The organism is Paenibacillus sp. FSL H7-689, assembly GCF_000517905.1.
Lineage (GTDB): Bacteria > Bacillota > Bacilli > Paenibacillales > Paenibacillaceae > Paenibacillus > Paenibacillus amylolyticus.
In genome coordinates this window covers 1-55,958 of record NZ_ASPU01000008.1, presented here as the reverse complement: position 1 = coordinate 55,958, position 55,958 = coordinate 1, and the positions used below count along the sequence as shown (strand labels likewise).

Sequence of the window (55,958 nt, the reverse complement as noted above, 5' to 3'; positions counted from 1 at the left end):
TTTAAAGTGAAAATCTGTATCCAGATAAAAAATATCTGTGGATGGGCTGATTTTCTGCACCATATCTACAAGTACAACATCTTCTGCACCAAAGCTACATGCAAAAGTGATATTTGGGAATGTTTCAATAGCATACCGAATAATATCCTCTGGACTAGCATGTTCCAGTTCCTCTGCCTTCGTCCGTGCCAAATCTTCTTTCTCCAACAAGTTCATCTGTGAATTTCCCCCATTCTGCAATTCAATACATCTTAAAGCCGACTAATCTAATATGAATTATGTTTAGTATAAATCTTTCATTGGGGATGTCAATGCCTGCCATATGGTAAAATAAATCAGTTTTTGCCCATTACTTATCGTCGCTCTCAAACATTATTTTGGTTCAATTTATCCATTTCTCTGTTAATGAGATAAAAACAATGATGTTGGCCCAGGTCATTAGACAGGTAAAAATACATCGCTTAGCCTGGGAAACCTTTGCTGTTACTGGGTTTGGACAGTTCTTGTCATCGAGAACTGCATCAAAAAAACACTGGGTGATTGAAAATAAAGGAAGAAAAGCTAAAGTTTTAAGGGGAGCAACGTTGCGAATTTTAGCTGTTGATATGTAAGGGACTTTTATCGTTTCCATAAGAAATACTGATAAGGTTTGCAATAAAGAATTAAGTGCAAAAACAGTAAGCCGAGTGCATTCAAGAAATCACGCATGAGTTCTAATCGATGATTATAAAAGAGCTGTTATAAAATGTGTGGTGAGTGGTGAGTGGTGAGTGCTGAGCGATGGGTATGAGCATATTCAATGATCTAAACGATTAGAGAGGTTCAGTAAAATGTGGATGTATTAACGTACATATTATAGGACTGTATTGAGGGACATTAAGGGCACATTGAAAAGGCAATGAAGGAAAAATGCAGAAGCTTGGGGAGAGACATCAGAAATATAAGAGCTACCGCATAAACTAATATAATATATGGCGTAATAATCATGAATATATAAAAAAGCCTTTGACCGAGGCCAAAGGCTTTTAATATTAACGTTTGGAGAACTGAGGTGCGCGACGAGCCGCTTTAAGACCGTATTTTTTACGTTCTTTCATACGTGGGTCACGAGTCAGGAATCCTGCTTTTTTCAGGGATGCACGGTATTCCGGATCTGCTTTGAGCAGAGCGCGGGAGATACCATGACGGATTGCGCCGGCTTGACCGGAGATTCCGCCACCATGAGCAATAACAAGAACGTCATAGTTGTTGAGCGTTTCTGTCAAGTTCAGTGGTTGTTTTACGATCAGTTTGAGTGTTTCCAAACCGAAGTATTCATTAATATCACGTTTATTGATGACAATGCGTCCTTCACCCGGTACAAGGCGAACACGTGCTACCGAATGTTTACGACGACCTGTCCCATAGTATTGTACTTGTGCCATGAAACTGTCCTCCTTTTAATTAACCGCGAAGTTCGTAAACTTCTGGTTTTTGTGCTGCATGTGGATGCTCAGTGCCTCTGTACGCTTTAAGTCTCAACTTCATTTTCTCGCCCATGCGAGTTTTAGGAAGCATACCGCGAACAGCCAATTCCAACATACGCTCAGGTTTGTTTTTAACCATCTCTTCAGCTGTAGTTACTTTCAAACCACCTGGGTGCATTGAGTGACGGTAGTATTTTTTACCTTGCATTTTCTTACCAGTCAATACGATTTTCTCAGCATTGATGATAACAACGAAATCGCCAGTGTCCACATGTGGAGTGAATTGTGGCTTGTGTTTGCCGCGAATCAAAGCTGCTGCTTCGCTCGCCAAACGTCCGAGGGTTTTGCCTTCAGCATCAATGATGTGCCATTGGCGCTCAACTTCGTTAGGCTTCGCCATGTACGTAGTACGCATGAAAAGTTCCTCCTTAAAATGTTCAAAATCATCATTTTCATTTATCTTCGTTCGTTAAGTTATAACTTTAGGTGTTGATGGATTGTAAATTTGATGTGAACCTCTTAATTGGGGCTGTGGGAAAGCCATTAAGAAAACACAACTTTTATATTACATGATAGGCGATTAAATCGCAAGTGTTAATTAAGCTTTTCACTCACCAAATTTAATCTTTTTTGTATTCAAGATCCCAGAGCATTAAACCGCAGCTAACTGCAGTAGGTCCTGCAGCAGATCGATTACATGCAGCAATCATATTTGGTACATCAGAGGCTTTCCGTTTGCCCTCTCCGATCTCCAGCAGTGTCCCTACAATGATACGAACCATATGCTGCAAAAAGCCGTTACCACTCACATAAATGTGAATGACACCCTGATCGCGCGGATGGTCTCTGCACATTGATCGGTCCACTTCCATCCATGCTTCATACACCGAACGGACATGATTCTCTTTCTGAGACTTGCGTGAAGCAAAAGAGGTAAAATCATACGTCCCTATGAAATGTCGTAAGCCCTCCTGCATTGCCATAATATCAAGCTTCGCATGATGATGATATTGCAGTCTTCTGTTGAATACATCCGGAAATTGATTCGCATTGACTGTATAACGATACGTTTTCTTTTTCGCTGCATAGCGAGAATGAAAATCAGCCGAAACTTCAATCGCATCAATAACGACAATATCGGAGGGTAATCTGGAGTTGAGTGCAATACACCAACGTTCAATCGGGATCTGGGACTCCGTAGGAAAATTGAAGATTTGTCTGCGGGCGTGAACACCTGCATCTGTTCGGCCTGAACCTGTAATTTTAACCTTCTCACCGGTTAAAGCACGAATCGCATCTTCAAGATGATCCTGAATGGTATTCCCACCCGGCTGTACTTGGAAGCCGAAATAGGCAGTGCCATCATAAGTTAACGTCATACATAAGTTCCGCATTATTACCACACCTTTGTTCCATACTATACATATCCCTATCCCGAACAGCAAAAGAAGCCCCTTACGGAGCTTCTATTACAGCACGAATTCCGAAATGAAGAGAAAAAAAGGGTTAATCCAGAACCGTTGATTCTGTCCCCTTTCCTCATCTCATCTGTTTTACGCGCGGTCTACCAGTTCCAAGTAAACCATTGGCGCTGCGTCACCACGACGAGGTCCCAGTTTCAAGATACGAGTGTATCCACCTGGACGCTCAGCGTAACGACCGGACAATTCGCTAAACAGTTTTTGGATTGCATCTTGCTCACCATCGATAGTTTCGCGGCGAACATAAGCTGCCACTTGGCGACGGGCATGAAGATCTCCCTTTTTCGCTTTAGTGATCAGTTTTTCAGCAATAGAGCGAACCTCTTTTGCTTTCGCTTCAGTTGTCTGAATGCGTTCGTATAAGAACAGGTCGGTTACCAGGTCACGGAACAAAGCTTTACGTGCGCTGGAATTACGGCCCAACTTTTGGTATGCCATTGTTTTCCCTCCTTCACTTCAAGCACTCGGCTGTCTATTCTTCTGTACGGAGTCCCAAACCAAGTTCCTCAAGCTTCTCTTGAACTTCTTCCAAAGACTTGCGTCCGAGGTTACGGACTTTCATCATGTCTTCTTCCGTTTTCGTAGTCAGCTCTTGCACGGTATTAATACCGGCACGTTTGAGGCAGTTGTAGGAACGAACAGAGAGATCCAGCTCTTCGATCGTCATTTCGAGTACTTTTTCTTTTTTGTCTTCTTCTTTTTCGACCATGATTTCTGCATCTTTCGCTTCGTCTGTAAGACCCACGAAGAGCATCAAATGCTCAGTCAAAATTTTAGCGCCGAGGCTTACAGCCTCTTCAGGACGAATACTTCCATCAGTCCAAACTTCCAACGTAAGCTTGTCATAGTTGGTCACTTGACCGACACGCGTATTTTCCACAGCGTAGTTAACGCGACTGATCGGGGTGAAGATGGAATCGACTGGGATGACGCCGATCGGCTGGTCATCGCGTTTATTCCGATCTGCCTGGACGTAGCCGCGACCGCGATTGGCAAAAATACGCATGTGAAGTCTCGAACCTGGTCCGAGCGTAGCAATGTGCAAATCCGGGTTAAGGATTTCCACATCGGAGTCAGCACGGATATCTCCAGCCGTAATTGCCCCTTCGCCTTCAGCATCAATCTCGAGCACTTTCTCCTCGTCTGAATGAATCTTAAGCGACAAAGCTTTCAGGTTAAGAATAACCTCCGTTACATCTTCCATTACGCCAGGAACTGTAGCAAATTCATGCAGAACGCCATCGATTTGAACCGAAGACACTGCCGCACCCGGCAGTGACGAGAGCAAGATTCGGCGAAGCGAGTTTCCAAGCGTCGTACCGTATCCGCGCTCAAGCGGTTCTACTACGAATTTCCCATAGGTGCCATCATCGTTGACGTCTACCGTCTCAATTTTCGGCTTTTCGATTTCAATCACTGCAATACCCCTCCTTCAAAACGTCGGTCCTCTATGAAACATTTACCTTCTCTTGCGAAAACATGTAGTAGTATGCCTAAACAACCATTATTAGCAGATTGTGCCGGAAATATACCACACGCAGGGGCAAATCTCATTAGACACGACGACGTTTTGGAGGACGGCATCCGTTATGCGGGACTGGAGTTACGTCTTTGATCAGGTTAACTTCAAGACCAGCAGCTTGCAAAGAGCGGATCGCTGCTTCACGGCCTGCGCCTGGTCCTTTAACCATAACCTCAACGGCTTTCATCCCATGTTCCATTGCAGCTTTGGCAGCAGTCTCAGCAGCCATTTGTGCAGCAAACGGAGTCGATTTACGGGAACCTCTGAATCCGAGGCCGCCGGAGCTTGCCCACGAAATTGCGTTTCCGTGAGGATCCGTAATAGTAACGATAGTGTTATTGAAAGTGGAACGGATATGCGCCACGCCAGATTCAATATTCTTACGGTCACGACGTTTAGTACGTACGACTTTTTTCGGTTTAGCCATTTTCTCTTATCCCCCCTTATTATTTCTTCTTGTTCGCTACTGTACGACGAGGACCTTTACGAGTACGAGCATTCGTTTTCGTACGTTGTCCACGAACAGGCAGACCACGACGATGACGAACTCCACGGTAACAACCGATCTCCGTCAAACGTTTAATATTCAAAGAGATTTCTCGACGCAGGTCACCTTCTACTTTGACCTCTTTATCGATACTTTCACGCAATTTGCTGACTTCATCTTCCGTCAAATCACGAACACGAGTGTCCGGATTGATGCCTGTTGTGCTCAGAATTTTCTGGGAAGTCGTTTTACCGATTCCGAAAATATAAGTCAAGGCGATCTCAACGCGCTTATCACGTGGCAAATCCACACCAGATATACGTGCCATTTTACGCTACACCCCCTTCTTTAACCTTGTTTTTGTTTGTGTTTCGGATTTTCACAGATAACCATAACATTCCCTTTGCGGCGAATGACTTTGCACTTTTCGCAAATCGGCTTGACCGAAGGTCTTACCTTCATGTGAATTACCTCCTCAAAGTTTTGCTAAGCAAAACCCTCTTCGTAAGCATTGACCTTGTTCTACTATTGTAAAACCGGCTTCGAAGCTTTCGCAAGTTTTGCCGGGCAAAACCCGCTACATAAGCTTCACAGTTCATTGCAACTGTCTACTACTATTTACGGTAAGTTATGCGACCTTTTGTTAAATCATAAGGCGACAACTGAACAACTACTTTGTCTCCAGTCAGGATACGGATAAAGTGCATCCGCAGTTTTCCGGAAACGTGAGCGAGAATTTGATGACCGTTCTCAAGCTCAACCTTGAATGTTGCATTCGGTAGCGGTTCGAGAACCGTACCTTCCACTTCAATGACATCTTCCTTAGCCATTAGTCAGTCTCCTTTCTCTTCAGCTTGAATGTTGGTGGATTCCAGAAATGAATGAACCGCGTAACGGAGCTTTCCATTTGTCACCCGACCACTCTCGTTTAAACTGTTCACAACCTCGCTGCTAATCATGGGCTGGAGCTCAAGATGAAGAAGATTCTTCTTCTTTGGTTGATCAAACTTACGTTTGTCTCCATCCGCAATATATACGAACTTACCGTCCGCTATAGCAACAATTACTGCGGCTTGGTCCGCATTGCGGCCTTTACGGATCTTCACAAGTTGACCGAGCTGCGGATTAGACTGACTGTTCATGCCTCATCACCTACGCATTCAGTTTCGTGAAAATTTCCATACCATCTGGTGTAACTGCTACGGTGTGTTCAAAGTGTGCACATAACTTACCATCAACCGTGACGACAGTCCAGTTATCTTCCAACGTTTTCACATACCGTCTACCTACGTTAACCATCGGCTCTATGGCCAGCACCATGCCCGCTTTAAGCCGTGGTCCCCGATCGGGAAGACCATAGTTCGGAATCTGTGGTTCTTCGTGCAGATCTGCGCCTATGCCGTGACCGACATATTCACGAACTACGGAGAACCCTTCATCTTCAATATATTTCTGAATCGCATGAGATATTGTAAACAAGCGAACGTCCGGTTTTACCAGCGCCAGACCTGCGTATAACGAAGCCTCGGTAACGTCCAGAAGACGACGGGCTTCTTCGGAAATACGGCCGACCGGATAAGTCCAGGCGGAATCTCCATGATACCCCTGGTACTGCGCGCCAATGTCAAACGTAACGATATCGCCCTCGTTCAACTTGCGTTTGCCGGGAAATCCATGTACCAACTCTTCATTGACTGAAGCGCACACACTGGCAGGGAAACCGTTATAACCTTTGAAAGACGGCACAGCTCCTTGACTGCGGATATATTGATCAGCCATATGGTCAAGTTCTCCAGTCGTAATACCGGGAGCGATATGCTCTGCCAAGAGACGATGCGTTTCCGCAACAATTCTCCCTGCTTCCCTCATCAAGCCCAGTTCCGTTTCGGACTTACCAATGATCATCAATTAACCTCTCAGTAAGGACACGATTTCTTGAGAAACTTGATCGATATCCTGTTCTCCGTTCATTTGACGAAGAAGACCTTTAGTCTCATAGAACGTGAGGAGTGGTGCTGTTTTGTTGATATACTCGTCCAGTCGTGTACCTACACTCTCTTCATTATCATCAGAGCGTTGATACAACTCACCAGCGCATTTATCACAAATACCTTCCTGCTTAGGCGGATTGAATACCACATGATAAGTGGAACCACAGTTTTTACAAATTCGACGACCCGTCAAACGAGCGAGCAATTTGTTGCGATCCACTTTCAGGTTGATTACATGATCGAGACCTGAGTTCAATCGATCCAGAATGCCATCGAGCGCTTCTGCTTGCGAAAGGGTTCTTGGAAATCCGTCCAAGAGGAAACCTTCTCTGCAGTCAGGCTGCTGCAAACGTTCTTCAACGATGCCAATGGTTACATCATCTGGTACAAGCAATCCTTGATCCATATATTCCTTGGCTTTCATGCCAATGGGAGTTCCCTGTTTGATCGCGAGACGAAATGCATCGCCTGTTGAGATATGGGGAATACCGAACTCTTTCACGATGACGTCTGCTTGCGTTCCTTTTCCTGCCCCCGGAGGGCCCATGAATAGGATGTTCACGTTATGTCACTCCCTCCAAGACTACCCTACATCAACAAACAGCACAATAGGTGCCGGCAAGTAAATCTTCACTCGACCGGTACCTATTGCCTATTTATTGATAAAACCTTTGTAGTGGCGTTTGATCAATTGGCTTTCGATTTGCTTCATCGTATCCAGCGCAACACCGATAACGATCAGGAGGGATGTTCCTCCAATTTGCGCAGATTGAGGCAAACCAGACAGTGCCCCCAAGATTACAGGCAGAACGGAAATGACTGCCAAGAACATGGCACCGGCCATTGTCAAACGAGTCATGACACGGGTCAGATATTTCTCGGTTGCTTTACCCGGGCGAATGCCTGGGATGTAACCGCCGTTCTTTTTCATATTATCAGCCATCTGCTGTGGATTCATCTGTACGAAAGTATAGAAGAATGTGAAACCGAAGATCATCACGACATACAACAACATACCCAGAGGTTTGTGTGTAGTCAGGTTCTGTCCGATCCACTGTGCCCAAAGGCGATCTGCCCAGAAGTTGGCGATGATCGTCGGGAACATCAACAACGATGATGCGAAGATGACAGGGATAACACCTGCTGCATTAATTTTCAGCGGGATATGTGTATTCTGTCCACCGTACATTTTGTTACCTACGACACGTTTAGCGTACTGTACCGGAATTTTCCGAATCGCCTGCTGAATGTAAATGACCCCTATGATGATCAACACAATAACAATTGCGATGATAACACCTTTAAGAATATTCATAAACAGTTGGTCAGGTTGAATGAAGTCGGATTCGATCGTTTGTTTGATAATGTTAGGCACCGTAGATAGGATACCCGCAAAGATCAAGATCGAAATCCCGTTTCCTATGCCCTTCTCGGTGATCTGCTCACCAAGCCACATCAGGAATGAAGTACCGGCCGTAAGTACAATCGCGATCAAGATATAATCTGCAAATGTAGCGTTAGGAATCATGTCTGTATTGTACAAGCGGTTGAATCCGATCGACGTACCAAACGCTTGAATCAATGCCAGGCCAATCGTTAAATAACGGGTCAATTGTGCAGATTTCTTCTTACCTTGTTCACCTTGCTTTGCCCACTCCGCTAATTTAGGAATAACGTCCATGGAAAGCAACTGTACTATGATAGACGCAGTGATGTAAGGCACGATCCCGAGCGCAAATATCGAGAACTGGAAGAGCGCTCCACCCGAGAACGTATTGAGAAGTCCAAAAACTTCTTTACCCGCAGAATTTGTCGCTTCGAACACATCTTTGTTAACTCCCGGTACGGGAACAAAGGAGCCGATGCGGTAAATGATCAGTACAAAAAGGGTAAATAATACCCTTTTGCGCAGATCTTCAACCCGCCAGATATTCTTTAGGGTCTTGAACATTAAATCACCTCGGTTGTACCGCCGGCAGCTTCAATTTTCTCAATAGCAGATTGAGAAAACTTGTTAGCTTTAACAGTCAGCTTCACAGTGACATCACCGTTACCCAGGATTTTGATTCCGGATTTAGCGTTTTTAACTACGCCGTTCGTCATCAAGAATTCTGGAGTTACTTCAGTACCCGCAGCAAAACTGTTCAGGTCTTCAGTATTCACAACTGCATATTCTTTGCGAGTTGGGTTTACAAAACCACGTTTTGGCAAGCGACGATACAATGGATTTTGTCCACCTTCGAAGCCTGGACGTACTCCACCGCCAGAACGAGAATTTTGTCCTTTGTGACCGCGACCTGATGTTTTACCTGTACCACTACTTGGACCGCGACCAAGACGTTTACGTTCTTTGCGGGATCCAGGAGATGGTGAAAGCTCATGTAACTTCATCGTTCGTTGCACCTCCTTAAAGATTTGTGGGATTAACCCGATATTAAGCTTCTACTTCTTTAACAGCAACCAAGTGGCTTACTTTGTTAATCATACCACGGATGGCAGGATTATCGTTTTGTACCACTTTGCTATTGATTTTGCGCAAACCCAATGTTTTCACAGTTGTTCTTTGCGTCTCCGGACGTCCGATCAAGCTGCGGACGAGGGTAATTTCTAATTTAGCCATGAGAATTCCCTCCTTAACCCAGAAGCTCTTCGACGGATTTTCCGCGCAGTTTAGCCACGTCTTCAGCACGCTTCAAACGGGACAAACCTTCCAAAGTCGCATTGACCATGTTCATGGAATTCGAAGAACCCAGAGATTTTGTCAAAATGTCACCTACACCAGCAAGTTCGAGAACCGCACGTACAGGACCACCAGCGATAACACCAGTACCTTCAGATGCTGGTTTCAACAGCACGCGTCCTGCGCCGAACTTACCTGTTACCAAGTGAGGAATCGATGTTCCTACGAGTGGAACGTGTACAAGGTTTTTCTTAGCGTCTTCAATACCTTTGCGAATTGCATCAGGTACTTCGCCCGCTTTACCGATACCAGCTCCAACCCAGCCGTTGCCGTCGCCGACTACAACCAGTGCGCTAAAGCTGAAACGGCGTCCGCCTTTTACTACTTTAGCTACGCGATTAATATTTACAACTCTTTCAGTCAGTTCCAAAGTATTCGGATCTACACGCAAGTCGTTAACCTCCTTTTGAAAAATATCTTAAAACTCAAGTCCTGCTTCACGAGCCGCTTCAGCCAATGCTGCGATACGACCATGGTACAGATAACCGCTACGGTCAAATACGATGTTGGAAACACCTTTGTCTTTCGCACGTTTAGCAACGAGTTCGCCAACTTTACGAGCTGATTCAACAGATGCACCATTTTTGATGTCAGTGCTCAATTCTTTGTCTACGGTAGACGCGGAAGCGATTGTTACACCAGCAACATCATCGATGATTTGAGCATACATATGTTTACCAGAACGGAATACGTTCAAACGAGGACGTGCTGCCGTTCCTTGGATTTTCTTACGAACACGAAGGTGTCTTTTCAGACGAGCCTTATTTTTATCTGGTTTCGTAATCATCTCAAAGATTCACTCCTTTCAGGTTACCTCGCTGGCTTCAAAGCAGAAGCCACGGGGTATATTAGAAACACACGAAGCAAGCAAGCCGAAAGCCGCGCAAAGGCGGTAAGAGAAATCTTATTTCTTCTTACCGGCTTTACCTTCCTTACGGATGATACGCTCGCCTTCATATTTAATACCTTTACCTTTGTACGGCTCAGGTTCACGTACGGAACGGATTTTAGCAGCGTAAGCACCTACACGCTCTTTGTCAATTCCGCGAACGATGATTTTTGTATTCGAAGGTACTTCGAATTCGATTCCCGCTTCCGGTGTAATTTCAACCGGGTGAGAGTAACCAACGTTCAGAACGATTTTATCTCCGGATTTGCTTGCACGATATCCGACCCCAACCAATTCCAGAGATTTCGCGAATCCTTCAGTAACGCCGCTCACCATATTGTTTACAACGCTACGCGTTGTGCCGTGCAAAGAACGGTGAGTTTTGTTATCGGAAGGACGCACAACTGTGATTTCGTTATTTTCAACTGTAACCTTCATGTCTTTATGAAGCTCACGAGTCAAAGTTCCTTTAGGTCCTTTTACCGTAATAACGGTGTTGTCCAGGGTGATGTCTACACCACTTGGTACTGTGATTGGTTTGCGACCAATACGAGACATATGTTGCACCTCCTATCTTGTGACGTTATATTACCAAACGTAGCAAACGACTTCTCCGCCGGATTTCGATTGACGAGCTTCTTTGTCCGTCATGATACCTTTAGATGTCGAGATGATCGCGATTCCCAGGCCACCAAGTACACGAGGTACTTCGTTGCTTTTCGTGTAAACACGAAGACCAGGTTTACTGATTCTTTTCAGACCAGTGATAACGCGCTCGTTATTTTGACCGTATTTCAGGAAAACACGGATAATCCCTTGTTTGTTATCATCGATAACTTCAGCGTCACGGATGAAACCTTCACGCTTCAGGATATCGGCGATTTGTTTTTTCATTGTTGAAGCAGGCATTTCTACCGTTTCGTGACGAACAGTGTTCGCGTTACGAATACGAGTAAGCATATCTGCAATTGGATCAGACATAGTCATTGTGAGTTAACCTCCTTCCCGTTCAGGACTTTTTACCAGCTTGCTTTTTTCACGCCAGGGATCTGGCCTTTATAAGCTAATTCACGGAAACAAATTCTGCAAATTTTGAACTTTTGCAGGACCGAATGTGGACGTCCGCAACGCTCACAGCGTGTATATGCACGTACTTTAAACTTAGGTGTACGTTGTTGTTTAACTTTCATCGAAGTTTTTGCCACTTAGCCTGACACCTCCTAAATAATTTCGGAGAAAAGGGAGTCTTTCCAGACACCCGGAAACGTTATGCCAACATTACTTAACGAAAGGCATTCCCATTTGCGTAAGCAATTCACGGGACTCTTCGTCTGTTTTCGCCGTTGTTACAATGACAATATCCATACCGCGGACTTTATCAACTTTATCGTATTCGATCTCCGGGAAGATCAATTGCTCTTTCAGACCCAGTGTATAGTTACCACGTCCATCAAAAGCATTACTCGATACACCGCGGAAGTCGCGGACACGAGGAAGCGTTACGTTGAGCAGCTTATCTAGGAAGAAGTACATACGCTCACCGCGTAATGTAACTTTCGCACCGATAGGCATATTCTCACGCAGTTTGAAACCTGCGATAGATTTTTTAGCACGAGTGATTACAGGTTTTTGACCCGCGATCAGTTGCAAATCGTTTACTGCAGAATCCAACACTTTAGAGTTTTGGACAGCATCGCCCACACCCATGTTGATAACGATTTTCTCGATTTTCGGCACTTGCATTACCGTTGTATAGTTAAACTTCTGCATCAAAGCAGGAGCGATTTCTTGCAGGTAACGTTCTTTCATTCTTGATGCCATGAATCATAGCCCTCCTTTCTCATTCGGTTCAATTAGTCGATAATTTCTCCGGAACGTTTAGCAACGCGCACTTTCTTACCGTTATCCAAAACTTTGTAACCTACACGGGTTACTTTTCCGCTCTTCGGATCGATGTGCATTACGTTGGAAACGTGAATCGGAGCTTCCTTCTCGATAATGCCGCCTTGCGGATTTTGCTGGTTAGGCTTCTGGTGTTTTTTCACCATGTTAACACCTTCCACAAGGACGCGGTTCTCACGAGGATAAGCAGCGATGACACGGCCTTTTTTACCTTTGTCTTTACCGCTGATCACCATAACCGTATCTTCCTTTTTAACGTGAAGTTTGTTGTTATGGGATTCCAGAACTTTTTTCACTCTTGGCATTTCGTACACCTCCTGTTTCTAACATCACGAGATTAAGCTTTAGATAACTTCTGGAGCCAAGGAAACGATTTTCATGAAGTCTTTATCGCGAAGTTCGCGAGCAACTGGTCCGAAAATACGTGTTCCACGTGGGCTTCTGTCGTCTTTTACAACAACCGCTGCATTTTCATCAAAACCGATGTAGGAACCGTCTTTACGACGTACAGAACGTTTCGTACGAACGACAACCGCTCTAACTACATCACCTTTTTTGACAACGCCGCCTGGTGTTGCTTGTTTAACAGAACAAACGATCAGATCACCGATTTGAGCTGTACGACGTCCCGTACCGCCGAGTACGCGGATACACATCAGTTCCTTCGCACCGGAGTTGTCGGCCACAGTCAAACGTGTAAATGGTTGAATCATTTAGTATTCCTCCTTTCAGCAATGCTGCTGATGCATTAGATGATAACCGCTTTTTCTACGATTTCAGTAAGTCTCCAGCGTTTATCTTTCGAAAGCGGACGAGTCTCCATGATTTTCACCGTGTCACCGATTTTCGCAGTGTTTTCTTCGTCATGCGCTTTGAATTTTTTAGTAACCTTAATGCGTTTATGGTACAAGTTGTGTTTTTTGTAAGTTTCTACAGCAACAACAATCGTTTTGTCCATTTTATCGCTGACCACTTTACCAGTTTGCACTTTACGTGCGTTACGTTCTTCGCTCATTGTTGGCCTCCTTCCTGATTACGGACGGATTGTCCATCCTATCCCTAATTAACCGATTCCCAATTCTCTCTCACGGATAATGGTTTTAGCACGAGCTATTTCTTTCCGCACATCACGGATGCGAGTCGGGTTATCCAGCTGACCGGTAGCTAATTGAAAGCGGAGGTTAAAGAGTTCTTCTTTAAATCCGGCAATCTTTTGCTCGATTTCAGCAGAGGTTAGGTTGCGAAATTCACTAGCTTTCATTTGCTTCACCACCCAATTCTTCACGTTTCACGAACTTCGTTTTGATTGGCAGTTTGTGAGCGGCAAGACGCATTGCTTCGCGTGCAATTTCCTCCGGTACACCAGCAAGTTCAAACATGATCTTACCTGGTTTCACTACTGCAACCCATTTTTCTACGTTACCTTTACCGCTACCCATCCGAACCTCGAGAGGCTTTTGAGTGATTGGTTTGTCTGGGAAAATTTTGATCCAAACTTTACCACCACGTTTGATGTAACGAGTCATCGCAATACGAGCCGCTTCGATTTGACGGTTCGTAATCCAAGCCGGTTCCGTAGCTTGCAGACCGTATTCGCCAAAGTTCAGAGTCGTTCCGCCTTTAGCTTGGCCTTTCATATGTCCACGTTGTTGCTTACGGTGTTTTACGCGTTTTGGTACCAACATGATTAGTTGCCTCCTTCCTTAGCAGCTTGTTTCTTAGCCGTAGGAAGAACCTCTCCACGATAGATCCATACTTTTACGCCGATAAGTCCGTAAGTAGTATGAGCCTCTGCTGTACCGTAGTCAATGTCAGCACGCAGTGTGTGCAGTGGAACAGTTCCTTCGCTGTAGCCTTCAGAACGTGCGATCTCAGCACCGCCAAGACGTCCGCCTACTTGAGTTTTGATACCTTTAGCACCGGAGCGCATAGTTCTTTGAATTGCTTGTTTCAGAGCACGACGGAAAGAAACACGACGTTCCAATTGTTGTGCAATGCTTTCAGCTACAAGAACAGCGTCCAAGTCTTGGTTCTTAATTTCAGAAATGTTGATGTGTACTTTTTTACCGCCAGCAATTTTCGTAATTTGGTTACGAAGATTTTCAACTTCCGAACCACCCTTACCAATAACCATACCTGGTTTAGCAGTGTGAATCGTTACGTTTACGCGGTTAGCCGCTCTCTCAATTTCTACACGAGATAAAGCGGAGTCTTTCAATTTATTTTTCAGGAATTCACGAATTCTCACGTCTTCCATCAAAAGATCACCGAAGTCTTTGCCTGCATACCACTTAGATTCCCAGTCACGGATAATTCCGACACGGAGTCCGACTGGATTTACCTTTTGGCCCACACATTTCCCCTCCTTCTACTTCTCAGATACCACCAAAGTAATGTGGCTAGTACGTTTGTTAATACGACTTGCACGTCCCATTGCACGAGGGCGGAAACGTTTCATTGTCGGTCCTTGGTTCACGTAAGCTTGCGAGATAACCAATTTGTTAACATCCAAAGAATAGTTATGTTCCGCATTCGCAATAGCGGAGTTAAGCAACTTCTCAACGATTGGAGAAGCAGATTTCGGAGTGTGACGGAGAATGGCAACCGCCTCACCTACTTGCTTGCCACGAATCAAGTCAACAACGAGTTGAGCTTTACGAGGAGCAATCCGGATAAACTTAGCATGTGCTTTTGCTTCCATTGTGTAACCTCCTTTCAAACATTAAAGATATTCATTTATCTTCTTGTTTTCTTATCATCAGCAGTATGGCCTTTGTACGTACGGGTTGGAGCGAACTCACCCAGTTTGTGTCCGACCATGTCCTCAGTTACATACACTGGCACGTGTTTACGACCATCGTAAACGCCAAATGTGTGTCCGATGAATTGCGGGAAAATTGTAGAACGACGGGACCAGGTTTTGATCACATTCTTCTTACCTGAAGCTTCCATCTCTTCTACCTTTTTAAGCATGTAGCCATCAATGAATGGCCCTTTTTTCAAACTGCGACCCATGTGGAGATCCTCCCTTCAAACATAGCTATTATGCATCCGCAGATGCCTCACGAAGTTATGCACAGTGTGTATTACTTCGTGCGGCGGCGAATGATGTATTTATCAGAAGCTTTATTTTTCTTACGCGTTTTGTAACCAAGTGTAGGTTTACCCCATGGTGACATTGGCGATTTACGTCCGATTGGAGCACGACCTTCACCACCACCGTGTGGGTGATCGTTAGGGTTCATTACTACACCACGAACCTCAGGACGTTTACCCAACCAACGGCTACGACCGGCTTTACCGATTTTGATGAGCTCGTGGTCTTGGTTACCTACAGATCCGATTGTCGCGCGGCAAACTTTCAAAATACGACGAACTTCTCCGGAAGAGAGACGAACGGAAACGTATTTTTCTTCTTTACCAAGCAATTGAGCTTCTGTACCAGCAGCACGAACCAATTGTCCGCCTTTACCTGGTTTCAACTCGATGTTGTGGATAACGGTACCTACTGGAATGTTTTCGAGTGGCAGTGCGTTACCGATTTTGATGTCTGATTCAGGTCCGGAGAACACTTGATCTCCAACTTTCAAACCTTTAGGAGCGATGATATAACGCTTTTCACCATCAGCATAGTGAATCAGAGCGATGTTGGATGTACGGTTCGGGTCATACTCAATCGTAGCAACGCGGCCCGGTATTCCATCTTTAGTACGTTTGAAGTCAATGATACGGTATTTACGTTTGTGTCCACCACCATGGTGACGAACTGTAATTTTACCTTGGTTGTTGCGGCCTGCTTGTTTGCTCAACGGGGCCAACAACGATTTCTCCGGCTGATTTGTGGTGATTTCCTCAAATGTAGAAACGGACATGTTCCGTCTTGCCGGGGATGTTGGTTTATACTTTTTGATTGGCACTGGGTTTCCCTCCTTACTTCAAAAATTCAATTATACAGTTTCAAAGAACTCAAGCGTTTTGCTGTCTTTTGTCAACGTTACAAACGCTTTTTTCCATTCGCTAGTATATCCGGAATAACGTCCGTACCGTTTCGGCTTAGCTGGAACACGAAGCGTGTTCACGTTTTTCACTTTTACATTGAAAATAGCTTCTACTGCCTTTTTGATCTCGGTTTTGTTTGCACGGATATCGACTTCAAATACATATTTCAAGTCGTTCATCATGTCAGCAGTACGTTCCGTAATAATCGGACGTTTTACAATATCACGAGGATCCTTCATTACGCGAGCACCTCCTCTACCTTCTGAACTGCTTCTTTCGTAATGATCAATTTGTCGTGCGAGAGCACGTCAAGAACATTAATACCGTCAGCAGCTACGAATTTCACGCCTGGAATATTCCGTGCGGAAAGAGCTACATTATCATCATAGCTAGGAGCTACGATCAAAGCTTTGCGTCCCACTTTTAGGTTACTCAAGATGGCTGCAAATTCTTTAGTTTTAGGCGTGCTCAACGTGAGAGCGTCCAAAACGATAATGTCATTGTCAAGCACTTTGGATGAAAGGGCTGATTTGATCGCCAAGCGGCGAACTTTCTTAGGCAGTTTATACGCATAGCTCCGTGGTGTTGGACCAAATACGATACCGCCGCCTTTCCATTGTGGTGAACGAATTGAACCTTGACGAGCGCGACCTGTACCTTTTTGTTTCCAAGGCTTACGTCCACCGCCACGAACTTCAGAACGTCCTTTTACTTTGTGGGTACCTTGACGAAGGGAAGCGCGTTGCATAAGAACTGCATCGTACAGAACGTGTTGGTTCGGCTCAATTCCGAAAACCGCATCGTTCAATTCAACTTCGCCTACTTGGCTACCATCTACATTGTAAACTGATACTTTTGGCATTTTGTGTTCCTCCTTTCTTCAGTGGTTATTTTTTCACCGTTTCTTTAACTCTAATGAGACTGTTTTTCGGTCCAGGAATGGAACCTTTCACGAGCAACACGTTACGCTCAGCGTCTACTTTAACTACTTCAAGACGTTGGATTGTAATAGTATCATGTCCCATGTGTCCTGGCAGGCGTTTGCCTTTAGGAACGCGGTTAGCTTGGATCGAACCCATTGAACCAGGGCCACGGTGGTAACGCGAACCGTGTGACATAGGTCCAGTGCTTTGTCCCCAACGTTTGATAACGCCGGCAAAACCTTTACCTTTAGAAATACCCGTTACGTCAACGAATTCGCCTTCAGCGAAAATGTCAGCTTTCAGTTCTTGGCCAACTTCATATTCTGCGATGTTGATACCGCGAACTTCACGAACGTAGCGCTTAGGGGCAGTGTTCGCTTTTTTAGCGTGACCTGCTTCTGGCTTGTTAGCATTTTTCTCTTTCTTATCGGAGTAACCGATTTGAATTGCTTCGTAGCCATCGTTCTCAATGTCTTTCTTTTGCAAAACAACACAAGGGCCTGCTTCGATAACCGTTACTGGAACGACGTTACCTTCAGGAGTAAATACTTGAGTCATTCCGAGTTTTTTTCCTAAGATTGCTTTCATGTTGACACCTCTTTTCCTTTATACATGGTCTTTGTTGTAGCTTGTATTACAATTTAATTTCGATATCTACACCGGACGGCAGATCCAAGCGCATCAAGGCATCCACAGTTTGTGGAGTCGGGTTAACGATGTCGATCAAACGTTTATGTGTACGTTGTTCGAATTGTTCCCGAGAATCCTTGTACTTGTGCACCGCACGAAGAATAGTAATGATTTGTTTTTCAGTAGGAAGCGGAATCGGACCGGATACACCAGCACCCGAACGTTTTGCTGTTTCAACAATTTTCTCCGCGGATTGATCAAGAATTCTGTGGTCGTAAGCTTTCAAACGAATACGAATTTTTTGCTTTGCCATTTTAGTCCCTCCTTCTATCGCCCAATTTTTTATCGGACATACTCCGTGAAAATTTTCTAGCCACTCTCCCATGGCAAAGGGGCCGGGTGTGCCAGTAACCTCTCACATCATCGCAACGTCACAGAACAACATTCATTATTATATAGAAAAGATAGGCGTATTGCAAGCATATTTAAGAAAAACATTTAAACTTATCTTTTCTGATGAAATGACTTCGTTTATTGCAGTGTTAATCTTCAATATCCAGGCTGCCTTGCCAATCCTTCTAAACACGTAAATGATGTTCATTTCGTATGACGCAGGTTCCGAACTTTAAACATAATAAAAGAGTTCTCTATCCGATGTCGGATAAAGAACTCTTCCGAAGCTTCGTTACAATACAATGTTACTCGTTCCAGTACACTGTTACATATGCTTTATTCAGCGTTAAGCCAAATTATTTTTGGATAGATGCTACGGAACCGGCACCTACTGTACGTCCGCCTTCACGAATGGAGAATTTAGTTCCTTCTTCAATCGCGATTGGGGAGATCAGGGAAACAGTAACAGTGATGTTATCACCAGGCATTACCATTTCAGTACCTTCAGGCAAGTTGATGATGCCTGTTACGTCAGTTGTACGGAAGTAGAACTGTGGACGGTAACCAGTGAAGAATGGTTTGTGACGTCCGCCCTCTTCTTTAGTCAGAACGTAGATTTGAGCTGTGAATTCTGTGTGTGGCTTAACAGAACCTGGTTTTGCAAGTACTTGACCACGCTCGATTTGAGTACGGTCAACACCACGCAACAATGCACCGATGTTGTCACCCGCTTGAGCGGAATCCAACAATTTACGGAACATCTCAACGCCTGTTACAACGGATTTTTTAGTTTCTTCAGTGATACCAACGATTTCGATCTCTTCGCCGACTTTAACAGTACCACGCTCTACACGGCCAGTAGCAACAGTACCACGACCAGTGATGGAGAATACGTCCTCGACAGGCATCAAGAAAGGCTTGTCAGTTTGACGCTCAGGCAGTGGGATGTAAGTGTCGATCTCTTTGAACATCTCAACGATTTTTTGAGCCCATTCGCCATCTGGGTTTGCCAGAGCTTCACGAGCGGATCCACGAGTGATTGGAGTATCGTCACCTGGGAACTCATATTCGTTAAGAAGGTCGCGAACTTCCATCTCAACCAATTCCAACAACTCTTCGTCTTCAACCATGTCACATTTGTTCAAGAACACAACAATGTAAGGTACGCCTACTTGACGGGAGAGCAAGATGTGCTCACGAGTTTGTGGCATTGGGCCGTCTGCTGCGGATACTACCAAGATAGCTCCATCCATTTGAGCCGCGCCAGTGATCATGTTTTTAACATAGTCGGCGTGACCAGGGCAGTCAACGTGAGCGTAGTGACGAGTGTCAGTTTCGTACTCAACGTGTGATGTGGAGATTGTGATACCGCGTTCGCGCTCTTCTGGAGCTTTGTCGATTTGGTCGAATGCAATTGCAGCACCACCGTAAGTTTTGGACAATACAGTTGTGATTGCAGCAGTCAGAGTTGTTTTACCGTGATCGACGTGACCAATAGTACCGATGTTAACGTGGGGTTTATTACGTTCGTATTTAGCCTTTGCCATTTGAACGTGGCCTCCTTAAAATTATAATTTTATGTTTTCACTGAATGAAGTGCTCCGAATTTAATTCTTATGCACTTGCATCCAGTGTGAGAAAACTACTCGGTGCCTTTTGTTTTGGCAACGATTTCTTCAGCGATGCTCTTAGGAACTTCTTCATAGTGAGAGAGTTCCATGGAGAATACGCCGCGTCCTTGAGTACCGGAACGAAGAGTTGTAGAGTAACCAAACATTTCAGACAGAGGTACCTTAGCACGGATGATTTGAGCTCCACTACGGGAATCCATACCTTCGATGCGGCCACGACGGGAGTTCAACATACCCATTACGTCACCCATGTACTCTTCTGGAACAGTTACTTCTACTTTCATGATAGGCTCAAGCAGAACTGGTTTACACTTGTCTTTAGCCGCTTTAAGCGCCATAGATCCGGCAATTTTAAATGCCATCTCATTGGAATCGACATCATGGTAAGATCCGTCTACGATTGTAGCCTTAACGTCAACAAGCGGGAAGCCTGCAATAACGCCGTTTTTCATTTGCTCTTCAATCCCTGACAGTGCAGGTTGAATGTATTCTCTTGGTACGGAACCACCGACAACCTTACTTTCGAACTGGCTGCCTGTACCCGGCTCGAGAGGTTCGAATTCAACCCATACGTGACCGTATTGACCACGACCACCGGATTGACGTACGAATTTACCTTCAACGCGCGCTGGAGCACGGAATGTTTCACGGTAAGCTACTTGTGGTTTACCCACAGTAGTTTCAACCTTGAACTCACGACGCATACGGTCGATGATGATATCAAGGTGAAGCTCACCCATACCTGCCAAGATCGTTTGGCCTGTTTCTTCGTCAGTATGAGCACGAAGAGTTGGATCCTCTTCAGTCAACTTACCGAGAGCAACACCCAGTTTATCCTGGTCAGCTTTGGTTTTAGGTTCAACAGCGATTTCGATAACCGGATCAGGGAAGTTCATTGACTCCAGGATAACCGGATTTTTCTCATCACATAGTGTATCACCTGTACCTGTATCTTTCAAACCTACGGCAGCTGCAATATCACCGGAGTAAACTACAGTGATTTCTTGACGGCTGTTCGCATGCATTTGAAGGATACGACCGATACGCTCACGTTTGTTTTTAGTGGCATTCAATACATATGATCCGGATTGAAGAACACCAGAGTATACGCGGAAGAATGTCAATTTACCAACGTAAGGGTCAGTCATAATTTTGAATGCCAATGCGGAGAATGGCTCTTCATCGGATGACTTACGAATTGCTTCAGTTCCATCTTCAAGATGTCCCGTGATCGATGCAACATCTGTTGGAGCTGGCAAGTAGTCGATAACAGCATCCAACATCAGTTGAACACCTTTGTTACGATATGAGGATCCACAGATAACTGGGAAGATCTTAACATCTACAACACCTTTACGGAGTACGGTTTTGATCTCATCAATTGTGATCTCTTCGCCTTCCAGGTATTTCATTGTCAAATCTTCATCCAGTTCAGCAACGCGTTCAATCAACTCATTGCGAAGTTCTTCAACTTGATCTGCAAACTCTGCAGGAATGTCGGTTTCTTCGATATCTTGACCAAGGTCATCTTTGTACATATGAGCTCTTTGTGCAACGATATCGATGATACCTTTGAAATCATTTTCAGCGCCGATTGGAAGTTGAATCGCAACAGCGTTCGCTTGAAGGCGATCACGCATGTCAGATACAACGTTCAGGAAGTCAGCACCGATGATATCCATTTTGTTTACATATGCGATACGAGGTACGCCGTACTTGTCAGCCTGTCTCCATACGGTTTCGGACTGAGGCTCAACGCCTTCTTTCGCACTGAATACACCAACTGCTCCGTCCAATACACGAAGGGAACGTTCAACTTCAACAGTGAAGTCAACGTGTCCCGGGGTATCAATAATATTAACGCGGTGGCCTTTCCAAGCAGCGGTAGTTGCAGCGGAAGTAATCGTAATTCCGCGCTCCTGTTCCTGTTCCATCCAGTCCATTGTCGCAGCGCCTTCGTGTACTTCACCGATTTTGTGCGTACGTCCTGTGTAAAACAGGATCCGCTCAGTTGTCGTGGTTTTACCCGCATCAATATGAGCCATGATCCCGATATTACGTGTATTTTTTAAGGAGAACTCTCTAGCCATGAAATGGGTCTCCCTTCAAAATTGAAGTTTTTTTATTGTGAACTGAATCCTACCAACGGTAGTGAGCAAACGCTTTGTTCGCTTCAGCCATTTTGTGCGTATCTTCACGTTTTTTAACGGAAGCGCCTGTGTTGTTGGAAGCGTCGATGATCTCAGCCGCCAAACGCTCTTCCATTGTTTTCTCACCGCGGTTGCGGGAGTAGTTCACGAGCCAACGTAATCCCAGAGCAGTACGTCTCTCTGGTTTCACCTCGATTGGTACTTGGTAGTTGGCACCGCCGACACGGCGAGCTTTAACTTCCAGGACTGGCATGATGTTCTTGATTGCTGCTTCAAATACTTCCATAGGGTCATTACCCGTACGTTCTTGAATCAACTTGAACGCATTATACAGAATGCTTTGAGCAACACCGCGTTTTCCGCCGATCATGATGCGGTTGATTAAACGAGTAACCAACTTGCTGTTATATAACGGATCAGGCAGAACGTCTCTTTTCGTAACTGGACCTTTGCGTGGCATGGATATCCCCCTTTCTTTCTTGTTCAGCAGATCCTGTACCTTCCAGACTTAGACCAGAAGGCTTTCAGGCTATCTGCCTATAATAGTTTAGGCTTTTTTAGCTTTTGGACGCTTAGCGCCGTATTTCGAACGAGCTTGCATACGGTTGTTTACACCAGCAGTATCGAGAGCTCCACGAACGATGTGATAACGAACTCCTGCAAGGTCTTTAACTTTACCTCCGCGGATCAATACCACACTGTGCTCTTGAAGGTTATGTCCGATTCCCGGGATATAAGCAGTAACCTCGAGACGGTTCGTCAAACGAACACGGGCATACTTACGAAGTGCAGAGTTTGGTTTACGTGGAGTCATTGTACCTACACGAGTGCAGACACCACGTTTTTGTGGGGCACTGATGTTAGTAGATTCACGTTTCAAAGCGTTGAATCCTTTTTGCAAAGCTGGAGATTTTGACTTCTCAACTTTTGCTTGACGTCCTTTACGAACCAGTTGGTTAATAGTTGGCATGTGATTGCCACCCCCTTCCTCAAATATTCATGTTTCTTTACAAACCTCTTTGCACTAAGTCCACAGACCCAGGCGGTTCATAAAAAGACAAATGAAAAGTTTTTGCCTTGGAGAATCCTTAAAAGTTCTCGGACAAAAACGTTCCTTACCCTATGATTTTACGACAGCAGCCATAGCTGCTCCTACTCCAATCCCGCAAGCCTTGCCGAGATTTTTCATTGTATCCACTTTCGTGCATTTTACATTGTGTTGTTCACACAAAGCAATGATTTTGGAAGTAAGCTGCGGATCACTATCTTCTGCGACATAGACTTCAGAAGCCATACCTGTCTGCACCATCCGCATGGTCTGTTTGGTACCTATTTTGACATGAGCATCTTGCAAGGCTTTTTCATTAGACATTGTGTATTCCTCCGAATAGAACCATGTACAATCAGCTGCCCACGCACCTTTGATATATTAGCATCTAGCGCAAGCATTGTCAATGCTAATCCTAAAACATTTTTTTTAAAAGTTTACGTACATCAGGATTCGTCCGCCTGTATCATACAAACGTCCGTCTCCTGACGCACAAAACTTTCACTCTCCTCTAATGAGGAGAAATATATTTAATCAACCGAAACTGGCTCAAGTTCTTCTACTGAAGATTGGCCATCTTCTGGCTCAGCAAATTTGATGCTGCGGTAACGGTGCATACCTGTACCTGCAGGAATCAATTTACCGATGATTACATTTTCCTTCAGACCGAGCAACTGATCGACTTTACCTTTGATCGCTGCATCTGTCAATACACGTGTAGTTTCTTGGAACGAAGCCGCCGAGAGGAAGGAGTCTGTTTCCAGGGATGCTTTCGTAATACCGAGCAGGATTGGTTTAGCAACCGCCGGCTCTTTATCACTAAGAATCGCAATTTTGTTAGCTCTTTCGTACTCATGCATATCCACGAACGATCCTGGCAACAGCGTTGTATCTCCTGCATCTACGATACGGATTTTACGCAGCATTTGACGGATCATAACTTCAACGTGCTTATCGTTAATTTCTACGCCTTGGTTACGATATACGCGTTGTACTTCCTGCAGAATGTAGTTTTGTACACCACGTATACCTTTAATCCGTAACATCTCTTTTGGATCAATGGAACCGTCTGTCAACTCGTCACCCGCTTCAACTTCCGCGCCTTCGCTTACGCGCACACGGGAACCGTAGGTAACGGCGTATACTTTGGATTCCGCTTCACCTTGAATTTCGATTTCACGACGATCTTTCGCTTCGCGAATCTCTTTAACCACACCATCGATTTCACTGATCGTTGCTTGACCCTTAGGATTACGAGCTTCGAACAACTCCTGGATACGTGGCAAACCTTGCGTAATATCGTCTCCGGCTACACCACCGGTATGGAACGTACGCATTGTAAGCTGTGTTCCTGGCTCACCAATGGACTGTGCTGCGATAATACCAACTGCTTCACCGATCTCCACGTGTTTACCAGTCGCGAGGTTGCGACCATAACACTTCTTGCAGACACCATGACTTGCACGGCAGCTGAGGACGGAGCGGATTTGCAATTTAGTAATACCTGCTTTGATAATCGCTTCTGCTTTATCGGAGTCAATCAATTCATTGCGACCTACAATGATTTCTTTCGTTTCCGGATGACGAAGTGTCTCGAAGCAGTATCTGCCTTCAATACGGTCGTAGAGATCTTCGATAACCTCTTTACCATCCTGGATACGACTTACCGTAAAGCCTTTATCTGTACCACAATCATCATCACGCACGATTACGTCTTGGGCTACGTCTACGAGACGACGAGTCAGGTAACCTGAATCGGCTGTACGCAGGGCTGTATCCGCCAAACCTTTACGCGCTCCGTGAGTGGAGATAAAGTACTCGAGTACCGTCAGACCTTCACGGAAGTTCGATTTGATTGGGAGTTCGATAATTCGACCAGATGGGTTGGCCATCAGACCACGCATACCGCCCAATTGGGTGATTTGCGATTTGTTACCCCGTGCTTTGGAGTCTACCATCATCATGATCGAGTTGTAACGATCCATGGACTTCATCAGAATCTCAGTGATGTCATCTTTGGATTTTGACCAGATATCAATGATACGGTCATAGCGCTCCTCATTCGTAATCAGACCACGACGGTACTGATTCGTAACGATTTGTGCTTTTTCCTCAGACTGTCTAAGAATTTCAAACTTCTCAGGAGGAACGATAACATCAGATACCGCAACCGTAATACCGGCACGTGTAGAGTATGTGAAACCAAGTTGTTTGATTTTATCCAAAATAACGGCTGTTTCCGTTGTGTGATAAATTTCAAAACAACGTGCAATGATGGAGCCGAGGTATTCTTTACCGACACCGCCAGCCAGAGGAGCATTCATAATAGCTTCTCTGAGATCAGCACCTTTTTCATATACAAATGAGTGATCTGCAGTACCTTGGTACAGGTTAGCACGAGTCGCATCATTGATATACGGGAAGCTTGCCGGGAAAATTTCATTGAAGATAATTTTACCGACAGTTGTCAGCAACATTCCTTCTTGTTGTTCTTCCGTGAAGCTTGTTTTACCAAGCGCCTTAACCGGAATAGCTACACGCGCATGCAGACCAGCAGTACCACGTTGGTATGCCGATACAGCTTCGTTAACTGTACGCAAGATCATACCTGTGCCCTTTTCTTCCTTGTTATCCATAGTGAGGTAGTAAGAACCAAGCACCATATCCTGGGAAGGAGTAACAACCGGTTTACCGTCTTTAGGGTTCAAAATGTTACCCGATGCAAGCATCAGGATACGTGCTTCCGCTTGAGCTTCAGCGGACAAGGGAACGTGCACGGCCATTTGGTCACCGTCAAAGTCGGCATTGTATGCCGTACATACGAGCGGGTGAAGACGAATTGCTTTACCTTCAACGAGAATCGGTTCAAATGCTTGAATACCGAGTCTGTGAAGCGTAGGGGCACGGTTCAACAGAACCGGATGCTCCTTGATTACTTCTTCAAGAACATCCCATACTTCAGGACTTACACGCTCAACTTTACGTTTTGCGCTCTTGATGTTGTGGGCAAGCCCTTTATTTACAAGCTCTTTCATAACAAAAGGCTTGAACAATTCAAGTGCCATATCTTTTGGCAAACCACACTGATACATTTTCAGGTAAGGTCCAACAACGATAACGGAACGACCAGAATAGTCAACCCGTTTACCGAGCAAGTTTTGACGGAAACGTCCTTGTTTACCTTTCAGCATGTGGCTGAGAGATTTCAATGGACGGTTACCAGGACCCGTTACCGGGCGGCCACGACGACCATTATCGATCAATGCGTCAACAGCTTCCTGCAACATCCGTTTTTCATTTTGCACGATAATATCTGGCGCGCCCAGATCAAGCAGACGTTTCAGACGGTTGTTCCGGTTGATTACACGGCGGTACAAGTCATTCAGGTCAGACGTTGCAAAACGTCCACCATCCAACTGTACCATTGGACGAAGTTCCGGCGGGATAACAGGAAGTACATCCATGATCATCCACTCTGGCTTGTTGCCGGAGTTGCGGAATGCTTCGATAACTTCCAGACGTTTGATTGCACGATTACGACGTTGTCCTTGCGCAGTCCGGAGCTCTTCTTTCAGGAACTCGAGCTCTTTGTCTATATCAAGGTCTTGAAGCAATTTTTTAACCGCTTCTGCGCCCATGCCAGCATGGAAACCATAGCCGTATTTTTCACGGTAGCTGCGGTATTCTTTCTCGGACAACAGCTGTTTTTTCTCCAGTGGAGTTTCTCCTGGATCAGTTACAACATATGATGCAAAATAAATAATCTCTTCAAGAGATCTTGGAGACATATCCAGAGCAAGACCCATACGGCTCGGAATACCTTTGAAGTACCAGATATGCGATACCGGAGCAGCGAGCTCAATGTGGCCCATCCGTTCGCGGCGTACTTTCGCACGTGTTACTTCAACGCCACAACGATCACAGACAACGCCTTTATAACGGACGCGTTTGTATTTACCGCAATGACATTCCCAGTCTTTTGTAGGGCCAAAAATCTTTTCGCAGAACAGCCCTTCTTTTTCCGGTTTCAACGTACGATAGTTGATCGTTTCCGGTTTTTTCACTTCTCCGCGGGACCAAGAACGAATTTTCTCTGGGGAAGCAAGCCCGATCTTCATGTATTCGAAATTGTTGACGTCCAACAAGGAGCAACCCTCCTTAACCAATTCCTGTAATCTAGGTTACGCCCACTCCGGCCGAAGCCGGAGCAAGACGTGAGCCTGATGAAAAACGCCGGTCATCATGCGCTCGAAGCGGTTTATTCCGCTCCGACCTCTGTACCCTCAAGGTTGAGGCTGAGCTTATCGCTCGCAGCGTCATCTTCATCGTCCATTTCTCTCATTTCAATCTCTTGCTCATCTTCACTCAAAATCTTAACGTCCATACCCAAGCTTTGCAGCTCTTTGATCAATACTTTGAATGATTCAGGAACACCTGGTTCCGGAACATTCTCACCTTTGACAATGGATTCATACGTTTTAACCCGACCAACAACGTCATCGGATTTAACAGTCAAGATTTCTTGCAGTGTATAAGCAGCACCGTATGCCTCAAGCGCCCATACTTCCATCTCCCCGAAACGCTGTCCACCGAATTGAGCTTTACCACCCAATGGTTGTTGCGTAACAAGTGAGTAAGGACCTGTAGAACGGGCATGGATCTTATCATCAACCATGTGTGCCAATTTGATCATGTGCATGACACCTACGGTAACTTCACGTTCAAACTCTTCACCTGTACGACCATCATACAGGACAGTTTTACCATTACGTTGCATACCCGCTTCTTCCATCGTATCGAAGACGTCATACTCCTTCGCTCCGTCGAATACAGGAGTTGCTACGTGAATACCCAGTTGCATCGCCGCCATACCCAAGTGAACCTCGAGTACTTGACCGATATTCATCCGGGAAGGTACGCCCAGTGGGTTAAGAACGATCTGAACCGGTGTACCGTCTGGCAGGAAAGGCATATCTTCTTCCGGCAAGATGCGGGCCACGACCCCTTTGTTACCGTGACGTCCGGCCATTTTATCACCCTCGGAAATTTTCCGTTTTTGAGCGATATATACACGAACGAGTTGGTTAACACCTGGAGGCAGCTCATCACCGTTTTCACGGGTAAATACTTTCACGTCTACTACGATACCGTCAGTACCATGTGGTACACGCAAGGAAGTATCACGTACTTCACGTGCTTTCTCACCAAAGATCGCATGCAAGAGACGTTCTTCTGCTGTCAGCTCTGTTACACCCTTAGGTGTTACTTTACCAACCAGAATGTCGCCAGCACTGATCTCAGCACCGATGCGGATAATACCGCGCTCATCCAAGTTACGCAACGCTTCTTCCCCAACGTTAGGGATATCACGTGTGATCTCTTCAGGTCCAAGCTTGGTATCACGTGCTTCTGACTCATACTCCTCGATATGGATGGATGTATATACATCTTCCTTAACGAGTTTTTCACTGAGCAAGATCGCATCCTCGTAGTTGTAACCTTCCCAAGTCATGAAGGCAACAACAACGTTACGTCCCAGAGCCAATTCACCCATTTCCGTTGAAGGACCATCAGCGAGGATATCACCAGCTTTGACAGCGACACCTCTTTTGACAATCGGACGTTGGTTAATGCATGTTCCTTGGTTCGAACGCATAAATTTGTGTAATTTATATTTAACGATATCGCCTTTAACTTCCTGACCGTCCACTTCTTCAACACGACGGACCCAAATCTCGTTCGCAGTAGATCGTTCAATAATTCCGTCATAATCGGAGACAATACATACACCGGAATCTTTCGCGGCTTTGTGTTCCATACCTGTTCCCACAAGAGGTGCTTTAGGAATCAAAAGTGGAACGGCCTGCCGCTGCATGTTTGATCCCATGAGCGCACGGTTGGAGTCATCGTTCTCAAGGAACGGAATAAGCGCTGTAGCGACGGATACAACTTGCTTAGGAGATACGTCCATGTAGTCAACGCGCTCACTCGGCATCGTAAGGATGTTATCCGACTGTTTGTTATAACGTACAATGATCGCTTCTTCTTCAAATGTACTATCTTCATTCAGCTTCGCATTCGCTTGCGCGATAACATAGTTGTCCTCTTCGTCCGCTGTCAGGTAATCAATTTGCTCGGTTACAATACCTGTCTTCGGATCAACCCAACGATATGGAGCTTCAATGAAGCCATATTCATTCACACGGGCGAACGTAGACAAGGAGTTGATCAAACCGATGTTTGGTCCCTCTGGCGTCTCGATTGGACACATACGGCCATAGTGGGATGGATGGACGTCACGCACTTCCATACCTGCGCGCTCACGTGTCAAACCACCGGGTCCGAGTGCGGACAAACGACGTTTATGTGTCAACTCACCCAGCGGGTTCGTTTGATCCATAAATTGTGACAACTGAGAGCTACCAAAGAACTCTTTAATCGATGCAATAACAGGACGTATGTTGATCAATGCCTGTGGTGTAATTACGTTAGCATCCTGAATGGACATTCTCTCACGAACCACACGCTCCATACGGGACAAACCGATACGGAACTGATTCTGCAGGAGTTCACCCACCGAACGCAAACGACGGTTACCCAGATGGTCAATATCATCCGTGCTACCAATTCCCTGCAGAAGGTTAAGGAAATAACTGATGGACGAAATGATATCCGCCGGCGTCACGTTTTTAACGGACTTGTCAATGATTCCATTGGCAATCAGTTTGACTACTTTACCATCTTCTGTTGGTGAAAATACATCGATCGTTTGCATAGGAACATCATTAGCATCCAGAACACCGTTACCCACGTGATACGTGCGGAAACCAACGCTCTTCTCCAGATACGGCATGATTTCATCCAACAAGCGACGATCCACCATTTGACCTGCTTCAGCAATAATCTCGCCTGTTTCAGCGTCAACAAGTGATTCAGCCAAACGCTGGTTAAACAAACGGTTTTTGATGTGAAGCTTTTTGTTCATTTTGTAACGACCTACATTAGCCAGGTCATAACGTTTTGGATCAAAGAAACGTGCTACGAGCAAGCTTTTCGCATTATCCAGCGTTGGCGGCTCGCCCGGACGAAGACGCTCATAGATCTCAATGAGTGCTTTCTCCGTGGAATCCGTGTTGTCTTTGTCCAGTGTGTTGCGGATATATTCGTCATTACCGAGCAGATCCAGAATCTCAGCATCTGTGCCAAAACCAAGTGAACGCAGGAGAACCGTAACCGGTATTTTACGTGTACGGTCGATCCGGACATAAACAACATCCTTCGCGTCCATCTCCAGTTCCAACCAAGCGCCGCGGTTAGGAATAACTGTAGCGGTATACGTTTTTTTGGCGTTTTTATCTACTTTGGTACTGAAGTAAACGCTAGGAGAGCGAACCAACTGGCTGACAATAACCCGTTCCGCACCATTAATAATAAATGTGCCCGTGTTGGTCATCAGCGGGAAATCTCCCATGAATACTTCCTGCTCTTTGACTTCGCCGGTTTCCTTATTAATGAGCCGGACTTTGACCCGAAGCGGTGCTGCATACGTAACGTCACGCTCTTTTGCGTCGTCTACTGTATACTTCGGTTCACCGAGACTGTAATCGATAAATTCCAAAATCAAGTTACCTGTAAAATCCTGGATCGGCGAGATATCCTGGAACATTTCGCGCAACCCTTCCTCCAAAAACCAATCATAGGATTTTTGTTGGATTTCAATCAGGTTCGGAACTTCGAGTATCTCGTTAATTCGTGCATAACTGCGCCGAGTGCGTCGACCATATTGAACAAGATGTCCTGCCAACTTAAACTCACCCCTCAATGTCTACTCACTTTAAAAATTTCGTTGCGAACCTCTGTTTGTAACCTTATAATGGTACACATACAGAGCAAAGCAATGCATCCACAAATAAAGAAAAGCCCTTACTCGAAATGTCGTTCGAAAAAAGAGCAACTTTGATCGGCGGATGTCTTTCCAAATCATTCTTATCCCCAGTTTGCCCAAAATGCACATATTATACGCCAAACGTAGGCATAATAAGCCCGTTCGGCGTAAAAAAAGGTTGACATTTTTAGTTAGCTAAAGCCAAGTAGGGCATCTTAATACTGACATTTTACAACTATACCACGACCTGAATTTCAAGTCAATAGTCCTATTGCAAAAAAAATGATCCCCTGCTTACTTTACAAACTCGGATTCAGCTTTTAGTAGATACCTCTTCCGATTTCACCGCTTTGAAAATCCGATAGCCTTTATCCTTCGTCACTTCTTCCACTCTTCCAAACAAAGATTCCAATTTTGCTTTCGCTGACGGGGCTCCTTGTTTCTTCTGAATGACAATCCACAACGAACCGCCTACCTTCAGATGGCGATGTGCCTGTTCGAAAATAGTATGAACCGTCTCTTTCCCAGCCCGTATAGGCGGGTTGGTTAGGATAACGTCAAAATCTTGCTTTTTTACTTCAGCCAGTAGATTACTTTGCAATACCGTAACATTGTTAATTCCGTTCGCTTTTGCATTTTCCCTGGAAAGTTCAACGGCTCTCTCGTTGATATCGATCATGGTGACATGCCCATCCGGTACAAGTTTGGCTGCTGTAAGACCCATTGGCCCGTATCCACAGCCCACATCGAGAACATGAGCCCCTGATGGCAACTCTATCGCATCAATCAATACTCTGCTGCCATAATCGATTCCGTTTTTGGAAAACACACCGGCATCCGTCACGAATCGCAGACTGAATCCGCGAAGAACCGCTTCAGTTGCTCTGCGATCATGCGCCACTTGTGGTTTGTCCGAATAATAATGATTGGACATGCCCTCACTCACTTTCCATTTACAATTACAGCAACAAACCCCTTGATATAAGTCAAGGGGTTTGTTGTTTTGTTCATTTAGCTTGTAATAGCTAAATTATTTAACTTCAACTGAAGCGCCTGCTTCTTCAAGCTTAGCTTTAACCGCTTCTGCTTCTTCTTTAGCAACTTTTTCTTTCAATGCTTTTGGAGCGTTGTCAACCAATTCTTTTGCTTCTTTCAGGCCAAGACCTGTGATTTCGCGAACTGCTTTGATAACGTTGATTTTGGAAGCACCAGCGCTAGTCAAGATTACGTCGAACTCGGATTGCTCAGCTTCAGCAGAAGCTACTGCACCTGCAGCAGCTACTGGAGCTGCAGCAGTTACGCCGAATTCTTCTTCGATTGCTTTAACAAGATCGTTCAATTCCAGTACAGTCATGCCTTTGATTGCTTCCAAGATTTGCTCTTTACTCATGAGTGAACCTCCATATATAATATTATTTTTTTTAATTCATTTGCCGCCTAAGCAGCATTCAGATCAAATTGCTTACGCGCCTTGTTCTTCTTTTTCTGCAACTGCTTTAACCGCAAGCGCGAAGTTGCGCACTGGCGCTTGAAGCACGCTGAGGAGCATGGAGAGGAGTCCATCGCGGGATGGCAGTTCTGCCAATGCCTTAACTTCTTCTACTCCGATTACGCGACCTTCTACGACTGCACCTTTCAATTCCAGTGCATCGTTCTTTTTCGCGAAGTCGTTCAGAATTTTAGCTGGAGCCACAACGTCATTTACGCTGAATGCAATTGCAGTAGGACCTGTAAGAACATTTTCAAGTTCTGTCAGTTCTGCTGCTGCAGCTGCACGGCGAAGCAACGAGTTTTTCAGCACTTGGAATTCGATCCCTGCTTCACGAAGTTGCTTACGCAACTCAGTTACTTGGGCAACGTTCAATCCGCGATAGTCAACAACAACAGTTGTAACGCTCTCGCGCAATTTTGCTGTTACTGCATCAACGGATTCTTGTTTTGCTTGAATCACTTTTGCGTTTGCCAATCTGTACACCTCCTGATCAAATTTATCCCATTAAGAAAAGCCTCCGTAGAATCACGAAGGCTTGATATATACTCATCATCGATTTGCATCGTTCTAAGTTCTATAATCACACCTCGGCAGGAAATTAAGCCAAATGGCACCTACTGTCTACGGCAAGCATATTCAAATGTCAACGGTCAGTCACTCGGACTCACAACTTTTATATCTTATCAAAAACAGGACAAGCCTGTCAAGAGATATTATCTAAAAGCTGCTGCGTTCACGCGTGCGCCAGGGCCCATCGTGGAAGAAAGACTAACATTCTTCAGATAAACACCTTTTGCTGCCGCTGGTTTAGCACGATTCAGAGCTTCCATGAGAGCTTTGAAGTTCTCATTAAGTTGCTCAGAAGAGAAAGAAGCTTTACCAATCGGTGCATGAATTTGACCTGCACGATCCAGACGATATTCGATTTTACCGGCTTTAATTTCTTGAACAGCCTTAGTTACATCGAAAGTTACCGTTCCGGCTTTAGGGTTAGGCATCAGACCTTTACCGCCAAGCAGTCGGCCCAATTTACCTACTTCACTCATCATATCTGGTGTCGCTACGCAGACGTCGAATTCGAACCAGCCTTGTTGGATTTTGTTGATCATGTCTGCATCACCAACATAGTCCGCGCCAGCCGCTTCCGCTTCTTTCGCTTTGTCACCTTTTGCAAATACCAATACGCGTTGTGTTTTACCTGTGCCGTGTGGCAAGACAACAACACCACGTACAGCCTGGTCTTGCTTACGAGGGTCTACGCCCAAACGAACTGCTGCTTCGATTGTTTCATCGAATTTTGCAGTAGCTGCCTTTTTCACAAGCTCTACAGCTTCTGAAGGCTCGTAAGTTGCTTCGCTGTCAATCAGCTTAGCAGCTTCCAGGTATTTTTTACCGTGTTTAGCCATGTTTTATTCCTCCTTTGTGGTGTTAGCGGATATACCTCCCACATCAACCGGTCGCGAATCGACCGGTTTTACGAAGCCATGTTTCTTATGAAAATTAGTCTTCGATGGTGATACCCATGCTGCGGGCAGTACCTTCGACCATACGCATTGCGGACTCAACGTCTGCTGCATTCAGGTCAGGCATTTTTGTTTCTGCGATTTGACGTACCGCATCACGTTTAACAGTAGCAACTTTTTTCTTGTTCGGTTCGCCGGATCCTTTTTCAACTTTAGCTGCCACTTTCAACAGAACTGCTGCTGGTGGAGTTTTAGTGATGAAAGTAAAGGAACGGTCCTCGAATACAGAAATTTCAACTGGAATAATCAATCCCGCTTGATCAGCTGTACGAGCGTTGAATTCTTTACAGAATGCCATGATGTTGACACCTGCTTGACCCAAAGCTGGACCTACTGGTGGTGCCGGGTTTGCTTTACCTGCTGGAATCTGCAGTTTTACCATTTTAATAACTTTTTTCGCCATGATTGACACCTCCTTGCAAAATAGTGGTTAACGGGTTTTTCAACCCTCCCACAAGAAACTTGAAGAAACTAGATCTTCTCCACTTGTGTGTATTCCAACTCAAGCGGCGTTTCCCGTCCAAACATGTTCACGTGCACTTTCAACTTGCTTTTCTCTACCAAAATTTCTTCCACGGAGCCTACGAAATTCGCAAAAGGACCGACTTTAATACGCACGGATTCCTTAATATCGAACTCAATTTTCGGCTTAGGCTCAACCATTCCCATGTGCTTCAGAATTTGTTCCACTTCTTCAGGCAACAATGCAGTTGGTTTGGACCCAGAACCTGTCGAACCGACAAATCCTGTAACCCCTGGTGTGTTGCGAACAACATACCAAGAATCATCCGTCTGTACCATTTCCACCAAGACATAACCGGGGTAAACTTTACGCATAACGGTTTTTTTCTTACCGTCCTTGTTTACCACTTCTTCTTCCATAGGAACAAGAACGCGGAATATCTTGTCTTCCATGCCCATAGACTCTACGCGTTTTTCCAAATTGGCTTTGACCTTGTTCTCATACCCTGAATAGGTATGAACGACGTACCATCTTTTTTCCATATCAAGCCACCGGAACCCTTCTTAAATAATCGCTTCGATCACAAAGGAGATGCCAATGTCAATGACCCAAAAAAACAGCGTCATAACCACAACAGTACCAAGTACGATCAATGTGTAGTTGGTCAGCTCTTTACGATTAGGCCAGCGAACTTTTTTAAGTTCAGCCCAGCTTTCTGAGAAAAAGGAAATCAGAGATTTGAAACTTCGTTTCACGCCGACACCTCCAAAAACTATCTGGTTTCGCGATGAGAAGTCTGCTCGTTACAAAACTTGCAAAATTTCTTCATCTCCATGCGGTCGGGGTGATTACGCTTGTTTTTTGTCGTAGTGTAATTTCTTTGTTTGCAGTTAGTACAAGCCAAAGTAATAATTACCCGCATGATGTACACCTCCCGAAGACTTCCACATTCAAGCAGAGTCTCTAAATTGATCCTGAAAAAAAGCCATAAATTTAGGCCTACCTAAAACACTTTATCACAAGGGTATAACCATGTCAATGAAAGAATAGTCTTTCATTCATTGGGTATTACTTCCGTACAACGTACATTCGTTTCTCATCTCTGTTTTTCTCTTCTCCTGCTTGGACCGAGCGATTACTAGTATAAACATTCTTAGATTTTATAAACTTGAGACACTAAAAAAAGACTCAAACACCGAGCCTTTTCCGTCAACGACAACATGTGTTTAATTATCTCGAACTTCCAGGTACTTTTCAAGTTTGCGCTTGACGCGCTGAAGTGCATTATCAATGGACTTCACATGTCTGTCCAAATCTACTGCAATCTCTTGATAAGATCTCCCGTCCAGATACAACATCAATACTTTACGTTCCAGATCACTCAGAATCTCGGACATTTTATCTTCCAGGCCCACAAACTCTTCCTGATTGATGATAAGTTCTTCCGGATCACTGACCTGGGTTCCACAAATCACATCGAGTAACGTACGATCAGACTCTTCGTCATAAATAGGCTTGTCCAGAGATACATAAGAATTAAGCGGAATATGCTTCTGACGTGTTGCTGTCTTAATCGCCGTGATGATCTGTCTTGTAATACACAGTTCGGCAAAAGCCTTGAACGAAGCCAGTTTGTCCCCTTTGAAATCTCGAATGGATTTGTAGAGGCCAATCATTCCTTCTTGAATAATATCTTCCCGGTCTGCCCCAATCAGAAAATAAGATCTTGCCTTGGCGCGTACAAAGTTACGATATTTGTTAATTAGAAACTCTAACGCTTCGCTTTCGCCTTCACGGAAAGCTTCGACAATGTCTTCGTCACTTTGGTAATCATACTTAGATAACATGATATCTTTGAGGTCGACACTCACAGACAATCCCTCCGGCTGCAACGCAAGGTACCCCGTTACTCTACTCTATGAAATATAGGATCAGTATATATGATGGTACCTCACACCGTCAACCACGCTCTGCCTAAAAAAGAACATCAATAACATAAATGTCAAGAGTTTCAATATTCTAAATTTTGTAAAAACGTGCTGTTATTCCCGGCGCCATCGCTCAAACTCTTTTAATACATCGGGACTTAACTTACCCCCGAGTGTGTTACGCGTGGTCTTCGCCTGATCTTCTTCCAGTCGTTTTTTTAATTCTTTTTCGTTCTGCTCAACTTCAATTAGTAACTCCCTTGCAGATACGCGTAGCGCTCCCTGTCCAAAAATGACATGTTGCTCTACCATATCGCTCGTAGCCACATAGATTTGGCGTCTTCGCATGCTTAGTTCCCGAACGAGTCTCTCAATGCATTCGTCTGCCGTCTCTTTTTCCTTTGTAAAATAGATCTGCACTTTGCTCTGAGTAAAGGATTTACCGAGTCCAGGCACGAGGTAGGCGTCAAACACAACAATGACTCGACGGCCGGAGAATGCCTGGTAATCTGCAAGACGAAAGAGAAGCCTGTTACGCGCCTCTTCCAGCCCACTTTCCGCCAGTTTGGTTAATTCCGGCCAGTCACCAATCATGTTGTACCCGTCTACAAGAAGCACATCACGGGAATCAGCCATACCTTCTATTCCTGCGCTTGACGCGAACGGAGCACTTCATACATGACAACCCCGGCTGCCACGGAAGCATTCAGGGAATTAATCTGACCTTGCATTGGTAATTTGATCAGCACATCGCATTTCTCACGAATAAGCCGTCCCATTCCCTTGTTCTCATTTCCGATTACCAATGCCACAGGGCCAGTAAAGACTCCATTACCAAAGACACCTTCATGAGCCGTGACATCTGTCCCTACAACCCATACACCTTCCTCTTTGAGGCGATCGATGGTCTGACCAAGATTACTTACACGAGCCACTGGCACGTACTCCACAGCGCCTGCTGATGTTTTGGATACTGTCACGGTTACCGCTGCCGAGCGACGTTTCGGTACAATAACGCCATGCGCACCCGTGCAATCTGCTGTCCGCAAAATTGACCCCAGGTTATGAGGATCTTCAATCTCATCCAGCAGAATCAGGAAAGGATGCTCATTCTTCGCTTTTGCTGCGGCAAGAATGTCTTCTACCTCCACATAAGCGTAAGGTGCTGCTTGAGCAACTACCCCCTGATGCTGAATGCCTGGTACCGTTTGATCCAACTTACGCTTGTCCACGTGTTGAATGACAATACCTAGTTTTTTAGCTTCCGAGATAATAGGTTGAGTCAGATGTTTCTGTGCTGTATCGGCAATCCATATTTTATTAATGGTCCGGCCTGAACGCAGCGCCTCCGTCACGGAGTGTTTACCGGCGATCCATTCTTCTTCCATCGTTGTTCGATCCTCTCTGTAATGCGTTGTTTTGTTGAAATTTCTATTTTTTTGTCGGTGATGGCGATTGTTGTTCCGCGTGCTCAATGCCAAGCCCGATCAGTTCAATCATGCGATCATGATGACCACTGCTGTAGAGGTAACCAATGAGACATTCAAAAGCCGTGGCATGTCTGTATTCCAACACATCTGCATTTTTGGGTACACTACCCGACTTGGCATTCCGCCCTTGCCGGACGATATCACGTTCTTCCTCTGTCAGTTCAGCCTCAATCGTTGTAAGTATGCGGCTCTGTGCCTTCGCTGATACCAACCCGGTTGCACTACGGTGCAAATGATTGGGACGCATGTTGGCCTTCGACAACAGATATTGACGAACAGCTACCTCATATACCGCATCACCAATATAGGCCAGTGCAATAGGTGGAATCAACCTCGCAGGTCTGGAAGGAGGATATGGGAACCATCCTCCCTCTGTGACCTGCTCCTGTTGTTTTGGTGTATTTGGATGTCCCTCGCTCATTTGCGCCGCCATCTCATGCCCTGCGCCGTATCTTCAAGCAGAATGCCACGTGCAGACAATTCATCGCGAATTTCATCCGCTCTTGCCCAGTTTTTGGACTTGCGCGCTTCTACACGCTCTTCAATCAGACGTTCTACTTCCTCATCCAGAAGTTCTGGCTCTGCGTCAGTATAGATGCGCAGCACAGCATTCAATTCACTGAACAATTCGAGGAGTGCACGAATGTCTGCCGCATTAACTACTTCTTGCTGCAACAGTTGGTTGGCTTCCCCTGCCCACTCAAACATCGCAGTGATCGCATCAGGAGTATTGAAATCGTCCTGCATCTTTTCGTGATACTGCTGACGAATTTGGTCGAGTCTTGCCGCAAACTCTGCTGTGATATCCTGATCTACAGTCACCGCATTCAGACGATGATTCAGGTTACCTACCGCATTTGCAATCCGGTCCACACTGTTCTGTGCCTGCTCCATCGTATCATCCGTGAAGTTCAATGGGTTGCGGTAGTGGGTAGACAACATGAAATAACGAATCGCTTCGCGTTTATATTGATTCCGCAAGTCTTTAACCAGAACACCATTACCGAGTGATTTCGACATCTTCTCGTTATCAATCCGGATGAATCCATTATGCATCCAGTAGTTCGCAAGTGGTTTACCTGTTAACACCTCGGATTGGGCGCATTCGCACTCATGGTGCGGGAACTGCAAATCCTGTCCACCCCCGTGAATGTCCAGTGTATCCCCAAGGTACTCCCTAGCCATGGCGGAGCACTCAATATGCCACCCTGGTCGACCATCGCCCCAAGGACTGGACCAATAGATTTCACCTGGTTTTGCAGCCTTCCAGAGCACAAAATCTTCGGGATGCTCTTTGCGCTCGTCCACACCCACACGGATTCCAAATTGCAGCTCCTGCAGGTTTTGTTTCGAAAGTTTGCCATATTCGCTGAATTTGCCTGTGCGATAATAGACGTCACCGCCATTTTCATACGCAAATCCTTTTTCAACCAGCTCACGGATAAAATCAATGATCAGCGGCATGTTTTCCGTTACTCTCGGATTGCTGCTTGCCTTGGGAATACCCAATCCCTCAATGTCTTCATAATAGGCAGCAATAAACTTCTCAGCCACGTGAGGAACGTCTGTTCCAAGTTGTTCTGCTTTGCGAATCAACTTATCGTCCACATCCGTGAAGTTCACCACATAGTTCACATCATGCCCTGTCTGTTCCAGGTATCCACGAACCGTGTCGAAAAAGATAACCGGGCGTGCATTCCCGATATGAATGTAGTCATATACCGTTGGTCCGCAGACATACATTTTTACTTTCCCTGGCTCTTGAGGAACAAATTCCTCTTTGGTACGACTCATCGTATTATAAATCTGAAGCGTCATGGTCACTTATCCTTTCATCCTATACTGCCTTTATTTATTGTATCACGTATCACGCACAGTCTCATTTTCACGGGCATTTTGCAGTGTACGTACTTCTTCTTGCAATCGTTCGAGTTCTTTTTGCATACCGCGCAAGGAGTCAACGACCGGATCGGGCAATTGCTGACTGAGGCGATCTACCCGTCGGCCATCCTGTTTAACAATTCTGCCCGGTATACCTACTACGGTACTATTGGAAGGGACCTCCTTAAGCACAACAGAGTTCGCACCAATGTTACATTGATCCCCCACGCTAAATGAACCCAGCACCTTGGCTCCGGATGAGATAACCACATTATTACCAATGGTCGGATGTCTCTTTCCTTTTTCTTTCCCTGTTCCGCCCAGGGTAACCCCCTGATAGATAACGACATCATCGCCAATCTCACATGTTTCTCCAATAACGACGCCCATTCCGTGGTCAATAAACAACCGATTTCCGATCGTAGCTCCAGGATGTATCTCAATTCCTGTCATAAAACGACTAACCTGCGAAATGAACCGGGCAACCGAGAACCATCTTCGCTTGTATAAAAAATGAGCGATCCGGTGTGCCCATATCGCATGCAGCCCTGAGTAGGTGAATACCACCTCAAACCAACCTCGGGCCGCCGGATCGTTTTCAAACACCGCCTGGATATCTGATCTGATCTTCTTGAACATGCTCGTTCCCCTCTTGTTCAGGTTCCCGTCCTCCGGCTTACCGGACGGCGCGTTCCTTGGTAGTGTACTGCACACTCGCCTAAACAAAAAAACGCCCCTGCAGCATTTAGCTGCAGAGGCGTTTATCGCGGTCCCACTCTGCTCGGTCCATTCTTAAATAGAATGAGCCCTCAAGCGGTTTGGTAACGGAAACCAATCGTCACAACCTATCCTAACGTTTTCCCATGTCATGATCGACAAAGGCGGGGCCGGATTCGGCTGTGCAGCTCACGGGCGCATTTCGACTGATGGACAGTGGATGGTTCACAGCCACCGCATCCAAAGAAATCTCTCTTTGCTACGGGACCATCCTCTCTGAATCTGTCCGGGTCAGTCTACTCCTCCCGATCTTTGCTGTTCTATTAGATACATCATATCAATTATTCGTTGTGTTGTTATTATAGCGAAAAGGCCTCAGACTGACAACAGCCTCCTACGTAATCTATCCATCGTAGGACTGTGTTCAGATTCCAAATAAACGGAATGTCTTCGACTAAGATTATTTTACTTGTGCAAGCAAACGTTCGATCACCGTATCACGACCCAGAAGCACGATCGTTTGGTTCAAATCCCGTCCATGCGTCTGTCCAGTCAAGGCTACACGAATTGGCATAAAGAGCTGTTTGCCCTTAAAGCCGGTTTCTTTCTGTACTTCCTTGATCAATGCAGCCATTTTGCTTGGAGTAAACTCTTCGCTCGCCTGTACTTTATCCGCAAATGCCTTCAGTACAGTTGGCACCTGCTCCTCCGCAAGCACTGCTTCTCCTTCACTTTCAAGCTCCAGATTGGAACGGAAGAATACTTCCGACAATTCGACAATATCGGAGGCAGAATTCATCTGCTCTTGGTACAGGTGTACCAGCGTATAAGCCCATTCTTTTTGTTCAGCAGACAGCTCGGAAGAAATACGTCCAGCCTTTTGCAGATGCGGAATGGCCATTTCGGCAATACGTTCCGGGTCAGCATGTTTGATATAGTGGTTGTTCAAGTGCGCCAGCTTGTGGGTATCAAATACCGCAGGGCTCTTGGACAGACGTTTCGTATCAAAAATGGAGATCAGTTGCTCTTGCGAGAAGATCTCTTCTTCCCCTTCCGGCGACCAGCCGAGTAAGGAAATAAAGTTAAACATCGCTTCAGGCAAATAGCCGAGCTGATCATACTGCTCAATAAACTGGATAACGGACTCATCCCGTTTACTCAGCTTCTTGTGATTTTCATTCACGATCAACGTCATATGACCGAATTGCGGTGGCTCCCAGCCAAGCGCTTCATAGATCATCAGTTGACGCGGCGTGTTCGAGATGTGATCTTCCCCACGCAGGACGTGGGAGATCTTCATCAAGTGATCATCCACAGCAACGGCATAGTTGTATGTGGGAATGCCGTCTTTTTTCACAATGACGAAATCACCGGATTCCTTGCTGTTGAACGAGATTGTGCCTTTAACCATATCATCAAACGTATATGTGCGCTCTTCCGGCACACGGAAACGAATACTCGCTACGCGGCCTTCCGCTTCAAACGCACTAATTTGCTCTGGAGTCAGGTCACGGTGTTTGCCAGAATAACGCGGTGTTTCTCCACGTGCTGACTGTTCCTCGCGCTCTTGCTCCAATTCTTCTTCCGTGCAGAAGCAACGGTAAGCCAGACCTTTATCCAGCAATTCCTGCGTATATTTACGATAGAGGTCCAGACGTTCCGTTTGACGGTATGGTCCGTATTCTCCGCCCACGTCAATACTTTCGTCCCACTCAATTCCGAGCCATTTCAGGTATTTCAGCTGGCTTTCTTCACCACCGGCAATATTCCGTTTCACGTCCGTATCTTCAATACGAATAATGAATTTACCGTTATTATGTTTGGCATATAAATAGTTAAACAACGCCGTACGGGCATTCCCGATATGCAGGTGTCCCGTTGGGCTCGGCGCGTAACGCACACGAATATCCGTGCTCATATGATCCCCTCCGTCACTAATTGATTGATGATATCACACACGTACAAGGCAAACAACGGATTGAGCGGCAATGCCCTCTCCCCGTCCCGGGAATCCCAGTTGCTCTGTCGTTGTTGCTTTCACGTTCACCTGTGTTACATCCGCTTCCAGTGCCTTGGCAATAACCTCAGCCATCTGTGGGATATAAGGAGCCATCTTTGGCTTCTGGGCAATAATCGTTGAATCGATATTCCCTAGCTTATACCCGCGATCCTTCACAAGCTGCCATACATGCTCCAGCAATTTCAGGCTGTCGGCATCTTTGAATTCCGGATCGGTATCCGGGAAGTGCTTGCCAATATCCCCAAGTGCCAGTGCACCCAAAATGGCATCACTGATCGCGTGCAACAGCACGTCTGCGTCCGAGTGACCCAGCAGGCCTTTTTCATAAGGAATCGTTACTCCGCCAATAATACACGGGCGTCCCTCTACCAGCTGATGTACATCAAATCCCTGTCCTACACGTATCATCGCTTCTTCTCTCCCCCCAGCAAAAACGCAGCATATTTCAAATCTTCCGGCGTTGTTAATTTGATATTGGTATAATTGCCTTCCACAACCTTGACCGACATTCCCTGACGTTCAGCCAGCATGGCATCATCTGTTCCCAGAAATCCGTCCTGCTCAGCTGATTCGTAGGCGGAGAGCAGGGAAGAAAGACGAAAAGCCTGCGGGGTTTGAATGCTCCACAGACTGCTGCGGTCTGGCGTCGCCGTAACGACTCCTTCCGCATTCACTTGTTTGATCGTATCCTTCACGGGAACCGCCAGTACAGCTGCTCCACCACCGGCTATGGCGGCCGCCATGCATCCCTTGATCTGCTCATGGTTCACAAAAGGACGTACCCCGTCGTGAACGAGAACCCAATCCGTCCCAAGTGCCTCAAGGCCTTTATGGACAGAATGTTGTCTCTCTTTCCCTCCGGGGATAACACGGACACGTGAATCCAGTTGGTATTCTTTTACCCAATCCTGGCAGCGTTCAACATCTGCGGTTCCTGTGACCAGCACCATCTCGCGGATCTCGTCCAGCGCAGCAAATACCTCAAGCGTATGTATGAAAACGGGCTTGTCCTGCAGCAACAGAAACTGTTTGCTCTCGGTCGTCCCCATCCGGGTTCCGCGACCTGCTGCCACAATGACAACGCCCCACCCTTTATCCATGCCGCAATCCCTGCCTTGTCTGTCAGTTTATCGTCCAAAGATATACAATATCATTCAACGATACACTACCCATCATACCGCTTTATTGGGCTTTTTCCAACAGTTTCGGCTTGGCAAAAATCATTCGTCCCGCTGAAGTCTGCAACACACTGGTCACCAGCACTTCCATCATCATGCCGATATACTCGCGTCCGCCCTCCACAACGATCATTGTGCCATCATCCAGATAGGCTACACCTTGACCATGCTCCTTGCCATCCTTGATGATCTGCACCATGATCTCCTCACCTGGCAGAACAACCGGCTTAACCGCATTGGCGAGATCATTAATATTCAACACAGATACACCCTGGAGTTCGCACACTTTGTTCAGGTTAAAGTCATTGGTGACCACTTTGCCCTGAAGCACTTTAGCCAGTTTAACCAGTTTGCTGTCCACCTCGGAGATTTCCTCGAAATCCCCCTCGTAGATCAGGACTTTTACATCAAGTTCCTTCTGGATTTTGTTCAAAATGTCCAGTCCACGCCGTCCTCTGTTCCGCTTGAGCAGATCCGATGAATCGGCAATATGCTGTAACTCCTCCAGAACAAATTCCGGAATTACGATCGTGCCTTCAATAAATCCGGTTTTGCATATATCAGCGATACGCCCATCGATAATAACACTGGTATCCAGAATTTTATGTTCTTCCATCCGTCTGTCCTCGTCCACCTCGGGATGACCCCATCGTCCAGTCATCCAGAAGGCCCCTAGATCGTCTTTCTTCGCCATGGCAAGGGCATAACCGGAATAAGCACTAATCACCGTCAGCGCCACTTGCAGCACTTCTCCTGCCGTCCCCATCCATCCCACAACAGGGTAGAGCAACAAGGCCACGAGCAATCCTGCAACTGTACCTGCAGCACCTGCAGCCAATTCGTTCATAGGTACTTTTGCCAATGAATTAATTCCACTATGCAGCCTGTCTGCCATCAATGTTCCACCAATATTACATACAGCCATAAACATTACAGCTCCCAGCAGCGTCGATATACCAGCTCCCAGTAATCCTGCTGACTGAATCCACTCCGCCATCCATGGGACCGATTTTCCTGCCAGATGATATGCCGTGTAGCCGAACCATGCACCGCACAATCCTGTAAAAGTTAAAATGCCTTTTTTCCACATTAGTCCCTGCACCTCCTTCAATGTATCTTGATCTTTATATCCAGTATGATCCAATTCCTGAATTACTAATCCCATCTGGAAGAACTTTTTGGAAATGTTGCAATCGTCAGTTGAAAGTAGGTAAATTATTGGCATATAATGAATTCAATTCATATCCCGAGGTGAGTGGCAAAATGAGTACGCTAAGTTTACAGGCTTTCCAGGATCAAGTTTCTGAACTGTTGTTGCGTCATCGCAGCCTGATTGATGTACTGTCCAAAACGGGACAAGCCGGAGCGTCTGTTAACCGTGCCGTGTCCAAAGCCATTACCGAATGCGGCTGCATCGAGCTGCACGCCACCAAGCAGAAATATGCCCCGGAGAGCGATATCGCTCAAACCAAGGGCCTGCTGGAAACGCATGTGGAAGGTGAGTTGTGTGAGAACTGCAGAGAGGTCATCAGCTCTGAGCTAGGGCGGAACCTGTTCTACATGTCGGCTCTCTGCAATCTGCTGGACATTAACATGGAAGAGGTCGTAAATCACGAATCACAGAAGTGTTCAACGTTAGGGATGTTTAATCTGTCGTAAGAAGATATGTATGTCGTCCGTAAGGGTTTCTTTTACCGTAAATAGATCTGAATAAACAAAAAGCACGCATTCTCCAGTTCAGGAGAGTACGTGCTTTCTTTGTATAGTGTTGTCCCCAAGGCGACTTAACGATCGGAAGGACGGGAGGATTTCTCATCCTTGCGCTTTTTCGCCCGACTACGCGAGGCCGCTGTTCGCACATTATGCTTCATTCCATACAAGGCGTATAACACCAGCGGAATAAAGATCAATTTGGATAACTGCTCTGGGAAAATAACGGCTACGGCTATGGCAAATAACACAACCCATGGTGCAATCCAGATTGCCTTGCGTGGCAACCCGACCTTTTTGAAATTGGGATATTTAAGCGAACTCACCATCAGATACGATAACAGCAATGTAGCAATCATCATGCTAACTGGGCCAATATCCTTATTGAACAAGGACAGTGTGGCCAGTACCCCGCCGGCTGCCGGTATCGGCAGACCTGTGAAGTATCCGGGAATACCCGGACGAACATTAAATCGAGCAAGACGAATGGCTCCACAGATCGGAAAAGCCGCTGTTGCGATCCAGGCGAGGATCGGCATCGAATCTTGAAACGACACCATAAATATGATCAGGGCTGGTGCTGCACCAAAGGAAACCATGTCAGACAAGGAATCCAGTTCCTTGCCGAATTCACTTTGGGCATTGAGTGCACGTGCCACTCGGCCATCCAGACCATCCAGCAGCATCGCTACAATGACCATAATGGCAGCCAAACTGTAATTTCCATCAATCGCAAGCAAAATTGCCATCATTCCAAGAAACAGATTACCCAGGGTAAAGAGATTCGGAATGAATCTGGTTAGCATCGTTGTTTCACCTCATCCATTTCAAGCCTTTATATAGGCAAACCCTTACATCTGTCTGTCGATAAACATCTGCTCCTGCAAACGTTTGAGGCCTTCCTTAATGGTCCGGGCACGAACTTCACCAATACCATCCACTTCGTCCAGTTCTTCAATTGTAGCCATAATAACATGAGGCAATTGTTCGAATTGATCCACCAGATTATGGATAATGACATTGGGCAGGCGGGGGATCTTATTTAATACCCGGAATCCACGAGGGGCAACCGAATCCTCAGAAGTAGCCGCTGATGATGGATAGCCGAGCAGACGGACAATATGATGTGCATCCAGCAACTCATCGTCCGACAATCTTTTCAGTCCCACGATAATTTCACGGATTTTGTCATCACTGTCGTCACGGGCATAGTCTTTATACAATAACCAGGCTTCTTCTTCCGTTGTACCCACAAGTTCTTCCATTTGCATGGAAATGAGTCGTCCCTCATTCCCGAGTTCATGAATGTACCGTTGGATTTCCGTTTTGATCCGCATCACCATTTCGGTACGCTGAATCACATTAACCACTTCAGGAATCGTTACTAATTCCTCAAATTCCGAAGCACTCAGATTCGTAAGGGACTGTGTTAATACCGCTTTGTATTTCTCCAGGGTTTGGATCGCTTGATTCGCTTTGGTCAAAATAACCCCGATTTCCTTGAGGGAATAACGAAGTGTTCCCTGATACAAGGTAATGATATTCCGGCGCTGCGATATGGATACGACCAATTTACCCGTTTGCTTTGCTACACGCTCTGCCGTCCGGTGACGAATCCCCGTCTCTGATGAAGAGATAGATGAATCCGGGATTAACTGGGTATTGGCGTAAAGAATACGCTTCAAATCCTCGCTAAGAATAATGGCTCCATCCATCTTGGCGAGTTCATACAGATAGTTCGGGGAGAAATCACAGTTAATCGAGAATCCCCCATCCACCACTTCCATTACTTCAGGGCTGTATCCTACAACAAGCAGTGCGCCCGTCTTGGCGCGCAGCACATTTTCCAGACCTTCGCGGAAAGGTGTACCTGGTGCGATCAGCCTTAACAACTCATTCATATTATCCAGTTGGCTCATATCTTTCATCTTGTTATGCCCCCTAATCTAAAGCAACCGCTAGTGCATCTGCCACGGTATTCACACCGATCAGTTGTATCCCGCGAGGATGTTTCCAGCCCTTTAAGCTTTTTTCTGGTAAAATGACTCGTTTGAAGCCCAGCTTTGCGGCTTCCTTCACTCGTTGTTCGGCCCGTGATACGGCTCGAACTTCACCTGTCAGACCAATCTCGCCAAAGATAACGTCATCCGGCTTGGTCGGTACATCTCTCAAACTGGATGCAATGCTGACGGCAACCGCCAAATCTACAGCGGGCTCATCCAATCGTACTCCACCAGCCACGTTCAGATATGCATCCTGGGTCTGTAAGAACATACCCATTCGTTTCTCCAACACTGCAATAATCAGATTTAATCGATGCAGATCTACCCCTGTTGCCATACGGCGGGGAGAAGGAAAATGGGTCGTCGAGATCAACGCCTGCAATTCCACAAGCAGAGGGCGTGTACCCTCCATACTTGCAACTACCGTTGAACCTGCTACCCCTAGTGGACGTTCCGACAAAAAGAGTTCGGACGGATTGCCCACTTCACGAAGTCCATCTTCGCCCATTTCAAAAATACCAATCTCATTGGTGGAACCAAAACGATTCTTCACCGCACGCAGTAAGCGATAAGTATGATGCCGTTCTCCTTCAAAATAAAGCACGCAATCCACCATATGTTCTAACATACGTGGACCGGCAATAGCACCTTCTTTGGTAACATGCCCCACAAGAACCGTTGCAATGCCTCTGCCTTTGGCAATCCGCATGAACCTTGACGTACATTCCCTTACCTGTGCTACACTACCCGGCGCACTGGTAACTTCGGGAAGATATACCGTCTGAATGGAGTCGATGACCAGAAAATGCGGCTGGATCTGATCCACCGCTTCCTCTACACGTTCCATATTGGTTTCACACAGTACATACAACTCGGCAGAGAGTGCCCCGAGACGGTCTGCCCGCAATTTGGTTTGCTTGACTGATTCCTCACCGGAAACATATAACACACGCAAACCCGAATGCGTCAAAGCATGGGACGTCTGCAACATCAACGTTGATTTCCCAATACCCGGATCTCCGCCCACCAGAACGAGTGAACCCGGAACGATTCCGCCTCCCAATACCCGGTTCAACTCTCCGATTCCAGTCTGTACACGCGGTTCCTGACCGCTATCTATATCTATGATAGGAAGCGGTTTATCTTTACTGTCAAACAGAGGAGAATTTCTCCCTTGTGTTTTGACCACCGTCTCTGTTTCTTCCACCATTGAATTCCATGACTGACAACTTGGACACTTACCGTACCACTTGGGGGCTTCATAGCCGCATTCCGTACATTGAAACTTGGTTTTAACTTTGGCCACTTCAGCACTCCTATAATTTAATTTTATAACAGCATTTTGCATTATTCGACGAATTTCACCCAAACTCCCTGACGTGCAGGGTTACTAAAAGTTTACCATTGTTTGAGATTTTTCGTAAAGGATTATCGCAAACTTTACACATGTTCCTGACATAATCATGTCCGTCTTCTGTCCAAAGTGCAAAAAATCCTCCCCGGCCGAAGCCGAGAAGGATTTGATTAAGGATTATGGATCAATACAAGCTGAGGTTTAACTCCAAAGCTTGCTAAATATTATTTAGTTTCGATTTCCTCATTGGACGGAACGACCACGTCTTTTTTCGTAACAGACAGTGCACCGTTCTCTTCGTCGATGAGCAATGAATCCCCTTTGGTTACGTTACCTGTGAGCAACTCTTCGGACAATTTGTCTTCGATATGCTTCTGGATTGCCCGACGAAGCGGACGCGCACCGTAAGCTGGATCAAAGCCTGACTTCGCAAGGAAAGACTTGGCATTATCAGTGAGTTCGAAATCGACCTCATGTTCGAGCAGTCGTTTACGAAGTTCTTCACTCATAAGCGTAACAATTTCAGCGATGTGTTTTTCTTCGAGTGAATGGAACACGATAATTTCATCAATCCGGTTAAGGAACTCTGGACGGAAGCTTTTCTTCAGCTCATCCATTACTTTCCCCTTCATGTTGTCATAATCTGCTCCTGCATCTACAACTGCAGTGAAGCCCAGTGTAGAGTTACGTTTGATCGCTTCGGCACCCACGTTGGATGTCAAGATAATCAGCGTATTGCGGAAGTCAACGACGCGACCTTTGGAATCCGTCAGTCGGCCATCCTCAAGCACTTGTAACAAGATATTGAATACTTCTGGATGTGCTTTCTCGATTTCATCGAGCAAGACTACGGAATATGGTTTGCGACGAACTTTCTCTGTCAGCTGACCACCTTCTTCGTACCCAACATATCCTGGAGGCGCTCCGACAAGTCGGGAAGTCGAGTGCTTCTCACCATACTCGGACATATCAATCCGGATTACTGCATTTTCATCGCCGAACATCGCTTCAGCCAGAGCACGAGCAAGTTCTGTTTTACCTACCCCTGTAGGGCCGAGGAAAATGAATGAACCCATCGGACGTTTTGGATCTTTAAGTCCCGCACGAGCACGACGAACCGCACGGCTGACAGACTTCACTGCCTCATCCTGACCGATGACACGTTCATGTAGAATAGACTCCAGATTCATCAGACGCTGTGTCTCTTCTTCTTTCAGTTGGTTCACAGGGATTCCAGTCCAGCTGGCTACCACTTGTGCGATATCCTCAGGAGTAACCTCGGAATCGGTGCGACCTTGTTTCTCTTTCCACTGGTTCTTCGTTACATCCAGCTCTTCACGGATTTTTTGTTCCGTATCACGCAGAGCTGCTGCTTTTTCGAACTCCTGACTTTGAACTGCAGCGTCTTTTTCCTTACGGATATCTTCCAGACGGCTTTCCAGTTGTTTCAGGTTTGGTGGGATCGTGTAAGAGTTCAATCTTACTTTGGAACCCGCTTCATCAATCAGGTCAATCGCTTTATCTGGCAGGAAACGGTCTGTAATGTAACGGTCAGACAGTTTAACCGCCTGCACAATTGCTTCGTCCGTAATTTTCACGCGGTGATGCGCCTCATAACGGTCACGCAAGCCGTGCAAGATTTGAATCGCTTCTTCCGGAGAAGGCTGATCTACAGTAATCGGTTGGAAACGACGCTCAAGCGCTGCATCCTTCTCGATGTATTTACGATATTCATCCAGTGTTGTCGCACCGATACATTGCAATTCTCCACGGGCCAGAGCCGGTTTCAAAATGTTAGAAGCATCGATGGCACCTTCAGCTCCGCCTGCGCCAATCAAGGTATGCAATTCGTCGATAAACAGGACAATGTTACCTGCTTGGCGAATCTCATCCATGATTTTTTTCAGACGATCTTCGAACTCACCACGATATTTGGTTCCAGCGACTACAGAACCCATATCCAGGGTCATTACACGTTTGTCGCGCAATGTTTCCGGAATCTCATTTGCAATGATTTTTTGTGCAAGGCCTTCAGCAATCGCTGTTTTACCTACACCTGGCTCACCGATCAATACCGGGTTGTTCTTGGTACGACGGCTGAGCACCTGAATGACACGCTCAATTTCTTTGCTACGTCCAATGACTGGGTCCAGGTTGTTCTCTCTCGCATAAGCCGTGAGATCACGTGCCAGACTGTCCAGCGTTGGTGTACTTACATTGGCAGGTGTGCCATTATGACTGGATACAGCTTCACTGCTGCCAAGCAATTGCAGCACTTGTTGCCGTGCTTTGTTCAGGCTAATTCCCAGGTTATTGAGCACACGTGCTGCAACACCCTCGCCTTCACGAATCAATCCAAGCAGGATATGCTCTGTGCCTACATAAGTGTGGCCCAATTTACGAGCTTCATCCATAGACAGTTCAATTACTTTTTTCGCACGTGGCGTATATGCAATGTTGGTAGGTTGCTCTTGGCCACGGCCAATCAGCGTTTCTACTTCATCCTGAATTTTTTCCAATCCGAGTCCCAGGCCGATCAGTGCTTTGGCTGCGATGCCTTCGCCTTCACGAATGAGGCCGAGCAAAATATGCTCAGTACCGATGTTATTATGACCGAGACGGACAGCTTCTTCCTGCGCGAGTGCGAGCACCTTTTGGGCCCGTTCCGTAAATCTTCCAAACATCATATCTCCTGCACCTCCATGGTTTTGGATAAAACGAGGGTCATATAATGAAATAACCGTCGTATTCTTCATATCATTTTTGTTTGCAGCCGTGCTGCGAATAAAGTCATTCGGCATTTGTACATGCCTTATTATATAAAAGCCGCAATGCGGCATGAAACCATAATTCAATACAATATCAGGCTAAACTAGGACTGCTTCGCTGCATTGATCGTATCACGAATCAACTGAGCACGGTAGATGTCACGCTCATCTGTGCGCATATCTTCCCCGAATGTTTTCTGCAAAAACCCCGGCTGTGTCATGACATTCAACTCATTCATTACCGTAATGGACAGTCCATCCAACAATCCGAGATCCACGCCAAGGCGTACATCCGATAAGCGCTGTGCAGCTTCCTTGGAATCAACAATAGCTGCATGAGACAATATGCCATAAGAACGCATGACACGATCCGTAATCCGCAGTCTGGAGTCGGTAATTAACCGTTCTCTGGCTGTACGTTCATGACCAATCATCTGTAACACAACACCATGCAGGTTCTCAATGACTTCCTGTTCGGTCTGTCCCAATGTAATCTGGTTCGAGATCTGGAACAGGTTACCCATCGCCTCGCTACCTTCACCGTATATTCCTCTTACCGTCAATCCCACTTGGGAAACTGCGGTTAGAATACGGCCTATCTGCTGTGTCATCACGAGGGCAGGCAAGTGCATCATAACCGATGCTCTGACACCTGTACCTACATTAGTAGGACAGCTGGTTAAGTATCCTCTGCGATCATCAAAAGCATAATCCACATGCGCTTCAAAAGCATCATCTATTGCGGAAGCTTTCTCCCAGGCTTCTTTCACCTGGAACCCCGGATAGAGGCACTGGATACGAAGATGATCCTCTTCATTAATCATAATACTGACAGACTCATCCTCACTGAGAATAACCGCACCATTCCTGGATTCATTCGCAAGACTTGGACTGATGAGATGTTTCTCCACCAGCACCCGTTTGTCGAGTTCGTCAATATCGATCAGATCCAACGTATGAAAATCCCCAAAGGCATGAACGTCATCGTATTGAAGTACTTCGCTCAGCTTATTCAGCACCTCTTCCGATTGCTCATTGGAAGCCAGCATCGGAAACGGAACATGCTGAAGGTTGCGTGCAATCCGGACACGGCTGCTAATGACAATTTCGGAATCAGCCGCATCACTGCGCATCCAGTCGCTGAGCGCCTTCTCTGTAAAGCGCAGATTAGGCATTACGCATCCCTCCTACTCATGACAAACTTTACTCCTGAGCTATTCCTTTTTCAAGTCCTCTGATCTGGTCACGGATCTGGGCCGCCTCTTCAAATTCCTCTTGCGCGATGCTCTCCTGGAGCTCACGCTTCAGATCAGCGATTTGCCGTTTCACCTTGATGCGACCACCAGCTCGTGCAGGCACTTTGCCTACATGGGACGTATTACCATGAACCCGCTTGAACAAAGGATCCAGACGGCTGTCAAAATATTTATAACATGAACTGCAGCCGAAGCGTCCTATCTTACTAAATTGTGCGTACGTCATACCACACTCTTCACATTGAAGAGCTTTTGCAGGTGGTGTTCCTGCCGATCCACTTTTGCCGGCTGGATCAAAATCAAGCAATCCGGACAACAAGTTGTGAATGGAAAACCCACCTGCTGTTCCAGGGATCATTTCCCCTTTTTCACGGGCACATGACTCACAAATATGGAATTCCGTCTTCTCTCCATTTACGATTTTCGTAAAATGAAGTGTCGCCGGACGTTTATTGCATTCTTGGCACAGCATATTGATGTACCTCCTTTGACCCCGATAGTTTTCATTTACCGAGCAAAGATATTAACATCGCCTTCAACATTCTGGCACGAATTTGATCCCGGTAAGGAAGTTTGACCAATATAACCTCTCTAGATACAGCAGCTCGCATCAACCCGGCTTCCCGCTTGCTCAAGAAGCGCGCTTCTTCCAATTGATAGATCAGACCTTCGGCAGCTGTCTGCCCGATCTCTTCACCAATACTATGGTGCAAATGATTATGCAGAGCTGATTGGGCCGGTAATTCAATGCGCTGTATGCGAACATAACCACCACCGCCACGTTTACTCTCTACCAGGTATCCCTTCTCGAGTGTAAAACGTGTGCTGATGACATAATTGATCTGGGAAGGTACACATGAGAATTGATCTGCCAGATCATTACGCTGAATTTCAACCATTCCTTCGGGACTTTCATGCAAAATACTCTTCAGATATCGTTCGATAATATCAGAGATATTACGCATCCAATCATCCTCCACTGTCTGAAACGTTAAGTCAATAAGGACCCACACGCCCCCACAGAGTACACCTTCTCTACCCATTTAACCAATCAGGGAAACAGCGAATCTTGCTTCCACAGGTGCCAACAGGAGAGCGAAGGAAGCACGAAGGTCCTTTAATATTCCCTTGATCCTCTGATGAAATGAATCCCGTATATTGGCGATCATGCATCAGATTGTAGAAAGAAAGCTACTTAAGTATTAAACCTTTAGTTGACTTTGACTTTCTTTGACTTTATAACCATTATAGCATATTTTGTGGTTTTGCCAAGTGGGGTCACTATTCATTTTTTACGATTTTACACGAAATATTCCCCGGACACAAAAAAACCTCCCCAAAATTGCTGGAGAAGTCCATTGGTCTTTCAATCACGCCGTATTTCTATATAAGCTAATCAAGTTAAATGGAGCAGTGGGAATAGTCATCAGAAGAAATCGAGCAAATAGGTTTCCCGTTCAGGAATCGCTTGTTCCAAAGCCTTGATTGCTGTGTTCGGTCCGTGAATTCTTCCGATTCGTGCCATTTCCGTTGGTCTGCGATATCCCATCAGGACCGCGGTAAGGGATTGAATATCCACCTTAATGATCTGATCATCAGTAATTGGCTCCGATGTTTTCCATATGGACGCTGTTCCGTTCATTGCCACGTTTAATTGCCATACCCCTTCATTCCATGGAGCGTGGGCATCTTCTACCTGAAGTACAATCTGCACCGGTGAGTCCTGGCTTGCAAATGGATACTGGGATATAAACTGCTCTACACTAACGATACGCGCCATAAAATAAGGTACAATCTCCTGCTGAATCCGTGGATTATCCAATTGGAAGGCAAGCGTATCACTGGCAGGCGCCTGCAACGTAACTTCCTGGATCATGGAATCATGGTTAGCAATAAAGGTCCACAGCCCTTGCCTAGCCTCTTCATTCAGATAGATGATCTCTTTAATGGTAAATTTATTTTCCTTAACCTCATATAAAAGATAACCTTGTGCTGCATCAGCTTCATCGTAATATACAGCCTTCTGGCTGGTCCCATTAACAAGAACTGAATTCTCCCACCTTGCATCATCCCGAACCAGAGTTCCGTTATAACGCTCAGCATAAGCACTGTATACTTCCTTTAATATGCTGAGGCCTGGATCCCCACGTCGAATCGTTCCAGGTGTCGCTTTTTTCAGAGGCAAATGAGCTGTAGGTACTTTATAACGTTTAAATTCAACATACGTCTCCCATCCATACTTCCGATAGAAACCAAAAGAGAATGGATGCAAGAATGATATGCTCTGTTTGTTACGATTCATTTCTTCCAACGCATGCTTCAGCAGACCCGCTACCCAGCCTTTGCGTCTATACTCTGGCCAGGTGGCAACACCCGCAATACCGCCCATCTCGAACGATCTGCCATGAATATAGGTTTGAAAAGGAATGATGTGAAGTTTGGCTCCTAGCTGCCCGTCCTCATATACACCCCATATATCCTGTGACGAAAATTGACTCCGCCGTTTTTCTTTCTGTTCTTCACTCATTACTACTTGAAAAGCATATTCGGAGAGTGCCATCGCCGGTTCAAAATCATCTACCGTCAATTTCTGAATTTCCATGTTGTCCTACACCCCATTCGCTAGAGTTATATCAATCCAAATCATGGCCTGATATCTGATATATGTACCCCTTAGAGTGTGTCAGAGGATTCTTACAAAGTCAAATAAGAGATGCTTTCGCATCCCCTAAAATAAACAAATAAAAACCACCACCGAATAACATCGGCAGTGGTTCTTCGCTTGGCGCCGTCCTACTCTCCCAGGACCCTGCGGTCCAAGTACCATCGGCGCTAGAGGGCTTAACGGTCGTGTTCGGGATGGGTACGTGTGGAACCCCTCCGCCATCGCCACCAAACGCGTAGCTTACATTTCAGAGATCGTTCTCTGAAAACTAGATTCGAAACGAAACATGCGAATGACAACTTGCTATTGGATAAGCCCTCGACCGATTAGTACTGGTCAGCTCCATGCATTGCTGCACTTCCACCCCCAGCCT

The 55,958-nt window shown here is 45.8% G+C and carries 70 protein-coding genes, 1 rRNA gene and 1 other annotated feature (1 of these 72 running past the window's edge); of the genes, 2 read left to right on the top strand and 69 right to left on the bottom strand.

The window, feature by feature from the left end; translation table 11 throughout:
• A protein-coding gene (locus C170_RS05695) for a phosphoadenylyl-sulfate reductase (protein WP_036607207.1) crosses the window boundary here: on the bottom strand, positions 1-216 show its 5' portion. Its footprint begins 477 nt before the window's first position; the window shows 216 of its 693 coding nt (coding positions 1-216); its start codon is at positions 214-216; its stop codon lies beyond the left edge, outside the window.
• Between the two features lie 203 nt (positions 217-419).
• Between C170_RS05695 and C170_RS05690 the strand changes: the two genes are divergently transcribed.
• Positions 420-611, top strand: a complete 192-nt coding sequence (locus C170_RS05690) for a hypothetical protein (protein WP_036607204.1) — start codon at positions 420-422, stop codon at positions 609-611.
• A 420-nt stretch (positions 612-1,031) separates the two neighbouring features.
• Here C170_RS05690 and rpsI read toward each other — a convergent pair whose 3' ends face one another.
• The 59 genes from rpsI to C170_RS05400 form a co-directional block, all read right to left on the bottom strand.
• The gene (rpsI, locus tag C170_RS05685; protein WP_017692105.1) at positions 1,032-1,424 is read right to left on the bottom strand and encodes a 30S ribosomal protein S9; all 393 of its coding nucleotides are present in this window, start codon (positions 1,422-1,424) and stop codon (positions 1,032-1,034) included.
• Between the two features lie 19 nt (positions 1,425-1,443).
• Positions 1,444-1,881 (bottom strand): 50S ribosomal protein L13, encoded by a 438-nt coding sequence (rplM, locus tag C170_RS05680; protein ID WP_024633564.1) that lies wholly within the window; start codon positions 1,879-1,881, stop codon positions 1,444-1,446.
• Positions 1,882-2,086: 205 nt separating this feature from the next.
• On the bottom strand, positions 2,087-2,860 hold the full coding sequence (gene truA / locus C170_RS05675) for a tRNA pseudouridine(38-40) synthase TruA (protein ID WP_017692103.1): 774 nt from the start codon (positions 2,858-2,860) through the stop codon (positions 2,087-2,089).
• A gap of 159 nt (positions 2,861-3,019) precedes the next feature.
• Positions 3,020-3,385 (bottom strand): 50S ribosomal protein L17, encoded by a 366-nt coding sequence (gene rplQ / locus C170_RS05670; RefSeq protein WP_017692102.1) that lies wholly within the window; start codon positions 3,383-3,385, stop codon positions 3,020-3,022.
• Positions 3,386-3,419: 34 nt separating this feature from the next.
• A complete protein-coding gene (locus C170_RS05665) occupies positions 3,420-4,364 on the bottom strand; it encodes a DNA-directed RNA polymerase subunit alpha (RefSeq protein WP_017692101.1) in 945 nt (314 codons plus the stop codon).
• Between the two features lie 136 nt (positions 4,365-4,500).
• Entirely contained in the window at positions 4,501-4,896 is a 396-nt protein-coding gene (gene rpsK / locus C170_RS05660) for a 30S ribosomal protein S11 (RefSeq protein ID WP_017692100.1), read from the bottom strand.
• A 19-nt stretch (positions 4,897-4,915) separates the two neighbouring features.
• Positions 4,916-5,284 carry a 30S ribosomal protein S13 gene (gene rpsM, locus C170_RS05655; RefSeq protein ID WP_036607200.1) on the bottom strand — a complete coding sequence of 123 codons (369 nt, stop codon included), beginning with the start codon at positions 5,282-5,284 and terminating at the stop codon, positions 4,916-4,918.
• Positions 5,285-5,304: 20 nt separating this feature from the next.
• Positions 5,305-5,418 (bottom strand): 50S ribosomal protein L36, encoded by a 114-nt coding sequence (gene rpmJ, locus C170_RS05650; RefSeq protein WP_003333770.1) that lies wholly within the window; start codon positions 5,416-5,418, stop codon positions 5,305-5,307.
• Positions 5,419-5,570: 152 nt separating this feature from the next.
• Complete coding sequence (gene infA, locus C170_RS05645) at positions 5,571-5,786, bottom strand: translation initiation factor IF-1 (RefSeq protein ID WP_017692098.1); 216 nt, start codon at positions 5,784-5,786, stop codon at positions 5,571-5,573.
• 3 nt (positions 5,787-5,789) lie between these two features.
• A complete protein-coding gene (locus C170_RS05640; RefSeq protein ID WP_036607194.1) occupies positions 5,790-6,098 on the bottom strand; it encodes a KOW domain-containing RNA-binding protein in 309 nt (102 codons plus the stop codon).
• Positions 6,099-6,108: 10 nt separating this feature from the next.
• Positions 6,109-6,861, bottom strand: coding sequence for a type I methionyl aminopeptidase (gene map, locus C170_RS05635; RefSeq protein ID WP_036607191.1), 753 nt, complete (start codon positions 6,859-6,861; stop codon positions 6,109-6,111).
• A 3-nt stretch (positions 6,862-6,864) separates the two neighbouring features.
• Entirely contained in the window at positions 6,865-7,509 is a 645-nt protein-coding gene (locus C170_RS05630; RefSeq protein WP_036607188.1) for an adenylate kinase, read from the bottom strand.
• Positions 7,510-7,599: 90 nt separating this feature from the next.
• Positions 7,600-8,898 carry a preprotein translocase subunit SecY gene (gene secY / locus C170_RS05625; protein WP_017692094.1) on the bottom strand — a complete coding sequence of 433 codons (1,299 nt, stop codon included), beginning with the start codon at positions 8,896-8,898 and terminating at the stop codon, positions 7,600-7,602.
• Positions 8,898-9,338, bottom strand: coding sequence for a 50S ribosomal protein L15 (gene rplO, locus C170_RS05620; protein WP_017692093.1), 441 nt, complete (start codon positions 9,336-9,338; stop codon positions 8,898-8,900). The genes secY and rplO overlap by 1 nt, the downstream gene beginning before the upstream one ends.
• A 43-nt stretch (positions 9,339-9,381) precedes the next feature.
• A complete protein-coding gene (gene rpmD, locus C170_RS05615) occupies positions 9,382-9,567 on the bottom strand; it encodes a 50S ribosomal protein L30 (RefSeq protein ID WP_017692092.1) in 186 nt (61 codons plus the stop codon).
• A 13-nt stretch (positions 9,568-9,580) separates the two neighbouring features.
• Complete coding sequence (rpsE, locus tag C170_RS05610; RefSeq protein ID WP_017692091.1) at positions 9,581-10,078, bottom strand: 30S ribosomal protein S5; 498 nt, start codon at positions 10,076-10,078, stop codon at positions 9,581-9,583.
• 27 nt (positions 10,079-10,105) lie between these two features.
• Complete coding sequence (gene rplR, locus C170_RS05605; RefSeq protein WP_017692090.1) at positions 10,106-10,474, bottom strand: 50S ribosomal protein L18; 369 nt, start codon at positions 10,472-10,474, stop codon at positions 10,106-10,108.
• Between the two features lie 117 nt (positions 10,475-10,591).
• Positions 10,592-11,134 (bottom strand): 50S ribosomal protein L6, encoded by a 543-nt coding sequence (rplF, locus tag C170_RS05600; protein WP_017692089.1) that lies wholly within the window; start codon positions 11,132-11,134, stop codon positions 10,592-10,594.
• A 30-nt stretch (positions 11,135-11,164) separates the two neighbouring features.
• On the bottom strand, positions 11,165-11,563 hold the full coding sequence (gene rpsH / locus C170_RS05595) for a 30S ribosomal protein S8 (RefSeq protein WP_017692088.1): 399 nt from the start codon (positions 11,561-11,563) through the stop codon (positions 11,165-11,167).
• A 32-nt stretch (positions 11,564-11,595) separates the two neighbouring features.
• Entirely contained in the window at positions 11,596-11,781 is a 186-nt protein-coding gene (locus C170_RS05590) for a type Z 30S ribosomal protein S14 (protein WP_013312154.1), read from the bottom strand.
• 73 nt (positions 11,782-11,854) lie between these two features.
• A complete protein-coding gene (gene rplE, locus C170_RS05585; RefSeq protein ID WP_017692087.1) occupies positions 11,855-12,397 on the bottom strand; it encodes a 50S ribosomal protein L5 in 543 nt (180 codons plus the stop codon).
• A gap of 32 nt (positions 12,398-12,429) precedes the next feature.
• Positions 12,430-12,783, bottom strand: coding sequence for a 50S ribosomal protein L24 (rplX, locus tag C170_RS05580; RefSeq protein WP_017692086.1), 354 nt, complete (start codon positions 12,781-12,783; stop codon positions 12,430-12,432).
• A gap of 39 nt (positions 12,784-12,822) precedes the next feature.
• On the bottom strand, positions 12,823-13,191 hold the full coding sequence (gene rplN / locus C170_RS05575) for a 50S ribosomal protein L14 (RefSeq protein WP_017692085.1): 369 nt from the start codon (positions 13,189-13,191) through the stop codon (positions 12,823-12,825).
• Positions 13,192-13,226: 35 nt separating this feature from the next.
• A complete protein-coding gene (rpsQ, locus tag C170_RS05570; protein WP_017692084.1) occupies positions 13,227-13,493 on the bottom strand; it encodes a 30S ribosomal protein S17 in 267 nt (88 codons plus the stop codon).
• Between the two features lie 48 nt (positions 13,494-13,541).
• Positions 13,542-13,739 (bottom strand): 50S ribosomal protein L29, encoded by a 198-nt coding sequence (gene rpmC, locus C170_RS05565; protein WP_017692083.1) that lies wholly within the window; start codon positions 13,737-13,739, stop codon positions 13,542-13,544.
• Positions 13,729-14,163 carry a 50S ribosomal protein L16 gene (gene rplP / locus C170_RS05560; protein ID WP_017692082.1) on the bottom strand — a complete coding sequence of 145 codons (435 nt, stop codon included), beginning with the start codon at positions 14,161-14,163 and terminating at the stop codon, positions 13,729-13,731. Before rplP ends, rpmC begins: the two co-directional genes overlap by 11 nt.
• A 2-nt stretch (positions 14,164-14,165) precedes the next feature.
• The gene (rpsC, locus tag C170_RS05555) at positions 14,166-14,831 is read right to left on the bottom strand and encodes a 30S ribosomal protein S3 (protein ID WP_036607182.1); all 666 of its coding nucleotides are present in this window, start codon (positions 14,829-14,831) and stop codon (positions 14,166-14,168) included.
• Positions 14,832-14,846: 15 nt separating this feature from the next.
• Complete coding sequence (gene rplV / locus C170_RS05550) at positions 14,847-15,179, bottom strand: 50S ribosomal protein L22 (protein ID WP_036607180.1); 333 nt, start codon at positions 15,177-15,179, stop codon at positions 14,847-14,849.
• A 35-nt stretch (positions 15,180-15,214) separates the two neighbouring features.
• On the bottom strand, positions 15,215-15,493 hold the full coding sequence (rpsS, locus tag C170_RS05545) for a 30S ribosomal protein S19 (RefSeq protein WP_017692079.1): 279 nt from the start codon (positions 15,491-15,493) through the stop codon (positions 15,215-15,217).
• A gap of 71 nt (positions 15,494-15,564) precedes the next feature.
• On the bottom strand, positions 15,565-16,395 hold the full coding sequence (rplB, locus tag C170_RS05540; protein WP_017692078.1) for a 50S ribosomal protein L2: 831 nt from the start codon (positions 16,393-16,395) through the stop codon (positions 15,565-15,567).
• Positions 16,396-16,425: 30 nt separating this feature from the next.
• A complete protein-coding gene (gene rplW, locus C170_RS05535) occupies positions 16,426-16,716 on the bottom strand; it encodes a 50S ribosomal protein L23 (protein WP_017692077.1) in 291 nt (96 codons plus the stop codon).
• Positions 16,716-17,339 carry a 50S ribosomal protein L4 gene (gene rplD, locus C170_RS05530; protein ID WP_017692076.1) on the bottom strand — a complete coding sequence of 208 codons (624 nt, stop codon included), beginning with the start codon at positions 17,337-17,339 and terminating at the stop codon, positions 16,716-16,718. The genes rplW and rplD overlap by 1 nt, the downstream gene beginning before the upstream one ends.
• Positions 17,340-17,364: 25 nt before the next feature.
• Positions 17,365-17,988: a 50S ribosomal protein L3 gene (rplC, locus tag C170_RS05525; protein ID WP_017692075.1), complete on the bottom strand. Its 624-nt coding sequence runs from the start codon at positions 17,986-17,988 to the stop codon at positions 17,365-17,367.
• Between the two features lie 46 nt (positions 17,989-18,034).
• Positions 18,035-18,343, bottom strand: coding sequence for a 30S ribosomal protein S10 (gene rpsJ, locus C170_RS05520; RefSeq protein WP_017692074.1), 309 nt, complete (start codon positions 18,341-18,343; stop codon positions 18,035-18,037).
• A gap of 436 nt (positions 18,344-18,779) precedes the next feature.
• Complete coding sequence (gene tuf, locus C170_RS05515) at positions 18,780-19,970, bottom strand: elongation factor Tu (protein WP_017692073.1); 1,191 nt, start codon at positions 19,968-19,970, stop codon at positions 18,780-18,782.
• Positions 19,971-20,065: 95 nt separating this feature from the next.
• On the bottom strand, positions 20,066-22,144 hold the full coding sequence (fusA, locus tag C170_RS05510) for an elongation factor G (RefSeq protein WP_036607177.1): 2,079 nt from the start codon (positions 22,142-22,144) through the stop codon (positions 20,066-20,068).
• Between the two features lie 49 nt (positions 22,145-22,193).
• Positions 22,194-22,664: a 30S ribosomal protein S7 gene (rpsG, locus tag C170_RS05505; protein ID WP_017692071.1), complete on the bottom strand. Its 471-nt coding sequence runs from the start codon at positions 22,662-22,664 to the stop codon at positions 22,194-22,196.
• Between the two features lie 87 nt (positions 22,665-22,751).
• On the bottom strand, positions 22,752-23,174 hold the full coding sequence (gene rpsL, locus C170_RS05500) for a 30S ribosomal protein S12 (RefSeq protein ID WP_017692070.1): 423 nt from the start codon (positions 23,172-23,174) through the stop codon (positions 22,752-22,754).
• Between the two features lie 150 nt (positions 23,175-23,324).
• Positions 23,325-23,576: a ribosomal L7Ae/L30e/S12e/Gadd45 family protein gene (locus C170_RS05495; RefSeq protein WP_036607175.1), complete on the bottom strand. Its 252-nt coding sequence runs from the start codon at positions 23,574-23,576 to the stop codon at positions 23,325-23,327.
• 206 nt (positions 23,577-23,782) lie between these two features.
• Entirely contained in the window at positions 23,783-27,397 is a 3,615-nt protein-coding gene (gene rpoC / locus C170_RS05490; RefSeq protein ID WP_036607173.1) for a DNA-directed RNA polymerase subunit beta', read from the bottom strand.
• Between the two features lie 113 nt (positions 27,398-27,510).
• Positions 27,511-31,056 carry a DNA-directed RNA polymerase subunit beta gene (gene rpoB / locus C170_RS05485; RefSeq protein WP_036607171.1) on the bottom strand — a complete coding sequence of 1,182 codons (3,546 nt, stop codon included), beginning with the start codon at positions 31,054-31,056 and terminating at the stop codon, positions 27,511-27,513.
• Positions 31,057-31,450: 394 nt separating this feature from the next.
• On the bottom strand, positions 31,451-32,071 hold the full coding sequence (locus tag C170_RS05480; protein ID WP_036607169.1) for a class I SAM-dependent methyltransferase: 621 nt from the start codon (positions 32,069-32,071) through the stop codon (positions 31,451-31,453).
• Between the two features lie 96 nt (positions 32,072-32,167).
• Entirely contained in the window at positions 32,168-32,527 is a 360-nt protein-coding gene (rplL, locus tag C170_RS05475; RefSeq protein ID WP_017692065.1) for a 50S ribosomal protein L7/L12, read from the bottom strand.
• Between the two features lie 72 nt (positions 32,528-32,599).
• A complete protein-coding gene (gene rplJ, locus C170_RS05470) occupies positions 32,600-33,103 on the bottom strand; it encodes a 50S ribosomal protein L10 (RefSeq protein ID WP_036607167.1) in 504 nt (167 codons plus the stop codon).
• A gap of 24 nt (positions 33,104-33,127) precedes the next feature.
• Positions 33,128-33,274, bottom strand: a sequence feature (ribosomal protein L10 leader region).
• Between the two features lie 68 nt (positions 33,275-33,342).
• A complete protein-coding gene (gene rplA / locus C170_RS05465) occupies positions 33,343-34,035 on the bottom strand; it encodes a 50S ribosomal protein L1 (protein WP_017692063.1) in 693 nt (230 codons plus the stop codon).
• Positions 34,036-34,129: 94 nt separating this feature from the next.
• Positions 34,130-34,555, bottom strand: a complete 426-nt coding sequence (rplK, locus tag C170_RS05460; RefSeq protein WP_017692062.1) for a 50S ribosomal protein L11 — start codon at positions 34,553-34,555, stop codon at positions 34,130-34,132.
• Positions 34,556-34,623: 68 nt separating this feature from the next.
• The gene (nusG, locus tag C170_RS05455) at positions 34,624-35,157 is read right to left on the bottom strand and encodes a transcription termination/antitermination protein NusG (RefSeq protein ID WP_036607165.1); all 534 of its coding nucleotides are present in this window, start codon (positions 35,155-35,157) and stop codon (positions 34,624-34,626) included.
• Positions 35,158-35,178: 21 nt separating this feature from the next.
• Positions 35,179-35,370: a preprotein translocase subunit SecE gene (secE, locus tag C170_RS05450; protein WP_017692060.1), complete on the bottom strand. Its 192-nt coding sequence runs from the start codon at positions 35,368-35,370 to the stop codon at positions 35,179-35,181.
• Between the two features lie 17 nt (positions 35,371-35,387).
• Positions 35,388-35,537 (bottom strand): 50S ribosomal protein L33, encoded by a 150-nt coding sequence (gene rpmG / locus C170_RS30370; RefSeq protein ID WP_072735843.1) that lies wholly within the window; start codon positions 35,535-35,537, stop codon positions 35,388-35,390.
• Positions 35,538-35,841: 304 nt separating this feature from the next.
• Complete coding sequence (gene sigH, locus C170_RS05445; RefSeq protein ID WP_017692059.1) at positions 35,842-36,486, bottom strand: RNA polymerase sporulation sigma factor SigH; 645 nt, start codon at positions 36,484-36,486, stop codon at positions 35,842-35,844.
• A 171-nt stretch (positions 36,487-36,657) separates the two neighbouring features.
• On the bottom strand, positions 36,658-37,179 hold the full coding sequence (locus C170_RS05440) for an NYN domain-containing protein (RefSeq protein ID WP_036607162.1): 522 nt from the start codon (positions 37,177-37,179) through the stop codon (positions 36,658-36,660).
• Positions 37,180-37,184: 5 nt separating this feature from the next.
• On the bottom strand, positions 37,185-37,931 hold the full coding sequence (gene rlmB, locus C170_RS05435) for a 23S rRNA (guanosine(2251)-2'-O)-methyltransferase RlmB (RefSeq protein ID WP_017692057.1): 747 nt from the start codon (positions 37,929-37,931) through the stop codon (positions 37,185-37,187).
• A 43-nt stretch (positions 37,932-37,974) separates the two neighbouring features.
• Positions 37,975-38,454, bottom strand: coding sequence for a Mini-ribonuclease 3 (locus tag C170_RS05430; protein ID WP_036607160.1), 480 nt, complete (start codon positions 38,452-38,454; stop codon positions 37,975-37,977).
• The gene (gene cysS, locus C170_RS05425; RefSeq protein ID WP_036607158.1) at positions 38,451-39,851 is read right to left on the bottom strand and encodes a cysteine--tRNA ligase; all 1,401 of its coding nucleotides are present in this window, start codon (positions 39,849-39,851) and stop codon (positions 38,451-38,453) included. Before cysS ends, C170_RS05430 begins: the two co-directional genes overlap by 4 nt.
• A gap of 42 nt (positions 39,852-39,893) precedes the next feature.
• On the bottom strand, positions 39,894-40,553 hold the full coding sequence (gene cysE / locus C170_RS05420; RefSeq protein WP_036607155.1) for a serine O-acetyltransferase: 660 nt from the start codon (positions 40,551-40,553) through the stop codon (positions 39,894-39,896).
• Positions 40,554-41,091: 538 nt separating this feature from the next.
• Positions 41,092-42,549 (bottom strand): glutamate--tRNA ligase, encoded by a 1,458-nt coding sequence (gene gltX / locus C170_RS05415; protein WP_036607153.1) that lies wholly within the window; start codon positions 42,547-42,549, stop codon positions 41,092-41,094.
• A 33-nt stretch (positions 42,550-42,582) separates the two neighbouring features.
• The gene (gene ispF, locus C170_RS05410) at positions 42,583-43,059 is read right to left on the bottom strand and encodes a 2-C-methyl-D-erythritol 2,4-cyclodiphosphate synthase (RefSeq protein ID WP_017692052.1); all 477 of its coding nucleotides are present in this window, start codon (positions 43,057-43,059) and stop codon (positions 42,583-42,585) included.
• The gene (ispD, locus tag C170_RS05405; protein ID WP_036607150.1) at positions 43,056-43,751 is read right to left on the bottom strand and encodes a 2-C-methyl-D-erythritol 4-phosphate cytidylyltransferase; all 696 of its coding nucleotides are present in this window, start codon (positions 43,749-43,751) and stop codon (positions 43,056-43,058) included. Before ispD ends, ispF begins: the two co-directional genes overlap by 4 nt.
• Positions 43,752-43,833: 82 nt before the next feature.
• On the bottom strand, positions 43,834-44,919 hold the full coding sequence (locus C170_RS05400) for a PIN/TRAM domain-containing protein (RefSeq protein ID WP_036607148.1): 1,086 nt from the start codon (positions 44,917-44,919) through the stop codon (positions 43,834-43,836).
• Positions 44,920-45,092: 173 nt separating this feature from the next.
• On the opposite strand from C170_RS05400, the gene C170_RS05395 reads away from it, so the two are divergent.
• Positions 45,093-45,488, top strand: coding sequence for a hypothetical protein (locus C170_RS05395; protein ID WP_017692049.1), 396 nt, complete (start codon positions 45,093-45,095; stop codon positions 45,486-45,488).
• Positions 45,489-45,613: 125 nt separating this feature from the next.
• Here C170_RS05395 and pssA read toward each other — a convergent pair whose 3' ends face one another.
• The 9 genes from pssA to rrf all read right to left on the bottom strand — a co-directional run bounded on the left by pssA (position 45,614) and on the right by rrf (position 55,817).
• Positions 45,614-46,345 carry a CDP-diacylglycerol--serine O-phosphatidyltransferase gene (pssA, locus tag C170_RS05390; protein ID WP_017692048.1) on the bottom strand — a complete coding sequence of 244 codons (732 nt, stop codon included), beginning with the start codon at positions 46,343-46,345 and terminating at the stop codon, positions 45,614-45,616.
• Between the two features lie 45 nt (positions 46,346-46,390).
• On the bottom strand, positions 46,391-47,467 hold the full coding sequence (gene disA / locus C170_RS05385; RefSeq protein WP_036607144.1) for a DNA integrity scanning diadenylate cyclase DisA: 1,077 nt from the start codon (positions 47,465-47,467) through the stop codon (positions 46,391-46,393).
• A 13-nt stretch (positions 47,468-47,480) separates the two neighbouring features.
• Positions 47,481-48,848, bottom strand: coding sequence for a DNA repair protein RadA (radA, locus tag C170_RS05380; protein ID WP_036607142.1), 1,368 nt, complete (start codon positions 48,846-48,848; stop codon positions 47,481-47,483).
• 272 nt (positions 48,849-49,120) lie between these two features.
• Entirely contained in the window at positions 49,121-51,583 is a 2,463-nt protein-coding gene (locus C170_RS05375) for an ATP-dependent Clp protease ATP-binding subunit (RefSeq protein ID WP_036607223.1), read from the bottom strand.
• 185 nt (positions 51,584-51,768) lie between these two features.
• Positions 51,769-52,839, bottom strand: coding sequence for a protein arginine kinase (locus C170_RS05370; RefSeq protein ID WP_036607140.1), 1,071 nt, complete (start codon positions 52,837-52,839; stop codon positions 51,769-51,771).
• Between the two features lie 28 nt (positions 52,840-52,867).
• Entirely contained in the window at positions 52,868-53,392 is a 525-nt protein-coding gene (locus C170_RS05365) for a UvrB/UvrC motif-containing protein (RefSeq protein ID WP_036607138.1), read from the bottom strand.
• A 31-nt stretch (positions 53,393-53,423) separates the two neighbouring features.
• Positions 53,424-53,885, bottom strand: a complete 462-nt coding sequence (locus tag C170_RS05360; RefSeq protein ID WP_036607135.1) for a CtsR family transcriptional regulator — start codon at positions 53,883-53,885, stop codon at positions 53,424-53,426.
• A 461-nt stretch (positions 53,886-54,346) separates the two neighbouring features.
• Complete coding sequence (locus C170_RS05355) at positions 54,347-55,522, bottom strand: GNAT family N-acetyltransferase (protein WP_036607133.1); 1,176 nt, start codon at positions 55,520-55,522, stop codon at positions 54,347-54,349.
• A gap of 178 nt (positions 55,523-55,700) precedes the next feature.
• Positions 55,701-55,817, bottom strand: a 5S ribosomal RNA gene (gene rrf / locus C170_RS05350).
• Positions 55,818-55,958: the final 141 nt, after the last annotated feature.

Excerpts from the sequence above, each read along its gene's own strand:
- rpsJ (WP_017692074.1), bottom strand. The coding sequence starts at position 18,343 with ATGGCAAAGCAAAAAATTCGTATTCGTTTGAAAGCTTACGACCACAGA.
- rplP (WP_017692082.1), bottom strand. The coding sequence starts at position 14,163 with ATGTTGGTACCAAAACGCGTAAAACACCGTAAGCAACAACGTGGACAT.
- C170_RS05640 (WP_036607194.1), bottom strand. The coding sequence starts at position 6,098 with ATGAACAGTCAGTCTAATCCGCAGCTCGGTCAACTTGTGAAGATCCGT.
- rplA (WP_017692063.1), bottom strand. The coding sequence starts at position 34,035 with ATGGCTAAACACGGTAAAAAATACCTGGAAGCTGCTAAGCTGATTGAC.
- rplF (WP_017692089.1), bottom strand. The coding sequence starts at position 11,134 with ATGTCTCGTATTGGTCGCAAACCAATCACAGTACCAAGTGGTGTAGAC.
- rpsL (WP_017692070.1), bottom strand. The coding sequence starts at position 23,174 with ATGCCAACTATTAACCAACTGGTTCGTAAAGGACGTCAAGCAAAAGTT.
- C170_RS05355 (WP_036607133.1), bottom strand. The coding sequence starts at position 55,522 with ATGGAAATTCAGAAATTGACGGTAGATGATTTTGAACCGGCGATGGCA.
- C170_RS05365 (WP_036607138.1), bottom strand. The coding sequence starts at position 53,392 with ATGCTGTGCCAAGAATGCAATAAACGTCCGGCGACACTTCATTTTACG.
- C170_RS05690 (WP_036607204.1), top strand. The coding sequence starts at position 420 with ATGATGTTGGCCCAGGTCATTAGACAGGTAAAAATACATCGCTTAGCC.
- tuf (WP_017692073.1), bottom strand. The coding sequence starts at position 19,970 with ATGGCAAAGGCTAAATACGAACGTAATAAACCCCACGTTAACATCGGT.
- rlmB (WP_017692057.1), bottom strand. The coding sequence starts at position 37,931 with ATGGAAGAAGAATGGATCGCCGGTAAACACTCCGTGACGGAGGCGCTG.
- rplX (WP_017692086.1), bottom strand. The coding sequence starts at position 12,783 with ATGCCAAGAGTGAAAAAAGTTCTGGAATCCCATAACAACAAACTTCAC.
- truA (WP_017692103.1), bottom strand. The coding sequence starts at position 2,860 with ATGCGGAACTTATGTATGACGTTAACTTATGATGGCACTGCCTATTTC.
- disA (WP_036607144.1), bottom strand. The coding sequence starts at position 47,467 with ATGAAAGATATGAGCCAACTGGATAATATGAATGAGTTGTTAAGGCTG.
- rpsQ (WP_017692084.1), bottom strand. The coding sequence starts at position 13,493 with ATGAGCGAAGAACGTAACGCACGTAAAGTGCAAACTGGTAAAGTGGTC.
- pssA (WP_017692048.1), bottom strand. The coding sequence starts at position 46,345 with ATGCTAACCAGATTCATTCCGAATCTCTTTACCCTGGGTAATCTGTTT.
- gltX (WP_036607153.1), bottom strand. The coding sequence starts at position 42,549 with ATGAGCACGGATATTCGTGTGCGTTACGCGCCGAGCCCAACGGGACAC.
- C170_RS05395 (WP_017692049.1), top strand. The coding sequence starts at position 45,093 with ATGAGTACGCTAAGTTTACAGGCTTTCCAGGATCAAGTTTCTGAACTG.
- rplE (WP_017692087.1), bottom strand. The coding sequence starts at position 12,397 with ATGGCATCAAGAATGAAAGAACGTTACCTGCAAGAAATCGCTCCTGCT.
- infA (WP_017692098.1), bottom strand. The coding sequence starts at position 5,786 with ATGGCTAAGGAAGATGTCATTGAAGTGGAAGGTACGGTTCTCGAACCG.
- rpsH (WP_017692088.1), bottom strand. The coding sequence starts at position 11,563 with ATGACTATGTCTGATCCAATTGCAGATATGCTTACTCGTATTCGTAAC.
- rplL (WP_017692065.1), bottom strand. The coding sequence starts at position 32,527 with ATGAGTAAAGAGCAAATCTTGGAAGCAATCAAAGGCATGACTGTACTG.
- rplV (WP_036607180.1), bottom strand. The coding sequence starts at position 15,179 with ATGGAAGCAAAAGCACATGCTAAGTTTATCCGGATTGCTCCTCGTAAA.
- rplC (WP_017692075.1), bottom strand. The coding sequence starts at position 17,988 with ATGAAAGCAATCTTAGGAAAAAAACTCGGAATGACTCAAGTATTTACT.
- rplW (WP_017692077.1), bottom strand. The coding sequence starts at position 16,716 with ATGAAGGATCCTCGTGATATTGTAAAACGTCCGATTATTACGGAACGT.
- map (WP_036607191.1), bottom strand. The coding sequence starts at position 6,861 with ATGATCATTGGTAAGTCCGAAACGGAACTGGGCTTGATGAGGGAAGCA.
- rplD (WP_017692076.1), bottom strand. The coding sequence starts at position 17,339 with ATGCCAAAAGTATCAGTTTACAATGTAGATGGTAGCCAAGTAGGCGAA.
- C170_RS05360 (WP_036607135.1), bottom strand. The coding sequence starts at position 53,885 with ATGCGTAATATCTCTGATATTATCGAACGATATCTGAAGAGTATTTTG.
- rplK (WP_017692062.1), bottom strand. The coding sequence starts at position 34,555 with ATGGCGAAAAAAGTTATTAAAATGGTAAAACTGCAGATTCCAGCAGGT.
- nusG (WP_036607165.1), bottom strand. The coding sequence starts at position 35,157 with ATGGAAAAAAGATGGTACGTCGTTCATACCTATTCAGGGTATGAGAAC.
- rpsS (WP_017692079.1), bottom strand. The coding sequence starts at position 15,493 with ATGGGTCGCAGTTTGAAAAAAGGGCCATTCATTGATGGCTACATGCTT.
- secY (WP_017692094.1), bottom strand. The coding sequence starts at position 8,898 with ATGTTCAAGACCCTAAAGAATATCTGGCGGGTTGAAGATCTGCGCAAA.
- C170_RS05430 (WP_036607160.1), bottom strand. The coding sequence starts at position 38,454 with ATGAGCGAGGGACATCCAAATACACCAAAACAACAGGAGCAGGTCACA.
- rplR (WP_017692090.1), bottom strand. The coding sequence starts at position 10,474 with ATGATTACGAAACCAGATAAAAATAAGGCTCGTCTGAAAAGACACCTT.
- C170_RS05400 (WP_036607148.1), bottom strand. The coding sequence starts at position 44,919 with ATGTGGAAAAAAGGCATTTTAACTTTTACAGGATTGTGCGGTGCATGG.
- C170_RS05370 (WP_036607140.1), bottom strand. The coding sequence starts at position 52,839 with ATGCCTAATCTGCGCTTTACAGAGAAGGCGCTCAGCGACTGGATGCGC.
- C170_RS05495 (WP_036607175.1), bottom strand. The coding sequence starts at position 23,576 with ATGTCTAATGAAAAAGCCTTGCAAGATGCTCATGTCAAAATAGGTACC.
- ispF (WP_017692052.1), bottom strand. The coding sequence starts at position 43,059 with ATGATACGTGTAGGACAGGGATTTGATGTACATCAGCTGGTAGAGGGA.
- cysE (WP_036607155.1), bottom strand. The coding sequence starts at position 40,553 with ATGTTCAAGAAGATCAGATCAGATATCCAGGCGGTGTTTGAAAACGAT.
- fusA (WP_036607177.1), bottom strand. The coding sequence starts at position 22,144 with ATGGCTAGAGAGTTCTCCTTAAAAAATACACGTAATATCGGGATCATG.
- rplQ (WP_017692102.1), bottom strand. The coding sequence starts at position 3,385 with ATGGCATACCAAAAGTTGGGCCGTAATTCCAGCGCACGTAAAGCTTTG.
- rpsI (WP_017692105.1), bottom strand. The coding sequence starts at position 1,424 with ATGGCACAAGTACAATACTATGGGACAGGTCGTCGTAAACATTCGGTA.
- rpmJ (WP_003333770.1), bottom strand. The coding sequence starts at position 5,418 with ATGAAGGTAAGACCTTCGGTCAAGCCGATTTGCGAAAAGTGCAAAGTC.
- rplN (WP_017692085.1), bottom strand. The coding sequence starts at position 13,191 with ATGATTCAACCATTTACACGTTTGACTGTGGCCGACAACTCCGGTGCG.
- C170_RS05480 (WP_036607169.1), bottom strand. The coding sequence starts at position 32,071 with ATGTCCAATCATTATTATTCGGACAAACCACAAGTGGCGCATGATCGC.
- rpmG (WP_072735843.1), bottom strand. The coding sequence starts at position 35,537 with ATGCGGGTAATTATTACTTTGGCTTGTACTAACTGCAAACAAAGAAAT.
- rplO (WP_017692093.1), bottom strand. The coding sequence starts at position 9,338 with ATGAAGTTACATGAGCTTTCACCATCTCCTGGATCCCGCAAAGAACGT.
- rpmC (WP_017692083.1), bottom strand. The coding sequence starts at position 13,739 with ATGAAAGCTAGTGAATTTCGCAACCTAACCTCTGCTGAAATCGAGCAA.
- rplM (WP_024633564.1), bottom strand. The coding sequence starts at position 1,881 with ATGCGTACTACGTACATGGCGAAGCCTAACGAAGTTGAGCGCCAATGG.
- rpsK (WP_017692100.1), bottom strand. The coding sequence starts at position 4,896 with ATGGCTAAACCGAAAAAAGTCGTACGTACTAAACGTCGTGACCGTAAG.
- rpsG (WP_017692071.1), bottom strand. The coding sequence starts at position 22,664 with ATGCCACGCAAAGGTCCAGTTACGAAAAGAGACGTTCTGCCTGATCCG.
- C170_RS05440 (WP_036607162.1), bottom strand. The coding sequence starts at position 37,179 with ATGGCTGATTCCCGTGATGTGCTTCTTGTAGACGGGTACAACATGATT.
- ispD (WP_036607150.1), bottom strand. The coding sequence starts at position 43,751 with ATGGATAAAGGGTGGGGCGTTGTCATTGTGGCAGCAGGTCGCGGAACC.
- cysS (WP_036607158.1), bottom strand. The coding sequence starts at position 39,851 with ATGACGCTTCAGATTTATAATACGATGAGTCGTACCAAAGAGGAATTT.
- C170_RS05375 (WP_036607223.1), bottom strand. The coding sequence starts at position 51,583 with ATGATGTTTGGAAGATTTACGGAACGGGCCCAAAAGGTGCTCGCACTC.
- rpsM (WP_036607200.1), bottom strand. The coding sequence starts at position 5,284 with ATGGCACGTATATCTGGTGTGGATTTGCCACGTGATAAGCGCGTTGAG.
- rpmD (WP_017692092.1), bottom strand. The coding sequence starts at position 9,567 with ATGGCTAAATTAGAAATTACCCTCGTCCGCAGCTTGATCGGACGTCCG.